Source organism: Pectobacterium carotovorum (genome assembly GCA_016415585.1).
Taxonomy (GTDB): domain Bacteria; phylum Pseudomonadota; class Gammaproteobacteria; order Enterobacterales; family Enterobacteriaceae; genus Pectobacterium; species Pectobacterium carotovorum_K.
This window is the reverse complement of sequence record CP066552.1, coordinates 1787811-1845481: the sequence shown is the minus strand read 5'-3', so window position 1 is coordinate 1845481 and position 57671 is coordinate 1787811. Positions and strand designations below refer to the sequence as shown.

General features: G+C 46.5%; 54 protein-coding genes, 1 tRNA gene and 2 pseudogenes (1 of these 57 only partly in view). 24 read left to right on the top strand and 33 right to left on the bottom strand.

Annotated features, from left to right (window positions below):
- The 8 genes from JFY74_08220 to flgB form a co-directional block, all read right to left on the bottom strand.
- Positions 1 to 403, bottom strand: the beginning of a protein-coding gene (locus JFY74_08220) for a flagellar basal body P-ring protein FlgI (protein ID QQG29998.1). Its footprint begins 707 nt before the window's first position; 403 of the gene's 1110 nt are visible here — the first part of the coding sequence; the start codon lies at positions 401 to 403; its stop codon lies off the left edge, out of view.
- Between the two features lie 16 nt (positions 404 to 419).
- Positions 420 to 1133 carry a flagellar basal body L-ring protein FlgH gene (gene flgH, locus JFY74_08215; protein ID QQG30482.1) on the bottom strand — a complete coding sequence of 238 codons (714 nt, stop codon included), beginning with the start codon at positions 1131 to 1133 and terminating at the stop codon, positions 420 to 422.
- 181 nt (positions 1134 to 1314) lie between these two features.
- Positions 1315 to 2097 carry a flagellar basal-body rod protein FlgG gene (gene flgG / locus JFY74_08210; GenBank protein QQG29997.1) on the bottom strand — a complete coding sequence of 261 codons (783 nt, stop codon included), beginning with the start codon at positions 2095 to 2097 and terminating at the stop codon, positions 1315 to 1317.
- 27 nt (positions 2098 to 2124) lie between these two features.
- A complete protein-coding gene (locus JFY74_08205) occupies positions 2125 to 2880 on the bottom strand; it encodes a flagellar basal body rod protein FlgF (protein ID QQG29996.1) in 756 nt (251 codons plus the stop codon).
- Between the two features lie 21 nt (positions 2881 to 2901).
- Complete coding sequence (gene flgE, locus JFY74_08200) at positions 2902 to 4104, bottom strand: flagellar hook protein FlgE (GenBank protein QQG29995.1); 1203 nt, start codon at positions 4102 to 4104, stop codon at positions 2902 to 2904.
- Between the two features lie 74 nt (positions 4105 to 4178).
- Entirely contained in the window at positions 4179 to 4862 is a 684-nt protein-coding gene (flgD, locus tag JFY74_08195) for a flagellar hook assembly protein FlgD (protein ID QQG29994.1), read from the bottom strand.
- A 15-nt stretch (positions 4863 to 4877) separates the two neighbouring features.
- On the bottom strand, positions 4878 to 5282 hold the full coding sequence (gene flgC, locus JFY74_08190; protein QQG29993.1) for a flagellar basal body rod protein FlgC: 405 nt from the start codon (positions 5280 to 5282) through the stop codon (positions 4878 to 4880).
- Between the two features lie 28 nt (positions 5283 to 5310).
- Positions 5311 to 5727, bottom strand: coding sequence for a flagellar basal body rod protein FlgB (gene flgB, locus JFY74_08185; GenBank protein QQG29992.1), 417 nt, complete (start codon positions 5725 to 5727; stop codon positions 5311 to 5313).
- 165 nt (positions 5728 to 5892) lie between these two features.
- On the opposite strand from flgB, the gene flgA reads away from it, so the two are divergent.
- The 3 genes from flgA (at position 5893) to flgN (ending at position 7442) form a co-directional block, all read left to right on the top strand.
- Complete coding sequence (gene flgA / locus JFY74_08180) at positions 5893 to 6561, top strand: flagellar basal body P-ring formation protein FlgA (GenBank protein ID QQG29991.1); 669 nt, start codon at positions 5893 to 5895, stop codon at positions 6559 to 6561.
- A gap of 141 nt (positions 6562 to 6702) precedes the next feature.
- A complete protein-coding gene (gene flgM / locus JFY74_08175) occupies positions 6703 to 6999 on the top strand; it encodes an anti-sigma-28 factor FlgM (GenBank protein ID QQG29990.1) in 297 nt (98 codons plus the stop codon).
- Between the two features lie 5 nt (positions 7000 to 7004).
- A complete protein-coding gene (gene flgN, locus JFY74_08170; GenBank protein QQG29989.1) occupies positions 7005 to 7442 on the top strand; it encodes a flagellar export chaperone FlgN in 438 nt (145 codons plus the stop codon).
- Between the two features lie 66 nt (positions 7443 to 7508).
- Here flgN and JFY74_08165 read toward each other — a convergent pair whose 3' ends face one another.
- The 15 genes from JFY74_08165 to JFY74_08095 form a co-directional block, all read right to left on the bottom strand.
- Positions 7509 to 7928 carry a flagellar protein FlhE gene (locus JFY74_08165; GenBank protein QQG29988.1) on the bottom strand — a complete coding sequence of 140 codons (420 nt, stop codon included), beginning with the start codon at positions 7926 to 7928 and terminating at the stop codon, positions 7509 to 7511.
- Positions 7925 to 10009 carry a flagellar biosynthesis protein FlhA gene (gene flhA / locus JFY74_08160; protein ID QQG29987.1) on the bottom strand — a complete coding sequence of 695 codons (2085 nt, stop codon included), beginning with the start codon at positions 10007 to 10009 and terminating at the stop codon, positions 7925 to 7927. Before flhA ends, JFY74_08165 begins: the two co-directional genes overlap by 4 nt.
- On the bottom strand, positions 10002 to 11153 hold the full coding sequence (flhB, locus tag JFY74_08155; GenBank protein QQG29986.1) for a flagellar type III secretion system protein FlhB: 1152 nt from the start codon (positions 11151 to 11153) through the stop codon (positions 10002 to 10004). The genes flhA and flhB overlap by 8 nt, the downstream gene beginning before the upstream one ends.
- Positions 11154 to 11399: 246 nt before the next feature.
- Positions 11400 to 12044, bottom strand: coding sequence for a protein phosphatase CheZ (gene cheZ / locus JFY74_08150; protein QQG29985.1), 645 nt, complete (start codon positions 12042 to 12044; stop codon positions 11400 to 11402).
- Between the two features lie 9 nt (positions 12045 to 12053).
- Positions 12054 to 12443 (bottom strand): chemotaxis response regulator CheY, encoded by a 390-nt coding sequence (gene cheY, locus JFY74_08145; protein QQG29984.1) that lies wholly within the window; start codon positions 12441 to 12443, stop codon positions 12054 to 12056.
- A 38-nt stretch (positions 12444 to 12481) separates the two neighbouring features.
- The gene (locus JFY74_08140) at positions 12482 to 13534 is read right to left on the bottom strand and encodes a chemotaxis response regulator protein-glutamate methylesterase (GenBank protein ID QQG29983.1); all 1053 of its coding nucleotides are present in this window, start codon (positions 13532 to 13534) and stop codon (positions 12482 to 12484) included.
- Entirely contained in the window at positions 13534 to 14406 is an 873-nt protein-coding gene (gene cheR, locus JFY74_08135; GenBank protein ID QQG29982.1) for a protein-glutamate O-methyltransferase CheR, read from the bottom strand. Before cheR ends, JFY74_08140 begins: the two co-directional genes overlap by 1 nt.
- Before the next feature lie 514 nt (positions 14407 to 14920).
- The gene (locus JFY74_08130) at positions 14921 to 16606 is read right to left on the bottom strand and encodes a Tar ligand binding domain-containing protein (protein QQG29981.1); all 1686 of its coding nucleotides are present in this window, start codon (positions 16604 to 16606) and stop codon (positions 14921 to 14923) included.
- 134 nt (positions 16607 to 16740) lie between these two features.
- Entirely contained in the window at positions 16741 to 17238 is a 498-nt protein-coding gene (gene cheW / locus JFY74_08125) for a chemotaxis protein CheW (GenBank protein ID QQG29980.1), read from the bottom strand.
- Positions 17239 to 17269: 31 nt separating this feature from the next.
- Entirely contained in the window at positions 17270 to 19270 is a 2001-nt protein-coding gene (gene cheA / locus JFY74_08120; protein QQG29979.1) for a chemotaxis protein CheA, read from the bottom strand.
- Positions 19271 to 19309: 39 nt separating this feature from the next.
- Complete coding sequence (gene motB, locus JFY74_08115) at positions 19310 to 20365, bottom strand: flagellar motor protein MotB (GenBank protein ID QQG29978.1); 1056 nt, start codon at positions 20363 to 20365, stop codon at positions 19310 to 19312.
- A complete protein-coding gene (motA, locus tag JFY74_08110) occupies positions 20362 to 21249 on the bottom strand; it encodes a flagellar motor stator protein MotA (GenBank protein QQG29977.1) in 888 nt (295 codons plus the stop codon). The genes motB and motA overlap by 4 nt, the downstream gene beginning before the upstream one ends.
- Positions 21250 to 21383: 134 nt before the next feature.
- Positions 21384 to 21962 carry a flagellar transcriptional regulator FlhC gene (gene flhC, locus JFY74_08105; GenBank protein ID QQG29976.1) on the bottom strand — a complete coding sequence of 193 codons (579 nt, stop codon included), beginning with the start codon at positions 21960 to 21962 and terminating at the stop codon, positions 21384 to 21386.
- 3 nt (positions 21963 to 21965) lie between these two features.
- Positions 21966 to 22316, bottom strand: a complete 351-nt coding sequence (gene flhD / locus JFY74_08100) for a flagellar transcriptional regulator FlhD (GenBank protein ID QQG29975.1) — start codon at positions 22314 to 22316, stop codon at positions 21966 to 21968.
- An 807-nt stretch (positions 22317 to 23123) separates the two neighbouring features.
- A complete protein-coding gene (locus JFY74_08095; GenBank protein QQG29974.1) occupies positions 23124 to 24068 on the bottom strand; it encodes a DMT family transporter in 945 nt (314 codons plus the stop codon).
- Between the two features lie 309 nt (positions 24069 to 24377).
- Here JFY74_08095 and JFY74_08090 point away from each other — a divergent pair, with 309 nt between their 5' ends.
- Complete coding sequence (locus JFY74_08090) at positions 24378 to 26099, top strand: Tar ligand binding domain-containing protein (GenBank protein QQG29973.1); 1722 nt, start codon at positions 24378 to 24380, stop codon at positions 26097 to 26099.
- A 68-nt stretch (positions 26100 to 26167) separates the two neighbouring features.
- Here the strand turns inward: JFY74_08090 and dsrB are convergent, their stop codons facing one another.
- Positions 26168 to 26371 carry a protein DsrB gene (gene dsrB / locus JFY74_08085; protein ID QQG29972.1) on the bottom strand — a complete coding sequence of 68 codons (204 nt, stop codon included), beginning with the start codon at positions 26369 to 26371 and terminating at the stop codon, positions 26168 to 26170.
- A 211-nt stretch (positions 26372 to 26582) separates the two neighbouring features.
- Between dsrB and JFY74_08080 the strand changes: the two genes are divergently transcribed.
- Positions 26583 to 27995 carry a diguanylate cyclase gene (locus JFY74_08080; protein QQG29971.1) on the top strand — a complete coding sequence of 471 codons (1413 nt, stop codon included), beginning with the start codon at positions 26583 to 26585 and terminating at the stop codon, positions 27993 to 27995.
- A gap of 286 nt (positions 27996 to 28281) precedes the next feature.
- Positions 28282 to 28500 carry a KTSC domain-containing protein gene (locus JFY74_08075; protein ID QQG29970.1) on the top strand — a complete coding sequence of 73 codons (219 nt, stop codon included), beginning with the start codon at positions 28282 to 28284 and terminating at the stop codon, positions 28498 to 28500.
- A gap of 263 nt (positions 28501 to 28763) precedes the next feature.
- Here the strand turns inward: JFY74_08075 and JFY74_08070 are convergent.
- Positions 28764 to 28876, bottom strand: a pseudogene (locus JFY74_08070) (IS630 family transposase).
- Between the two features lie 652 nt (positions 28877 to 29528).
- On the opposite strand from JFY74_08070, the gene JFY74_08065 reads away from it, so the two are divergent.
- Positions 29529 to 29720, top strand: coding sequence for a hypothetical protein (locus JFY74_08065; GenBank protein QQG29969.1), 192 nt, complete (start codon positions 29529 to 29531; stop codon positions 29718 to 29720).
- A gap of 348 nt (positions 29721 to 30068) precedes the next feature.
- Here the strand turns inward: JFY74_08065 and JFY74_08060 are convergent, their stop codons facing one another.
- Positions 30069 to 30884, bottom strand: coding sequence for a MetQ/NlpA family lipoprotein (locus JFY74_08060; protein ID QQG29968.1), 816 nt, complete (start codon positions 30882 to 30884; stop codon positions 30069 to 30071).
- 496 nt (positions 30885 to 31380) lie between these two features.
- Here JFY74_08060 and JFY74_08055 point away from each other — a divergent pair, with 496 nt between their 5' ends.
- The 13 genes and pseudogenes from JFY74_08055 (at position 31381) to JFY74_07995 (ending at position 47853) form a co-directional block, all read left to right on the top strand.
- The gene (locus tag JFY74_08055; GenBank protein ID QQG30481.1) at positions 31381 to 32010 is read left to right on the top strand and encodes a response regulator transcription factor; all 630 of its coding nucleotides are present in this window, start codon (positions 31381 to 31383) and stop codon (positions 32008 to 32010) included.
- A gap of 3 nt (positions 32011 to 32013) precedes the next feature.
- The gene (locus JFY74_08050; protein QQG29967.1) at positions 32014 to 33591 is read left to right on the top strand and encodes an MASE1 domain-containing protein; all 1578 of its coding nucleotides are present in this window, start codon (positions 32014 to 32016) and stop codon (positions 33589 to 33591) included.
- Positions 33592 to 33807: 216 nt separating this feature from the next.
- Positions 33808 to 34023, top strand: a pseudogene (locus JFY74_08045) (MFS transporter family glucose-6-phosphate receptor UhpC).
- Positions 34024 to 34060: 37 nt separating this feature from the next.
- Positions 34061 to 35095, top strand: coding sequence for an ABC transporter substrate-binding protein (locus tag JFY74_08040; protein ID QQG29966.1), 1035 nt, complete (start codon positions 34061 to 34063; stop codon positions 35093 to 35095).
- 393 nt (positions 35096 to 35488) lie between these two features.
- The gene (locus JFY74_08035; GenBank protein ID QQG29965.1) at positions 35489 to 37567 is read left to right on the top strand and encodes an iron ABC transporter permease; all 2079 of its coding nucleotides are present in this window, start codon (positions 35489 to 35491) and stop codon (positions 37565 to 37567) included.
- Positions 37568 to 37572: 5 nt separating this feature from the next.
- Positions 37573 to 38631: a ferric ABC transporter ATP-binding protein gene (fbpC, locus tag JFY74_08030; protein QQG29964.1), complete on the top strand. Its 1059-nt coding sequence runs from the start codon at positions 37573 to 37575 to the stop codon at positions 38629 to 38631.
- A gap of 225 nt (positions 38632 to 38856) precedes the next feature.
- Entirely contained in the window at positions 38857 to 39933 is a 1077-nt protein-coding gene (locus JFY74_08025; protein QQG29963.1) for a LacI family DNA-binding transcriptional regulator, read from the top strand.
- A gap of 313 nt (positions 39934 to 40246) precedes the next feature.
- Complete coding sequence (locus JFY74_08020; GenBank protein ID QQG29962.1) at positions 40247 to 43378, top strand: beta-galactosidase; 3132 nt, start codon at positions 40247 to 40249, stop codon at positions 43376 to 43378.
- Between the two features lie 278 nt (positions 43379 to 43656).
- Positions 43657 to 44919: an MFS transporter gene (locus tag JFY74_08015; GenBank protein QQG29961.1), complete on the top strand. Its 1263-nt coding sequence runs from the start codon at positions 43657 to 43659 to the stop codon at positions 44917 to 44919.
- A gap of 142 nt (positions 44920 to 45061) precedes the next feature.
- Positions 45062 to 45137: transfer RNA gene (locus tag JFY74_08010), tRNA-Asn, on the top strand.
- 179 nt (positions 45138 to 45316) lie between these two features.
- Positions 45317 to 46594, top strand: a complete 1278-nt coding sequence (locus JFY74_08005) for an integrase arm-type DNA-binding domain-containing protein (protein QQG29960.1) — start codon at positions 45317 to 45319, stop codon at positions 46592 to 46594.
- Positions 46595 to 46919: 325 nt separating this feature from the next.
- Entirely contained in the window at positions 46920 to 47141 is a 222-nt protein-coding gene (locus tag JFY74_08000) for a Flp family type IVb pilin (GenBank protein QQG29959.1), read from the top strand.
- A gap of 526 nt (positions 47142 to 47667) precedes the next feature.
- A complete protein-coding gene (locus JFY74_07995; protein ID QQG29958.1) occupies positions 47668 to 47853 on the top strand; it encodes a hypothetical protein in 186 nt (61 codons plus the stop codon).
- Between the two features lie 70 nt (positions 47854 to 47923).
- On the opposite strand, the gene JFY74_07990 is transcribed toward JFY74_07995, so the two are convergent.
- The 5 genes from JFY74_07990 to JFY74_07970 form a co-directional block, all read right to left on the bottom strand.
- Positions 47924 to 48391 carry a pyocin immunity protein gene (locus tag JFY74_07990; GenBank protein ID QQG29957.1) on the bottom strand — a complete coding sequence of 156 codons (468 nt, stop codon included), beginning with the start codon at positions 48389 to 48391 and terminating at the stop codon, positions 47924 to 47926.
- Positions 48388 to 50205 carry an S-type pyocin domain-containing protein gene (locus tag JFY74_07985; protein QQG29956.1) on the bottom strand — a complete coding sequence of 606 codons (1818 nt, stop codon included), beginning with the start codon at positions 50203 to 50205 and terminating at the stop codon, positions 48388 to 48390. Before JFY74_07985 ends, JFY74_07990 begins: the two co-directional genes overlap by 4 nt.
- A 189-nt stretch (positions 50206 to 50394) precedes the next feature.
- Positions 50395 to 51987: a shufflon system plasmid conjugative transfer pilus tip adhesin PilV gene (gene pilV / locus JFY74_07980; GenBank protein QQG29955.1), complete on the bottom strand. Its 1593-nt coding sequence runs from the start codon at positions 51985 to 51987 to the stop codon at positions 50395 to 50397.
- Between the two features lie 111 nt (positions 51988 to 52098).
- Positions 52099 to 52623 carry a prepilin-type N-terminal cleavage/methylation domain-containing protein gene (locus tag JFY74_07975; protein ID QQG29954.1) on the bottom strand — a complete coding sequence of 175 codons (525 nt, stop codon included), beginning with the start codon at positions 52621 to 52623 and terminating at the stop codon, positions 52099 to 52101.
- 78 nt (positions 52624 to 52701) lie between these two features.
- The gene (locus JFY74_07970; protein ID QQG29953.1) at positions 52702 to 52938 is read right to left on the bottom strand and encodes a hypothetical protein; all 237 of its coding nucleotides are present in this window, start codon (positions 52936 to 52938) and stop codon (positions 52702 to 52704) included.
- 100 nt (positions 52939 to 53038) lie between these two features.
- Here JFY74_07970 and JFY74_07965 point away from each other — a divergent pair, with 100 nt between their 5' ends.
- On the top strand, positions 53039 to 53437 hold the full coding sequence (locus JFY74_07965; protein QQG29952.1) for an H-NS histone family protein: 399 nt from the start codon (positions 53039 to 53041) through the stop codon (positions 53435 to 53437).
- A 78-nt stretch (positions 53438 to 53515) separates the two neighbouring features.
- A complete protein-coding gene (locus JFY74_07960; GenBank protein ID QQG29951.1) occupies positions 53516 to 53875 on the top strand; it encodes a hypothetical protein in 360 nt (119 codons plus the stop codon).
- Between the two features lie 105 nt (positions 53876 to 53980).
- On the opposite strand, the gene JFY74_07955 is transcribed toward JFY74_07960, so the two are convergent.
- Both JFY74_07955 and JFY74_07950 read right to left on the bottom strand, forming a co-directional pair.
- Positions 53981 to 54265 carry a conjugal transfer protein TraD gene (locus tag JFY74_07955; GenBank protein ID QQG29950.1) on the bottom strand — a complete coding sequence of 95 codons (285 nt, stop codon included), beginning with the start codon at positions 54263 to 54265 and terminating at the stop codon, positions 53981 to 53983.
- The gene (locus JFY74_07950; protein QQG29949.1) at positions 54262 to 54516 is read right to left on the bottom strand and encodes a hypothetical protein; all 255 of its coding nucleotides are present in this window, start codon (positions 54514 to 54516) and stop codon (positions 54262 to 54264) included. The genes JFY74_07955 and JFY74_07950 overlap by 4 nt, the downstream gene beginning before the upstream one ends.
- Positions 54517 to 54766: 250 nt before the next feature.
- On the opposite strand from JFY74_07950, the gene JFY74_07945 reads away from it, so the two are divergent.
- Positions 54767 to 55603, top strand: coding sequence for a hypothetical protein (locus JFY74_07945; protein QQG29948.1), 837 nt, complete (start codon positions 54767 to 54769; stop codon positions 55601 to 55603).
- 861 nt (positions 55604 to 56464) lie between these two features.
- Positions 56465 to 57639 (top strand): IS3 family transposase gene (locus JFY74_07940; GenBank protein QQG29947.1). Its coding sequence is split into 2 segments (ribosomal slippage): positions 56465 to 56723 and positions 56723 to 57639, totalling 1176 coding nucleotides; the frame shifts between segments, so codons are not numbered across the junction.
- The last annotated feature ends 32 nt before the right edge of the window (positions 57640 to 57671 follow it).

Genomic DNA, 57671 nt, shown 5'->3' with positions numbered 1-57671 from the left:
TATCGACTCCTTTCAATGGGGTCATCAACAACGTCCCACCACGCAAGCTCTTCGCGTTACCGAGTGAAGAGACAACCACATCAATATTCTGGCCAGATCTACCGAAAGGTGGAAGCTCAGCCGTTACCATCACCGCCGCCACATTCTTCAACTGCATGTTGGTTCCGGCAGGAACAGTAATCCCTAACTGGGAAAGCATGTTAGTTAAGCTTTGCGTGGTAAACGGCGTCTGCATGGTTTGGTCACCAGAACCATCCAGCCCCACAACTAAACCGTAACCAATTAACGCATTACCGCGCACGCCTTGGATATTCACTAGATCGCGAATTCTTTCTGCCGACGCAGGGGCAATATTCAGCGCCAGTAACGTCAGCAGTACAGTGAAAAATGATGCAATTCGCATGGCAGGCCTCTTGAGCTTAGAACGGAGAAACATTGAGGAAGAACCGCTGTAACCAGCCCATGTTTTGCGCTTCATTAATATAGCCATTACCGACATATTCAATACGCGCGTCCGCAACCTGAGTTGATGGCACCGAGTTGTTACCGCTAATCGTTCTCGGATTAACTACCCCAGAGAAACGGATAAACTCCGTTCCCTGATTAATTGCAATTTGTTTTTCGCCAACGACCTGAAGGTTGCCGTTAGCTAGTACCTGACCAACCGTAACCGTGATGGTGCCACTGAACGTGTTGTTCGCATTCGCCCCACCTTGACCGGTAAATTCGTTTGTTCCGGTTGCGTTCAGGGCAGCCCGGTTATTACCGAGTGGGCCTTCCAAGTAACGCGGCGTTGTCGTCAGGCCAAACGTAGATGAGCCATCTCGGCTTGCATTGGCGGACGAGCTTTTACTGGCGCTAACATTTTCCTGCAACACGATCGTCAATGTGTCGCCAATATTACGTGGGCGACGATCCTCAAACATCGGCTGATAGCCATAATTCATCGGCTGCACAGTTTGGAAAATTGAACCATTAGGGCCCGCTAATACGGGCGATCCAGGCTGAGCAGTCGTAGGCCCAGTGACAACTTTATCATGCGGAATGTAGGCGCAACCGTTAAGTGCTAACATCGCGATCAATGCCAACAGACGAGGTCGGCGGAGTGGTTTGATAACCGACTTTGCATTCATTATCACTGCGGATATCGCCTTCAATTAATCTATTTCACCTATTCACGGGGTAAATCAAAACCATATCTGCAGCACCTATCTGGTGCCTATGGCCATCATTACCCCGTTAAGCACTGTCTCTATTGCCAACATCAAGCTGCCAGAGCACCCGCTCTCGCCACTGACATTAGCGGGTCACCCATTACAGTTGGGTCAATTTCTGCAACATTTGGTCAGAAGAAGAAATTGCTTTACTGTTGATCTCATAGGCACGCTGAGTCTGAATCATCGATACCAATTCCTCTGCCACATTGACGTTGGAGGTTTCGACATATTTCTGATACAGCAGGCCGGCACCATTCAAACCTGGGTTTGTTTCATTCGGCGCACCTGAGCTTGCAGTTTCCAGATACAGGTTTTCACCCATGCTTTCAAGGCCGCTATCATTAATAAAGGTTGTCAGCGTCAACTGGCCAATCTGGTTCGTTGCCGCCTGCCCCTGCACTTTTACGCTGACAATACCGTCACGACCGATATTCAGTTCAGTCGCATTCGCGGGGACGGTAATAGCCGGTTGAACCTGATAACCACTGGACGTGACTAACTGTCCGTTACCATCAAGCTGGAAAGCACCGTCACGCGTATAAGCTGTTGTCCCATCAGGTAACTGAACCTGAAAGAACCCCTGCCCCTTAATAGCAACGTCTTTAGAGTTACCCGTTTCAGAAAATGTCCCTTGAGTATGAATACGCTCTGTTGAGACTGGACGAACCCCTGTACCTAGCTGCAATCCAGACGGTAGCATGGTTTGCTCTGAAGATTGAGCACCGGGCTGACGAACTGTTTGATACATCAAGTCTTCAAATACCGCACGCTGACGTTTGAAACCATTGGTGCTGACGTTTGCCAAGTTATTGGAAATAACGTCCATATTGGTTTGCTGAGCATTCAAGCCGGTTTTTGCAATCCACAAAGAACGGATCATTTATTCACTCCTGTGCGCACTCGGCGCTTAACCCATTGCTAATATCTGATTAGCGCGTTGTGCATTATCGTCGACGCTGCTAATGACTTTCATCTGCATTTCAAAGCGACGAGCATTGGCAATCATATCGACCATCGTATCGACCGTGTTCACATTACTGCCCTCGATCACACCCGGCATAATACGCACGGTAGGATCGTTTTGCAGAACATTGCCACGTTGCTGCTGAGCCTGTTGTGTCAAGCGGAATAATCCATCATCAGACCGCTCAACTTCTTGTCCTGTAGCTTTAACAAGCTTTAATCGACCCAATTGGGCAATCGTATTTGGCGGATCCCCAGCATTAAGAGCAGAAATTGTACCATCAGGAGAAATGCTGATCTGGGCTTGCGGAGGAATATCAATCGGCCCACCGTCTCCCATCACAACACGTCCTTGAATAGTCAACTGTCCATCAGCGTTGATTTCCATATTACCATTACGAGTGTACGCCTCACCGCCATTAGCCGTTTGCACTGCCAGCCAACTCTCTTTCGGTAAAGCGACATCCATTGCACGACCAGTATAATTCATCACGCCTTCAGTCATATCAGCGCCAGGCGTGGAGGCAACAACTAACGTACGAGTGGGCAGCGTCAACCCATTTACTGGTACAGCACGCAGTGCTGAAAGCTGTGCCCGGAAACCCGGCGTTGAAGCGTTGGCCAGGTTGTTCGCAGTAATTGCCTGCTTTTCCAATGATTGGCTTGCGCCACCCATTGCCGTATAAATCGCGTGATCCATGCAATGTCTCCGTAAAGATAATTAACGCAGGCTAACCAGCGTTTGCAGAATGGAATCCTGCGTTTTGATAGTTTGCGCGTTTGACTGGTAGTTACGCTGCGCAACAATCATGTTGACCAGTTCTTTACTCAGGTCGACGTTTGAACTTTCGGTAGATTTGCCGATCAGTTTACCCAGACTTCCACTACCTGCCAGACCAACCACCGCCTGACCAGAGCTCGCAGTTTCAGACCAAGCGTTATCCCCTTCAGGCGATAAACCTTCTGGGTTGGCAAAGCTAGCCAGCAGGATTTGACCCAGCGCCTGCTTCTGACCGTTGCTGTAGTTGCCTTCGATCGTGCCATCGTCATTGATAGCAAAACCAGTCAGAGATCCTGGAGCGAAACCGTTCTGGGTTGGGCTCTTATAGCTATATTCTGTATTTTGCTGCACGCTGCCAGTCAAATTGAGAGTGAATGTACCTGTAGCAGCACCATTCGTCCCAACAAGGTTGATATTGAAAGGCGTATGCCCCGTTAATGCACCATTAGAAGCAAAGTTCAATGCCCCTGCATTTTGATACACGGCGGGAGTAATGGAGTCATCCTTAGCATACGTCTGCCATGTATTGTTTGCTGTTTTAACAAAATACAGGGTGAAGTTATGCACATTACCTTGGCTATCGTAGGTTGTTAGTGCAGTTTTGCTGTTGTAGGTGCCTTCCGCACCAGGCGTTGTAGCCCAGGCATTTGTGGGAACTGCGTCTGAAGATTTCAGGTTAGCCTTAATTGATGCGATTGTCGTTGCGCTCGCCAACATGTCCCCATCAGGAACCGTCAACGGTACTGGATCGGCACCCGTTTGCACCGTTGGCGGCGTACCAGCGACCGGATAGCCCGTCAGTTGCATGCCTTGCGCGTTGACGATATTACGACCGTTCAGCATAAACTGACCATTACGGCTGTAATAAGTCGAACCGTTGGTGTCTTGCAGACGGTAAAAACCACCGCCGCTAATCGCAATATCCAGGTCTCGTGAAGACGACGTCACCGTACCGTTACCGAAATCCTGCAATACCGATGCAACCTTCACACCCATACCGACTTTAGAACCCGCAAACATATCAGCGAATGTGACGGTCCCGGATTTAAAACCCACTGTCGCTGAGTTAGCGATGTTATTACCGATAACATCTAGGTTATTAGATGCCGCGTTTAAACCACTGACCGCCTGAGAAAAACCCATGTCGCTCTCCAGAGAATTGATTAAGTCATATTCCAGATAGTGAATTTCACTGGAATAACATGAAATTTACACCGTTACAGAATCTGCCGGACATCGTCCATGGTGGCTCTGCCGCGTAGTCCTAAATCCAGTAATGCACCGCCATCAGCGCGAATAACACTATTTACAACCGCATAACTCAATGGTTGAACAACCTGCTGTACGCCACCCGTGCTAGCAGCAACAGTGAAGGTATAAGCCCCATCAGGTGCAACCGTGCCATCAGAAAGCTTGCTATCCCAATTGAATGAGTGAACACCAGCGGAAAGCGTCCCCAGTTCGATTGTACGAACGGCTTTACCCGTCGCATCATTAACGGTGACAGTGACAGCTTCTGCGGCTTTTTCCAGTTCCACACCAAAGGGGGTGCTGGTTTCTTTACCAACAAGAATGTCTTTTCCAGGGATCATGACACTGTGGCCAATCAGCGTTGTTGCCTGCATAGACTGGTTGTTATTGATCTGACCGGAGATAGAACCCAATGTGGTATTTAACTTCTCAATACCACTAACCGTATTAAGCTGAGCAAGCTGGCTTACCAACTGGTCATTACTCATCGGATTCGTCGGATCCTGGTTCTTCAACTGTGCAACCAGAAGTGTCAGAAACTGATTTTGTAGGTCAGCGCTGCTGTTCTTTTCTATCGACGACGACAGAGATGTATTGGATGTATTCTGTGTTCTCGCCGCCGAGGAAGTATCATTTGTTGTTACAGACATTATTTCGTCTCCCGATTATTGCCCGATCGTTAACGTCTTCAGCATCATCGATTTTGTTGTATTCAAAACTTCGACGTTTGCCTGATAACTGCGCGATGCAGAAATGGTGTTTACCATCTCAGCCACTGGGTCAACATTCGGCATGCGAACGTATCCCTGCCCATCAGCCAGAGGATTGCCCGGTTCGTAAACCAGACGAGCAGGTGATGGATCTTCAATAACATTGGAAACGCGTACGCCACCCGTAGACTGCCCCGGAGCGGCATTCACTTCGAATACAACTTGCTTGGCGCGATAAGGCTCGCCATCAGGGCCCGTCACGCTGTCTGCGTTAGCCAGGTTACTGGCGCTCACATTCAGACGCTGAGATTGCGCAGAAAGCGCTGAGCCTGAAATTTCGAATATATTTAATAACGACATGAATCTTTACCTTCTTATCGCGCTACGATCACGAACCTGACTGCAAGACTGACATCATGCCTTTAATCTGTCCGCCCAGAACGGTCAGGCTGGATTGATATTTCAGGCTATTATCGGCAAAATTAGTGCGTTCGCGGTCCATATCGACCGTATTGCCATCCAACGCAGGCTGATCGGGTACGCGATAAAGCAAATCAAGTTCTGGCGGCTGAAAATTCTGTGCCGGTATATGCCGTATAGATGTGGTTTTCAGCGCGATACCCGTACCGTTCACCCGCCCTTGCTCCATCGTTTTACTGAGCTGGCTGGCAAAATCGATATCCCTGGCCTGATAGCCTGGCGTATCCGCATTAGCAATATTCGCGGCCAGGATTTCCTGCCGCTGGGCACGCAAGTTCAACGCTTCCTGCTGAAACCGCAACGAGGCGTCTAATTTATCAAGCATGCTCCCTCCGCAAGTTAGAATTTGGAGTGAGTAGGATAATTCTCATGGTGGCTATGCCATCGAACGAATAGACACCAAATGCAGCGCTATTTATTGCCTTAACCTCACGCTGACATCGTTACACTTAATGCCCGATATAATCTGAATCAGGAGAGCCGAACAGGAATGAAAACAATACATTATTACCTCTATCTCGCGGCTTCCTGTTTTTTCACCCTTTGTGCCCCAGTCAATGCGAACAACCTTCCTGCACAGATCAATCAATTTTTTGCCTCACGCTTTCAGGGAAGCACGAATACCGTAAACGTTGTGGTAAAATCACCAGAATCGCAATGGCCACAGTGCGAAGCGCCCCAAATCACGCTGCCCGGGAATACGAAAATGTGGGGTAATGTGAGCCTGTCCATACGTTGCGGGCAACAGCGTCGCTTCATTCAAACCGAAGTTCAGGTAACAGGGAGTTATATCACCAGTGCTCGGCTTATAAATCGTGGAACCACACTGACGGAAAAAGACATTCGTTTGACAAAAGGCAGGCTCGATTTATTACCGCTGCGCCCTATACTGACGTTACAAGGCGCACAGGGTGCCGTCCTTTTACGCGATCTCACACCAGGTCAGGTTATTACTGCGTCGATGATCAGACGTGCCTGGGTCGTAAAATCAGGTCAGTCAGTGCAGATTATCGCCCAAGGGGAAGGCTTCACAATTAATGGCGAGGGAAAGGCCATGAACAACGCGGCAGCCGGACAAGCTGTCAGAGTCAGAACGGCAAATGGACAAATAGTCAGCGGAATCACAAACGAAGATGGGATTATTCTGATCTCACAGTAATTAATTAAAGATTTGCTCACGTTTGCCGATGATAGTTATAGAGTCATTACTGACGACGTTTTAAAATTGAACACCAATGTGATGTGTATTTTGTAACACATTGATGATTAACCACTTATCCTCAAATTAGAGGGATGTATTATGAGTATTGATCGCACCCAGTCACTGAAGCCGGTCAGTCAAGTTCAGCAACGCGAATCTGGTGATGTCGCTAAAACCAAACGTAAACAGGCTGAGACTCAGTCTGAAGTTAGCGCAACACAGGTAAAACTGAGCGATGCGCAGGCAAAATTGATGCAACCGGGTACGCAAGATATAGACATGAACCGCGTAGAAACCTTGAAGCAGGCAATTCGTGATGGCTCACTTAAAATTGATGCTGGAAAAATCGCGGATGCGTTGCTTAAAGAAACACAAGATTTTTTAGCAGGTAATTAATACTTATGGAAAATCTGCAATCGATTCTGAATCAACTGCTGAGTAATCTGCATGAACTCGATTCGGTTATGTCTGAAGAACAAACGCTGCTCTGCGCAGGGCATATTAATAGCATCGCTCTACAACAGGTGACAGAAAAGAAAACGTCTTTGCTGGCAACCATGCAGCATTTAGAAACTCGTCGTCATGACGCTGAATCTGCTCTTAAGTTGCAGGCACCTTATGAGGGGATTGAGAAACTGTCTGCTTACTGGCAGCAGGTTCAAGAGTTAACCAGACGTTTAAATAATCAGAATAAGCATAATGGCCTTCTGCTCAGTCGGCATATTGCGTACACGAATGAAGCCATCAATATACTGAAGCCTCGTCATGGTCAAGGGCTGTATGGTCCTGATGGTCAGTCGAAAGGTGTTACAGTGGGTGGCAGAAAAATTACGTTCTAAAAGTCTCTGCGTTTTCAGCAGAGACTTTCTCATTGTTTAAAATAGCTACCTACTTATTTAAACAAACTACTTGTAGTTTACTGCAATATCGATCGTACGAACGCTGAACGTATTATTCATACGCCCCTTCCCTTCAATGTAGTAGACAAAACGAAACTCATTACTAGCAGCTAACCCTTCGAACGCCTGAGTTTGCCCATCGCCACTTCCACCCAAATCAACACAGCGCTGAGGCAACTGTGAACAGAGTTTAACGACAAGCCCCGAAGGTATAGTGGAATCAATGAGATGCCGCCAATATATTGTCGTAATGGTTTCATCTGGCTTAACAGCAATGTTAGGAGAAAAAGGCGATGTCGTAACCATTTCACCGCGGTAATCAAGCTTTATTCCAGGCTGGCTTCCGTTCCAACTACCTGACGTCGCAATGGCACAAAATGGAAGCGTCAGCACAACTACTGCCATAAAGCGTATCAACGTTCTCATTTCGGAGCTTCCCCAATAACCGATGTCATGCGGATCTGGCGATGATCGCTGATTTCCAAATTAGAAAGTACTGCCATGTTTGGCAGGCTACGATGCAAGAATCGGGCGAGTAAAGCGCGTAAAGCATGGTTCACAAGCAAGACTGGCGGAGCACCTAACATTTCCTGCCGCTGTAGAGCTTGTTTGGCCTGTTCAAGCAGACGATCTGCAAGCCCTGGTTCGAGACCTCCGCCACCTTGAAGTGCCTGTAACAGAAGGCGTTCTAATGACCCTTCCAAACCAATAACCTGAAGTTCACTGTCACCAGGGAACCACTGTTGAGTAATAGCTCGCCCCAAAGCAACTCTAACTACCGTGGTAAGCTCATAAGGATCTGGCTGCACTGGCGCATGTTCAGCTAATGTCTCCATGATGGTACGCATGTCCCTAATCGAAACCCTTTCACTAAGCAGATTTTGCAAGACCTTATGCAAGGTAGTTAGCGTTACTACGCCCGGAATAAAATCTTCTGTCAGTTTTGGCATTTCCTGCGCAACGCGATCCATCAGTTGCTGAGCTTCCTGCCGTCCAAACAGCTCACTGGCATGTAATGCAATTAAGTGGTTCAAATGCGTTGCCACCACCGTACTTGCTTCTACAACCGTGAATCCTTGAGCTTGAGCTTGATCTCTTAGAGCATTATCAATCCAGACTGCTGGCAACCCAAATGCAGGATCCTGCGTGATATCTCCAGATAAAGAGCCAACCGCATTACCTGGATTGATCGCCATCCAACGACCGGGGTGAGCCTCACCGCTACCGACCTCAACACCCTTCATCAATATGCGATAGCTGGCAGGCTGAAGTTCCAAATTATCTCGGATATGAACTACTGGCGGCAAGTATCCCATTTCCTGAGCAAATTTCTTCCTAATACTACGAATCCTGCCCAACAGTTCACCATCTTGCTGCGCATCAACCATTGGGATCAATCGGTAGCCAACTTCCATACCCAGCGGATCTTCAAGCTGTACGTCAGACCAGCTGGCTTCAATAATCTGATGTTTCTCCATTGATGCTGGTATAGGCTGCATGACAGGTTCTTTTTGCTGTTCACCACGCATCCACCAAGCAAGCCCTAACAAAGAGGCTGTGAATAACAGAAAGACAAAGTTAGGCATTCCAGGAACCAGCCCAATAAGTCCAATAACCGCTGCACTTAGCACCATTACTCGTGGGTTATTGAACAGTTGGGTAACCATCTGCTGACCAACATCCTGATCGGTACTTACGCGAGTAACAATCACGCCTGCCGCGGTAGAAATAATCAGTGCAGGGATCTGAGCAACCAAACCATCACCGATGGTAAGCAGCGTGTAACTTTCCGCCGCCTGCCCTACTGGCATATTGTGTTGCACAACACCGACGATCAATCCACCAACAATGTTGATGACCATGATAATCAACCCGGCGATAGCATCACCGCGCACGAACTTGCTCGCACCGTCCATTGAACCGTAGAAATCTGACTCCTGAGTGACTTCAGTACGGCGCCTTTTTGCCTCTTCTTCACCAATTATGCCAGCATTAAGATCGGCATCAATCGCCATCTGTTTACCAGGCATACCATCCAACACAAAACGGGCACCAACTTCAGCAATACGTCCAGCACCTTTGGTGATAACCATGAAGTTGATTAAGACAAGAATGATAAAAACCACAATACCAATGGCGAAATTTCCACCTACCAGGAAGTGGCCAAATGCTTCAACAACTTTACCTGCGGCGGCCGTCCCCGTATGCCCCTCCAGCAAAATAATACGGGTAGAAGCGACGTTGAGCGAAAGCCGCAATAAGGTAGAAAACAGCAAAATCGTAGGAAATGCAGCAAACTCCAGCGTCCGCTGCGTAAACATTGCAACCAGCAATACCATGATTGATAGTGCAATGTTGAAGGTAAATAGCAGATCCAAGATGAATGGCGGCAGAGGCAGTACCATCATGGAAAGTATCAGCAGGATCAGTATTGGTCCGGCTAATATCTGCCATTGGGCACCCTTCATATTACTCGGCAAACGAAGCAAAGAGGCCAAATTAGCCATCAGTAGTATTCTCTTTAGCAAAATCCAGTGCATCCGGCACTGGCAAATGTTTCGGTTTTCTAGGAATTAATCCACCTTCCCGCTTCCAGCGTTTCAGTTGATAAACCCAGGCTAAGACTTCTGCAACGGCAGCATACAGCGTGGCCGGAATGTGCTGCCCGACCTCTGAATGACGAAATAGTGCTCGAGCCAATGGTGGTGCTTCTAAAATAGGGACGCGATGTTCTGTCCCCAATTCACGGATGCGTAAGGCGGTGTCGCCAGCCCCTTTAGCCAACACTTTTGGCGCATTCATCTTCTTCTCATCATAGCGTAATGCTACCGCATAATGCGTCGGGTTAGTGACGATAACATCAGCCTTGGGGACATCAGCCATCATCCTACGTTGAGCCATTGCTCTTTGTTGCTGACGAATACGGCCTTTAACGTGGGGGTCACCTTCGCTCTGTTTATGCTCATCACGAATTTCCTGCTTCGTCATCCGTAATTTTTTAATATGACTCCAAACTTGCCAAAATACATCAAAAGCGACCATGGGAATGAGTCCCATAATGATAAGGAAACCACACATCACAGCGAGTTCCAGCGCATCCCCCATCGCCGCAATCGGCGCTTCGGATACCAGATGCAATATCTTCGGCCAGTTATGAATCAAGAACAAAGCACTAATAATCCCGACCATGACTGATTTCAATATTGCCTTGAAGAGTTCAGCCAGTGATTGGGCGGAAAATAACCGTTTCAACCCAGAAATAGGATCTAACTTTTTAAAATCAACCTTTAATGATTTGGTACTAAATAATACTCCGCCCAACAGCATCGGCGCAGACAGCGCAACCAATACAGCTCCAAGCATAATCGGCACCAGCGCAGATGCTGCCTGACGCAGTAGTGAACCAACATGACGTAGCATCTGAGTATCATCGCCAATCGTCGCGTAATCAAAATTTAGCGACTGCGAGACAATCCTGGCCAATCGGCCAGACATGGCATCGCCACCTGCCCACAAAATAGCCAATCCTGCGACCATCATCAGAACAGAAGTCAACTCTCGAGATCGCGGAATCTGGCCTTCTTCTCGCGCCTTTTCCTCCTTTTGGGGAGTGGGGGCTTCTGTTTTTTCTAGATCGCTATCTTCAGCCACGTTGGCGTTCCTGTTACAGCTTTTAGGATAGGAATTTGCTGCCTAGCATGACAAATACGGGAAAGTTTTATGGCTGGAACAACGAGAAAAACCAACGCTTCTTTAACGCATAGTAAGGACAAAAGGGTGGGAAAAACCGAATTTAGCTATTTATGGCCATAATATCTAGCCATAAATAGCATGAGCGATAGTGTTCGTAGCCTTTTTCAAAAAAGATGATAGCGCCTTTTTTTGAAGTAAGGTTTATTAGAAGCCAAGGCTATCCAGAAGGTCATCAACTTGATCCTGGTTAGCGACGATACCTGCTGCACCTTTATCCAATTGAGGTCCATTCAGAAGACCATCATTTGCACGCTTAGATGCATCTGGTTTTTCTGGAATATTTTCCAGCAACACCATCAGCAGTTGTTTTTCAATTTCCTGAACAACGTCCATCATACGCTTGATTACCTGACCGGTAAGATCCTGGAAATCTTGCGCCATCATAATTTCCAACAGTTGGGCGTTGGTAAATGAGGTATGCTGTGGTACGTCTTCAAGATAGCTACGCGTATCCGTCACTAATTCACGTGCATCAGCCAATTCGATTGGGTTTTCAAACCATTCATCCCAACGAACTTTCAGAGATTTAGCATCAGCTTCTAGTTGGTTCTGACGTGGCTGTGCAGCTTCTACGCAGCTCAGAGCACGCTCCGCCGCTTGCGCAGTCATTTGGACAACATAGTCAAGACGATCGCGGGCATCAGGAATAGCCTCTGCTGCTTCTGCTATCGCATTATCCAGACCCAACTCTTTCAAACTGTCGCGCAGCATACGGGTCAATTGACCGATACGCGAAATGATCTCAGTTGCTGAAGCAGTGTCGTTCACGGACGGCATATGTGGCGTCATAAGATCCCCTTACATACCCAGTTTTTCGAAAATTTTACTCAGTTTTTCTTCAAGGGTAGCTGCAGTAAATGGTTTAACTACATAGCCGCTAGCACCCGCTTGTGCTGCAGCGATAATATTCTCTTTCTTCGCTTCCGCCGTTACCATCAGAACAGGAAGGCTGGAAAGCGCACCGTCAGCACGAATAGTCTGCAATAGCTCCAGTCCATCCATATTGGGCATATTCCAGTCAGAAATGACGAAATCAAAAGCACCGGAGCGAAGTTTATTCAGTGCATCTGCGCCATCCTCTGCCTCTTCTACATTATTAAAGCCCAGTTCCTTAAGCAGGTTACGGACAATTCGGCGCATTGTCGAAAAATCATCCACTACCAGAAATCTGAGTTCTTTATCGGCCATACCTACTCCTAAAATATTTATTGCTCACCGAGAGCTGCTTATATACGTAATGCCTGTCCGGCAGAGATTTGTGCCAACATTCGCTGGCTCACCTGGTGCAAATCCACCACTTCATCGACGCCACCCATCGCTATTGCTTCACGTGGCATCCCGAAAACCACACAACTTGCTTCATTTTGAGCCAGAGTATAAGCACCAGCCTGATGGAGTTCCAACATGCCAGCTGCCCCGTCATTTCCCATTCCCGTAAGGATTACGCCTACGGCATTTCGCCCAGCGTATTGTGCAACCGAACGGAATAACACATCAACTGATGGACGATGCCGATTAACTGGCGGTCCATCATTTAAACGTACTTGATAGTTTGCCCCACTACGGGCTAGTTCAAGATGACGAGCCCCCGGCGCTATATATGCATGCCCAGGAAGGACACGTTCCCCGTCCTCTGCTTCTTTCACCGTAATCTGACATAACTTGTTCAAACGCTCGGCGAAAGACTTTGTAAAGCCCGGTGGCATATGTTGTGTAATTAATAACGCAGGGCTTGTCGGCGGCAGGGGCTGTAATACATGCCGTATCGCTTCCGTTCCTCCCGTCGATGCCCCAATCGCGATCAATTTCTCACTACTGAGCAATGGCATATGCTGAATAATTTTTGTCGGCTCTGCCGCTGCACTACGTTGCGGCAGGCGTGCCTTCGCTGCCATGCGAATTTTTTCCGCAATCAGTTCACTGTAGGCAAGCATTCCCTCGCGGATACCTAACTGCGGTTTGGTGACGAAATCAATCGCACCGAGTTCCAAAGCGCGAAGCGTAATTTCTGAACCTTTTCCCGTTAGCGACGACACCATGACAACAGGCATCGGGCGCAAACGCATAAGCTTTTCAAGAAAATCCAGCCCATCCATTCGCGGCATTTCAACGTCCAGCGTTAATACCTGGGGATTGAACTTTTTAATTAAATCACGAGCAACTAACGGATCTGGCGCGGTCGCGACAACTTCCATATCAGGATGACTATTAATTATTTCAGTCATGATCTGACGCATTAAGGCAGAATCATCAACGCATAATACTCTTATCTTGCTCATTATCTTTCCTTAGCCAGCCCATATACAGTTTGCCCACGCAAATAGAATTCGCGGCTGATCTGGCTGAAATTCTCTGAATGCCCAGCAAATAACAACCCACCCGGTTTAAGCATCGGGACAAATCGACGAAGAATACGCTCTTGAGTTTCTTTATCGAAATAAATCATTACATTGCGACAAAAAATAGCATCGAATGGCGCGGGAACCGACCAGTCGGGTGCAAGCAGATTTAGTTGTTGGAAATGCACCATAGACGCCAGCTCGGGGCGAACACGAACTAAACCGCTATGCGGGCCGGTACCGCGTAAAAAAAACCGCTGTAGCTGTTGTGGAGAAAGAGAACGCAACTCTTCCTGGCGATAGATGCCAGTCGTTGCCTTTTCTAACACTTGGGTATCAATATCACTGGCCCACACCTGACATCCACTCGCTTTATTGCCAAGAACCTCAGCAAGCGTCATCGCCAATGAGTAAGGTTCTTCCCCCGTAGAAGCCGCCGTACTCCAGATAGTATAACCATTAGGACGCTTTCTGGCATGCTCAGCCAATATAGGAAAATGGTGGGCTTCACGGAAAAACGCCGTTAGGTTAGTCGTTAACGCATTAACAAAAGCTTGCCATTCCGCGCTATTAGGGTCTGACTCAAGTAGCGCTAAATACTGCCCGAAATCATTGATTCCAAGTAAACGGAGGCGTCTAACCAAACGGTTATAAACCATTTCACGTTTATGATCGGCCAAGACAATGCCAGCACGCTGATATATTAATTGGCTGATTCGCCGGAAGTGAGTGTCCGACAATGGCAACCTGTCAACCATCTGCGTCAGAATAGAAGCAGATTCAGGGCGATTTTGCGATGGTGTACTTTTCATATCAAACCGCTCGAATATTGTTTTTTTGCTATAGTTTTTTTCAATCTGAACTTTCCTTCACAGCTAACGCAGGTTTTATTGTCATTCGTCAATTGTTCATCGATTCACGATTAAAACTGACACTGTATTGGTAATATCGCCCGTAAGTTCTGAAAGCTGGCTCACTTATCAGCGGGAGTTCTACCAAAGACACATGCTGCCGGGTGGTGTTGTCCCTCTCATCACAGCTGTGCTACCTGCTTTATTCTTTGGCATTAATACCAAAGTCAATCTCACCCATCATACCCGTAACATAAGTTACAGATTGAACAATACCATGAATTACCCTGCTTCAAAGCACCAAGTGCTATATCGCTTATAACCCCCAGACACTCAGTGACAAATTACTCGCATGTTCATTTTTAAATTATGGCGAGCAAACAATCGCCCAGCCACCTTATACATAAGCGGCTGGGGATTGGCTCAGTAACGCGCCCTACAGCTTGGTTATTTATAGCCTATACGGCGGTTTTTATCAGAAGGTTTCCCAATTATCATTGGATGAACCTTCCTTAGCTTTCTTACCGCCATTTGCTGATGGTGCCAGCAATACAGGCTTTTGACCCGTCGTCACTGGCGCCGCCCTTCTAAACGAATCAGCATCACTAGACAGACGGAATACAGCAACCGCTTGATTTAACACTTTAACTTGCTCTTCCAGAGCAACCGCAGCAGCGGCAGACTCTTCAACCAAAGAGGCGTTTTGTTGCGTTACACGATCCATTTCAGTCACAGCCTGACCAACCTGATCGATACCCTTACTTTGCTCATCGGAAGCTGAGGCAATTTCGCCCATGATATCCGTTACACGAGTGACGGCACTGACGATTTCCCCCATCGTCTCCCCCGCACTTTCAACGAGTACAGAGCCTTCATCAACCCGGCTGACAGAATCTTCAATCAGACTTTTAATTTCTTTCGCAGCCTGAGCGCTACGCTGTGCCAGATTGCGAACTTCGCCTGCAACAACCGCAAACCCACGCCCTTGCTCTCCTGCTCTGGCTGCTTCAACCGCTGCATTCAGCGCAAGAATATTGGTTTGGAAAGCAATACCATCAATCACACTAGTAATATCGGCAATTTTTTGAGAACTTCCAGCAATATTGTGCATGGTTTTGACGACATTATCGACGACCTTGCCGCCCTTCTGCGCCGTCTCTGAAGCACTCAGTGCTAACTGACTGGCCTGACGCGCATTTTCCGCATTCTGCTTAACTGTTGCAGTCAGCTGCTCCATACTTGCGGCTGTTTCTTCTAGTGAGGCAGCCTGCTGCTCAGTGCGGGAAGAAAGATCATTATTTCCAGCACTAATTTCTGTTGCTCCCGTATAGATAGCATCAGCACCTTGGCGAACCGCACTAACCGTTGAAACAAACTCACTTTGCATATGGCGGATACTGTCAGCCAGAATCCCCATTTCATTGCTGCTGTGAAAGTGAGTCGTTTTTGTCAAATCACCTTTCGCAATATGGCGAATGTGTTCAACAATATTATTTAGCGGCCTTATTAATAGCTGTTGAATACCAATCCATGAGATCAGGGCTAACGCAAAAACCAGTACAATAATGAAACCAAGAATCCAAAGCGCCGAGTCGTAAGCCTCATCATTTTTAGCTATGCCAGCCTGATAAAGTTTATCGCTTTCGGCTTTATAGGCATAATACGCTTTTTCAAAGTTGTCCTGAAAACGCTGTGTCGGTTGCTCAATAAATTTTTTAAATTCCCCAGCATTCAGGTACTGAATTAACTCGGTTAACGCGCCATTCAGAGCAACATAATTCTCTTTTACTCCCCGAGCGATACTTTCATCCTGACGAGCGTCTTGTGGCACTTTTTCATAGCGGGAGAAAAAATCGTTTGCTACGGACAGTTGCTTTTGTGCCGAAGCCAAAAGCTCTTTCCCACCCACACCAGCTCCCGTACCACTTACATCTAGTGCAAAACGCGTGCCCGCGCGGTTAAGTGTATTGCGAGTCTGTAATAAATATGACCATGCAGAATCGAGCTCTGAACGCTTCTGGTTAATCACCTGCGTTGAACTGAAGATATCCTTATCATTTTTTAATGCACTAAAGAATAAACCACCAGAAATAAGCTGAAGAGCCCCAAACAACACCAGTACAAGCATCAAACCTGTGACAACTTTTATACGGTTAAACATATAACGCCTTTTGAGTAGACCAACCACCGATCATATCGGCATTATTTTGGATATCTTTACGAATTTCTGAACAGGCAAGGATACGGCTAAGGAAGGTTTTCGGGGCCACTTTCGTAGCCCCTGAAGGCCATGGATTAGACTTTCAATACGCTATCAACCAGCGCCATTTCTTCGCTGCTCAACAGTTTTTCGATATCAACCAGAATCAGCATTCTCTCACCCAGAGAACCCAAACCAGTCAGGTACTCCGTTGACAGCGTTACAGCAAATTCTGGCGCAGGTCGAATTTGGTCAGCAGTCAATGACAGCACATCAGAAACACCATCCACGACAATGCCAACAACGCGCTGACCAAGATTCAGAACAATAACAACCGTGTTATCATCGTACTCAACATCCTGCTTGGCGAATTTAACACGTAAGTCAACTATCGGTACAATAACACCGCGTAGATTGGTAACACCTTTAATGAAGGAAGGTGTGTTGGCAATGCGCGTTACCTGGTCATAACCGCGAATTTCTTGTACTTTTAAGATATCAACGCCGTACTCTTCGTCACCCAGCGTAAAAATCAGGAATTCCTGTCCTACTGTTTCGCCAGTTAATTTCGTGACGCTTGCAAGTCCAGTCATGTTTTCCACCCTTTATTAACGATCTGTTTTATTAAGCAGCAGTTTCAACCACACGCTTTTCACGATTAAGCGCTTGCAACGCTGAAACATCCACAATCAGCGCAACGCTGCCATCACCAAGGATGGTAGCGGCTGAAACGCCTGGTACCTTGCGATAATTACTCTCCAGGTTTTTAACGACAACCTGATGCTGTCCGATCAACTGATCGACCAACAACGCATAGCGCCGACCTGCACTTTGCAGGATAACAACAATACCCTGAGTAGCATCCGTTTTAGCACCATCAACATCAAAGATATGGAACAACTCAACGAGAGGTAAATATTCGCCACGAACTTGCAACACCCGCTCTCCACCTGCTAGAGGATACAAGTCTTCCGACTGCGGTTGCAGAGATTCCATTACGGCGTTAAGCGGCAGAATAAAGACTTCTTTGTTAACTTTAACGGACATGCCATCAAGGATGGCTAGCGTTAATGGCAGCAGTATTCTGATCGTCGTGCCTTTTCCAGCCTGAAAATGAATTTCAACATGGCCGCCCATTTCCTGAATATTCCGCTTCACCACATCCATACCAACGCCTCGTCCAGAAACGTCCGTGACTTTCTCCGCGGTAGAGAAACCTGGTGCAAAGATCAACATCCCCACTTCTTCATCAGACATCGCGTCACTCACCGCCAATCCTTGAGACAAGGCTTTAGCCAGAATTCTCTCGCGGTTAAGTCCTGCGCCATCGTCGATAACTTCAATACAAATGTTACCGCCCTGATGTTCTGCGGAAAGCGTCAGATTACCCACAGCAGCCTTGCCTACAGCAACACGTTTATCTGGGGATTCGATACCGTGATCGAGGCTATTACGCACCAGATGCGTCAGAGGATCGATAATACGTTCAATCAAACTCTTATCCAGCTCAGTCGAACTCCCCATCAACGTTAGCTCAACTTGTTTATCCAATTTGGCAGCCAAGTCACGAACCAAACGAGGGAAACGGCTGAAGACATATTCCATCGGCATCATACGGATGGACATGACCGATTCTTGCAGATCGCGGGCGTTGCGTTCCAACTGCCCCATACTGTTAAGCAGGTCGCCATGTGCCACAGGGTCGAGTTCGCTTGAGCGCTGTGCCAGCATAGACTGCGTAATCACTAACTCACCAACGAGGTTGATAAGCTGGTCAACTTTCTCAACCGCTACACGAATACTGGTATCACCGGTTTTTGCTTTATTTTTTCCATTTTCCGGTGCAGATTGCGGTTTTGTAACAACAGGGGCGGACGAAGCCACTGGCGCGATCACGGCTGCCGGTGCTTCAACAACAGCCAATGTTTCTACGACTTCAGCGACGGCAGGTTGGCTAGCGACGGCAGACTTGAAGCTGATTTGCTCAGGCTCAAGAACAAAACACAGTACCGCACTAATATCGTCTTCGCTTTCAGACGTAACTAATGTCACTTCTACGCTAGTATCAGTCTGGTGCGGATCTTTAACCGTCCCCAGATTACCAAGCTCTTCCAGCATCTGAGGTATTTCCTGAGGCTTCAGGCCAGTTAATGCAATACGCATTTCACCTTTACCATTAGATGCTGGACTAGCAGAGTGCTGCGTTGCAGCCGACGCATCAGACTGGGCTGCGTCACCATCGGCCTTAGACTCCAGAGCAAGCTGGCGCAAGGCCTGACAGATATACTCAAAGCTTTCAGCATTGGGTTCCTGTGCGGTTTTATAAGCGTCCAACTGATCCTGCATAATGTCTTTTGTTTCCAGAAACAGGTTGATGATATCAGTGCTAAGGCGCATTTCGCCGCGTCTTGCCCCATCGAGTAAATTCTCTAAAAGGTGCGTAGTTTCCTGTAATACTTTAAAACCAAATGTGCCAGCTCCACCTTTTATAGAGTGGGCTGCACGGAAAATCGCATTTAATTGCTCGGTGTCGGGTTCTGACGGATCCAACAACAATAAGTGTTGTTCCATATCTGCCAGTAATTCATCTGCTTCATCAAAGAACGTTTGATAGAAAGCACTCATGTCCATGCTCACGTGGTCACCTCTGCTGTGAATCGCGGCTTATTGAGAAGGCGTTGCCTGGCTATCGGGCGCAGCAGGCAACGCTGTCGTTGGCTGCTGACGCTCTGGAGCAGGAACTCCATTGGTTGGTTGTGGTAATGCCCCACCACTTCCACTCGTATTGTTGTTATCACTATTTTCGGCAGCCGGAGTGGTAGGTTTAGGCTTATCCAACTCCATATTTTGTAAATTTTCCACCTTGTCTATGTTTACAGCAGAGCTTTCTGCATTTTCTTCTTCAATATCTTTTTGAGCTTGTCTGCTCAATACCAGCAAACTGATGCGCCTGTTAATCGCATCATTTCCGCCAGCCGCCTGTTTGAGGCTCATTGTCGCAGCCATACCCACAACGCGCAAAACTTTTCCATCAGACAACCCCCCAAAAATAAGCTCCCGACGTGATGCATTCGCACGATCTGCGGATAATTCCCAGTTACTATAACCACGTTCCCCTGTCGTATACTGAACATCATCAGTATGGCCTGAAATACTCAGCTTATTAGGGAAATCGTTCAGGATAGGGGCTATCGCACGCAGGATATCTCGCATATAAGGCTCAACCTGCGCGCTCCCAGTTTTAAACATGGGACGATTTTGACTATCGATGATTTGGATGCGTAAGCCTTCATCAATCATTTCAATTAACAGATGTGGGCGAAGAGCACGTAATCGAGGATCGGCTTCAATTAACTGATCCAAGCGTTCCCGCAGCCTATTGAGTCGAACCTCATCCAGCTTCTTTTCCACATTATCCGTTTTGATGGCCTTTTTCACTTCACCATCTTGCTGAGTAGGATCATTCCCCCCACCAGGAATTGGGCTGGAACTATCGCTTGATTTAGAGCCTGAAGTTAACGCAACCTTTAGTGGAGTACGAAAATACTCCGCAATTTGGGCCAACTGCATTGGCGTAGAAATGGCGATAAGCCACATAACCAGAAACAAAGCCATCATTGCTGTCATAAAGTCAGCGTAGGCAATCTTCCAAGAGCCACCATGGTGCCCTCCATGCCCAGACTTACGCTTTTTGCGAATAATGGGATGCTGATGTTTCATGCGTTACTGTCCGACGCTGGCTGGGTCGGCGATTTCACGCGACGAATGTGCTCTTCCAATTCGGTAAAGGAAGGACGCTCCGTTGAGTACAATGTTTTACGTCCAAATTCAACGGCAATTTGCGGAGCATAACCATTAAGGCTCGATAGTAAAGTGACTTTAATGCACTGTAATACTTTGATTTTTTCTGCGTTTTTCTGGCGCAGTAAGGCGGCTAATGGAGAGACAAAACCGTAAGCAAGCAGAATACCCAGGAAAGTACCCACCATGGCGTGAGCGATCATCATCCCTAACTCAGCGGCAGGACGGTCAACGTATGCCAATGAGTGAACCACCCCCATAACGGCAGCGACGATACCAAATGCAGGGAGGCCATCACCCATCATCGTCAAACTGGATGCAGGGACTTCACTTTCATGTTCAATCGTTTCAATCTCTTCATCCATCAGAGTTTCAATCTCAAACGCGTTCATATTACCGCTGACCATCAATCGCAAATAGTCGGTGATAAATTCGACCACGTTGTTGTCGGCAAGAATATTGGGATAGCTTGAGAAAATTTCACTTTCGCGAGGATTATCAATATCAAATTCCAAGGAAAGCATACCTTGCTGGCGAGATTTGGCCATCAATCGGAAGAGCAAGGCCATGAGATCCATATACAATGCTTTATTGTACTTAGAGCTTTTGACTAAAAGAGGTAACGCTCGAAGTGTTGCCTTTATCGCCTTACCATTATTGCCAACGATGAAAGCACCTACCGCTGCACCGCCGATAATCAGCAGCTCCGAAGGTTGATAAAGCGCCCCCAAGGCCCCACCGACCATGAGATAACCGCCGAGTATCGAGGCCACAATTACGATATAACCCAATATAACCAGCACAAGAAATCCTTATAATAAAAAAGGTGGGCGGAAAGTGAGATAAAACAGCAGAGCCGTAGCCAGGACGTTCTAGAGGAAGAAATCTATCACCGCTTTCACAACCAACAGTGATAGATTCACAAATCGCTACAAGCTCAGACTGCGTGTTTTACCTGTTCATCCAGCAGTTGAGGTATTATATCGGCAAGATTTTGCGAAAGTTTACGCCTTTTTACCGCTCTGGAAGGGGGTTGGCACAAACTACAGACAAAACTGTTTTTAGGTTGATGAGCGTGAGTAATGAACATTCCTTTACAGCAATTGCATGACGACAGTTGCAGCATGCCGCTGTCAACAAACCGAACTAATGTCCAGGCTCGCGTCAATGCCAATAGAGGAGAATCGCTTTGCGGCGCACACTGTTCTAGGTAAAGCCGATAAGATTTAATAACCGCTTCGACACCGCTACACTGCCCATTCTTGATTAAAAAGCTGTAAGCGTTGTAGAACATTGATGAATGAATATTTTGTTCCCAAGTCATAAACCAATCCGTTGAAAAAGGTAACATTCCCTTTGGCGGCGGACTTCCTCTAAGTTCTTTGTACAGCTTAATCAAACGTCCACGACTTAACTGAGTTTCACTTTCCAGCATCTGTAAACGAGCACCAAGCGAAATGAGCTCCATTGCCAATTGGATGTCTTTCGCCTCCTGAACAATACTTTTCTCCGCCATTACTTATGCCCTTTTCTTAGGCAAGTTTTCTTCTTTCGAAGTCAACTGTTGTAATAAGTTACTCGACAACAAAATCCCCGTATGGATTTGCTGCAAATCATCCACACGTGACTCCTGAGTCAAGACTTTGATTGTATTGTGATCGTTAAAACGGAAATGGCATATCAGCTGGTTAGTTTCTGCCAATTTCACCATCTGTGGTAAAGTCAGTTGCATCAAGATATCTGCCATTTCGTCATTGATTCCCAAGCGAAACATCGCAGAAGCTTTTTCATCATTAATTAAGCGTTGCGCCAGTAACAAATAAGACAGATTAATGTCATAAATGTGTTTGAGTAATTCAGAGGTACCCATATTTCCCATCCCGACAGGCTATGTTTAAAACATAAGTTAGGTGATAGACCATATCGCCCAGTTCGAAAATCACTCTCCATTGATGGCATAAAAAATTATCGGTGCCAGATACTGCAAGTTACTGCTTTATCATTTCTTATTCGGGCAATCATTACTTGCCAACTTTACGCATCACGCTGCGAATCCGTTCATCCGTTGCTTTTTAGTCCCATCCTGAAGACTTGCTTTAACTAAAGCATAGGATTAATCCTAAAACAGCACAACTGTACCGCCTAATCCGTAGCACACACAACGCGACTGAAGAATGATTTTGGCCATTATGTGATGTACATCACACAAATGAAAGCATTATGAGCCAAGTCCTGTCTGGTCAGATCACTCCAGTGCTTATTTTTACACCAAAAATACGCACTAAACGTTACAAAAAAAGAAAATTAAAAATAATAAAAAAAAACAATTTGACTGCTATCTAAATGATAGATATAAAAAAATCTATTACACTAAAAACATGTACCGTTATGTAAGTTTATACCTTTCACGAAAAACTTACACTTTCTACCAAAAAAAAATCTTAACTTCATGTTATGGAGCAACATTTATCTATCTCTGCCAGAACACAATTCAACGGCAATAAAGCATATCGGTCTAACAGCTAAAAGGTAGGTAAAGAGTTAATATATTGATATTAAATAAATTAGTAATTTTCTGTGATTGAGTGCAAGCACTGCAGCATGAAGAGGTTCACGGTTTCAGCAAGCTCAAACATCACGCTACAAACAGTGCCTTCAGGACGATAAATGAGTTGGATCACTGAGGCGTTTTCCGATCGCTTTTCACAATTCGGTTAACTAGCCAAATGCCTGAGCATACGAGGACAAGTGCAAAGAAATATTTCCACTCCAGAATGCTTTCATTAAGAAACAATGCTGACAACAGCGTACCAGAAACAGGGATAAGGAAATTAAATGGCGCGACCATACCGACCCGATTATATTTCAGCAATTGGCTCCATAATGAAAAAGCGACTGAAGAGAGTAAAATAAGATAGCCAAGTATCAGCACGGCTTTCCAATTAGGTATGGTGAGTGTCCCGCCGGTATAGTATCCTGATATGGTTAGAATAACCCCGCCAATAGCCAGTTGATAACCTGTCATCACCGTTGGATCCATTGTTTGTGATATACGCTTTCCATATATAGTAGATGCAGACAAAACAAATGCGGCAATAACAACAAATCCATCGCCTAACAGCGTAAAACCAATGTCCATTCCGTTACTGTTGACATTAACGACCATCACCCCGACGAAACCCAATATACAACCAATTAGTTTATTGATATTTAATTTATCATTTTGGTATAGATAATGAGCCAACAGTACGCTGAAAAAAGTACTGGTTGCATTCATGATCGAACCTTTAACACCGGTGGTATAAGCCAGGCCAATATAAAAAAAAACATACTGCAACGATGTCTGGAATATTCCCAGGGTAGTCAACTGAACAAACTGTCCACGTTGAAAGCGCCCGATGGAGCGCCCGCTTAATACAGCAAGTACCAAAAGCAACAGCCCAGCGAATGCGAACCGATAGCCTGCAAAAACGAGTTTTCCAGGAATATCCTTATCTGCAATGTGAAACAGCTCATAGCCATTTTTAATTGCTGGATAAGCACTTCCCCAGAGCAAACAGCATAATGTGGCGATAAAAAAAACAACTTTCTTATCAGAAAAAAAATGCTTGCGCTTTTCCAAGAAGAATTCCTCCGAAGATAAATCCGCTATAGTAACGTTGAATCTTACACAAATAAAGTTAGGAAGCAGGCTCTTTATTTTTTATTATCATTCTGTATGATTTCTCATCACGTCTTTCTCTTTTCTTTTTAAAGAGTTAAAAACGTGATCAGGATCGCACCGAATTTAATTAAGGTTTCTCAATATATGCCGATTATCTTTTACATTGGTTGTTTAGCTAATGGATTGTCATTAATGTAGACACTAGAACCTAAACGCTAATGCCACCACTAGTGGCATGGTAAATCATAAATTCCTGAGAATGAGCGAATGGATATGAAAATAACTTCAAAGTCTGAGCAGCACGCCGAAACCAGCATGCTGAGCAATTTACGGCTAGTTCCCTTATTCGTTATTATTCTGGGTGGTATCATGCTGTTATTTGCAGCATCTATCGGCACATCCAGCTACTTTCTACAAAGCAGCAATCAGTCATTAGACGACGTTACACAAGAAATCGATACCCGAATGGGGATCTCAAACAGCTCCAACCATCTTCGTACAGCGCGCCTGTTGCTAATCCAGGCGGCGGCGGCGGCACGTATTGGCGACTCTCAGGTCTTCAATGACAACCTGAAGCAAGCTGAACAGCGGCTGGAACAGTCAAAAAAAGCATTCATTGTCTATGAAGAGCGTCCTGTTAAAACACAGCAGGATATGGCGTTGGACAGCGATTTGCGCAAATCCTATGATGCTTATGTCAATCAAGGCCTTATGTTGATGCTCACTGCAGCAAAACAAGGGTTGTTTGAAGAGGTTATCACCCTCGAATCTGAAGAAACCCGGGTTTTGGATTTGGCCTATAACAAATATTTGTTAGAGGCTGTCGCTTACCGCACGCAAAGAGCGAAAGAATTAAACGAAATTGCGCATAAAAACGCGCTACTCGGGTATTCACTGATGGGCGGCAGCTTTGCTCTGGCGACCCTTTTAACGCTCCTAACGTTCTTCCTTCTGAGAAGCATTCTCATCAAACCAATGAATCAGCTAGTTACGAGAATTCAGCGTATTGCGCAGGGCGATTTAACTCAAATATCAGACCGTTATGGTAGAAATGAAATTGGCACACTAGCCAACAACGTTCAACAGATGCAGTCTTCTTTGGTTACGACTGTTACTACCGTTAGAGAAAGCGCGGACTCTATTTATCAAGGTTCGACGGAAATCTCATCTGGTAATACTGATCTTTCTTCACGAACTGAACAGCAAGCCGCAGCACTGGAACAAACCGCGGCAAGCATGGAGCAATTAACCGCAACCGTGAAACAAAACTCAGAAAATGCGCACCATGCGAGCCAACTCGCGGCAAATGCCTCAGGAAAGGCCAAGCAAGGTGGTGAGATCGTTGCAAACGTTGTTAACACGATGAACAGTATTTCAGGTAGCTCAAAGAAAATATCTGAGATTACCAGCGTTATCAACAGTATTGCTTTCCAAACAAATATTCTCGCACTAAATGCGGCGGTCGAAGCAGCCAGAGCGGGAGAGCAGGGGCGCGGTTTTGCCGTCGTCGCCAGTGAAGTTCGCAGCCTCGCACAACGCAGTGCGCAAGCCGCAAAAGAAATAGAAACGCTGATTTCTGAGTCCGTCAACCTAGTCAACAGTGGTTCTGTTCTGGTTGATAACGCAGGTCAAACCATGAAAGAGATCGTCGATGCCGTCACTAACGTCACCGACATCATGGGTGAGATTGCTTCTGCGTCTGACGAACAAAGTCGAGGAATTACTCAGGTCGGTCAGGCGATCTCTGAAATGGACAGCGTAACACAGCAAAATGCTTCGCTCGTTCAAGAAGCCAGTGCCGCTGCAGCATCGCTAGAAGAGCAAGCTGCATTGCTCACCCGTACAGTTGCGACATTTAAGTTATCCAACCATTTGTCAAGCGCTCATTCAGCCCCTATTCGGCCAAACGCTCTGGCCGCAAAAGCTCAGACCTCACTTGCCCTCCCCCGTCAAACCAATACGGAAAACGGTAACTGGGAAACGTTCTAATACTGGATACCGACGTCACTGCGAGCATTGTTCACTCGGACAATGCTCGTATATCGGTGTGTTCCCCTTTACTCTTTTTCTGGCAAGATCTTTGGCTCAACAAACGTCCCGTCTTTACTGTCAACCTCATTGAAAAACCAGATACCAGCAGGGTAATCTTTTAATGCAACTAAATACATAATCCCTTCCTGAAACGTTTCCACAGCCAGAACTATACCTTCCCGGCGCGTCTTCCCATCAGTTTTGACAGTAACTAAATCATTAACTTTCATAAAATTATCTCAAAATAGCTTCTAACATCAAAAAAACAGCATTATCATTCATGGCTACGGTAATAATAGTGCCTGTATGAAATGATTAATTTTATTTATTTTTAACAACGGCATATAGACCCTCTCTGTCATTAAATATCAATCATTCAGGCAAGAAAGTTGATCGTTTCTATCCTAGTACATCCAGCATATTCACAAAAGAGATTAAAAGTTGAACGAATTATTGAACGTTAATGAGCAGAGAGATAACGATGAGCCAGACTACAATCAAGTCATAACATCAGAATGGATGCAATTGATAGCCACAACCTCACAAAAATCTTTTAATCTACTGCGTACCCTTGCTGCTCAGAAAGCAGCAGACTTCGCTGACGATTTTTATTCCTACATGCTCAAAGATCAGGAGGCTTCCCTTTTTCTTTCCAGCCAGCAAGTCCACGATCGGCTCCATGGTTCCATGAGTAAATGGATAGCGGTCATTCTAACGAACACGGGAACTCACCTCGCTGAACTAATTAGCCATCAAAAGAAAATTGGTCAGGTTCATGCTCGTATAGGTATTCCCGTCGATCTAGTTGAACGCGGAGCGCGACGTCTAAAATGGCACCTTTATGAAGAAATCGCACAAGTGGCAAGCGATAAAGCACTATGCTTTGATGCCATGCGTTTCACTTCTATTTCCATGGATATTGCTATAGAGATAATGAGCAAGACGTATTCACAATCACACGATATGGCCGCAAAAAATGAAGAATCCTACCGGCTGTTTTCTATTCTGGAAAATGCCAGTATGGAGAGAGAGCGGCAAAATGCATCGCTGCTAAATTGGGAAAATGCCTTCATTTTTAGCGTTGCTACCGGTACTCCCCTTTCCAGCATCCAGGATTTGAGTGATTCAGATTTTGGCCTGTGGTTTAACCATAAGGGGAAATCCAGCTTCAGTAACATTCAGGGAATTCGTACTATCGCTACCATCATGACTGAAACCGATGAGTACATTCGCAGCTATAGCAACTCTGCACTACTGACGCAGCAGGATTATGCTCCACTACTTAAAGCGGTCAGAAGCAAAATTTATAAAATAAATATGCTGCTGGGGTCACTATTTGACGAAGTCCAAAAACTGGAGAGTGGCAAGGATACGCTAACCCTTCTGCTAAACCGTCGCTTCCTACCCACCATTCTCAGGCATGAAATATCGCTGGCAATGCACTCAAATACACCACTGAGTATCGCCATGATTGACATTGACCATTTTAAATCCGTTAATGACACCTATGGTCACGCAACTGGCGATAGCATGTTAAAAAGAATTGCCGAGATTCTGTATGAAAGTACGAGAAACAGTGACTATGTTTTCCGTTATGGTGGGGAAGAGTTTATGATCGTGCTGATTGAAACACCCAAAGCCGCAGCCCATACCATCATCGATCGCCTCAGAAAGAAAATTCAGGATCATCCGATTCATCTGCAAAACGGTGCACGCGTTACCATGACTATCAGCGCAGGCATCGCCGTCTATAGTGGTCATCCAGACTATGAATGCCTGATAAAAGCAGCAGACGATGCACTCTATCAGGCCAAAGCCAACGGCCGAAACAGGATTGAATACGCATTGGAATAGCTATTCTAGCTCGTTGAAAATCTGTGCTTCAGCTTCAGGCGGCAGCTGAAAAGAAGCAGCACCCGGTTTTATCCATCATTTCAGGTTTTCATCATGGCTTTTTTAGACAGATAAATTTCCCGTCATTGAACAAATTCAAAGCATGAAAATTACAGACCCACGATTTTGCTAACCAATTCATCAAAAATTTGATACATATTCAATAAATAAGCATGATCGTCGACAATGCGCCATGCAGTGAATTTTTTATAATTTGATCTTATTTTACACAAGGGAGGAACGATCATTGCAGCAAAAGCAGATTTTATCATCACGAATTGATTCTATTGGGTATGACCCAAAGACGCGCACCCTTGAGATAGCGTTTCATAACAAAGATACCTATCAATACGTTGACGTGCCTGAATCTATCTATAAAAAATTTATTTCTGACGCTGTCGTCTCTAAAGGTCGTTTCTTTGACGGCGTGATAAAAGATAAATTTTTATGTCGCAAAATCAGATAGATAAAAACAACACCATCGGAATAACGCAACGACCTACCACACTGCACAGATTCGGCAGTGTCGGACCACACGGCGGTAGCACAGAGCCAAGCGATCAGCACCCTCAGAATGCATTATTACAGGTTTTCCAGTTAGTTATTTTGAATTTTTTCTTTGCCACACTTCGCTATACCCAATAAATCTCAAGACGCAGGTTTGAGCACCTGAAAGCGACCGTGAATAACCGTGTTGCCAATATCACATCACGTAGAGTCAGCGTCCCAGATACTCAGACGTGTTCGACTTCTTTTTGTTTTAACTGACTCTTTATGCCCTTTCCGTATCCATCCATAGCTGAGCGTCGTCGCCTGCGTCGGATAAACAGAATCGGGTCATTACAACTGGTGTCATGAAGGTGTTCAAACTCGATTTTTTGCTCATCAGTGATAAATATTTTCATGTCGGAAAAGGATGATCTTCTTGATACATAAAATCACAAGCATCTTCAATGAGCACGGATATATATCCGTCATACTTCAAGTTGCATGTACATTGGCTTCAATACTCAGTCCACTTGCGCGGACCTCGCCCCGTTGGGGCCGCTGCAAGCAGCGTTCAAACCTGCCTCTGGCTGATTTGTCAGTCACCCGAATACTTACTCAAGTAAACTCATCGGGATGACATGAGAGACATCCTGTCTCTCACCGAAGGCAAGCCGTTGGCTGGTCAAATTCGTTCCCGACGAATTTGTCCTTTGCTTGTTGCGTTACGATGCTCATTCATGAGCATCGCCCTAAAGGGCTAACGCTTTGCGTTGTTCAAAACGTTAACGTTTTGTCCTGAAATTCGAATTACTTAGGGTATACAGTATATTAATAAAAAATAATTTAACATTAATTTTTTATATAATAATTATATAAATAAGTAAATCACAGGGATTATAATAACAACCCTCGCTATTTTTATAATGATAAAATATTCTTGATATATTCTTTCTCATGAAATAATATTCACCTTCCGACATACTAACTTTCTAGGATAGATTTATTATGCTAACAGATAAAATGTATCAAGATGAAAAAATAACGCTATTATTTACGCAAACAAGCAACCTGATATCTGGTTATTTAGCGGCCAATCCTAAAGAACTTCCAATGGGTGCAATTAATTTGCTTTTTGAAAAAACATACATAACCTTAGCTGCTGAGCTTAAAAAAGACTACATTAAAAAAAACATTTAAAAATTAGCGCGGAGATTTAATGCTGGTTTTTATATTATATACGGTTTTTTTAGAGAGGAAATTTCTAAAATTAACCGTATTCTCCATCTTAGATATAACGTATCTATTTGGCATAAATAATTTTTCTTAACGGATGTAGTGACAATTTTTGAACGTTACATTACCGGGGGATTTAATATTTAACCATCATTTTAAGTGCTGGAAATGGTATATTATATTTTAATTAAAAAACATTTAAATTTTTTCATTGAATTAATTTTAATAATTAAATTTCGAGCAAGCCAATAATTAACACGCCATCATCTTTTAAATAAAGATGACAGCATTGCAGTTATCGGGTTATTACCATCACCAACCTTTTACCGCACCACCATTAAAAATACGGTTTGCAGCTTGTTCAACTTCATCAGTCTGATAGGCTTGAATAAACTTTTTGATGTTTTCCGCATCTTTATTATTTTCACGCGTCACAATGATATTCACATACGGTGATTCTTTATCTTCAATAAAAATACCGTCTTTCGTTGGCGTTAAGCCCGTTTGCTGAATATAGGTTGAACTAATAATAGCTACCGTCACTTGCGGATCGTCTAACAAACGCGGCAACTGTGCCCCTTCCACTTCTATAATACGCAGGTTGTGTGGATTCGTCGTGATATCCAGCACCGTCGGCAATAACCCCGTGTCAGGCTTTAGAGTAATTAATCCGGTCTTTTTCAGTAGCAGCAACGCTCGCCCCAAATTGGTAGGGTCGAAAGGAATCGCAATGGTATCGCCGTCTTTCAGATCATTGATATTTTTAATTTTCTTCGAATAACCCGCCATCGGGAAAACGAAGGTATTTCCTACCGCCACCAGCTTATAACCGTGTTCGCGATTTTGCTGTCCGAGGAAAGGACGATGCTGAAAGACGTTCGCATCCAAATCGCTTTTATCCGTCGCCTCGTTCGGCAAGAGTGAACCGCTGAACCCCACCAGCTCAACATCCAGACCATACTTTTCTTTTGCCACTTTCTTCGCGACGTCGGCGACGTCCTGTTCCGCGCCGTTAATCACACCGACTTTAATGTGGTTGGCAGAGTGACTTGCGCTATCGCATGCCGTCAACGCCATCGCCGCCGTAACCATTCCCGCCACCAGCGCTATACGCCATTTATTCATCATTCTGGTTTACCTGATATCGTAACTGTATTGATTTAAAGAGAAAAACAGTAACGCCCCATAATTCACCGAGTCAAATAACTCCGCGTTCTATGAATATGCATTTCATTATTCGGTCAATAAAGAGTGATATATATCCTAAATAATTCGAGTTGCGTGACAAAACGTTAGCGTTTTGAACAACGCTTTGCGTTGACCCTTTAGGGCAAGGCCCATTTATGGCCTTGTAACGCGGCAACCGCAAGAATCCCCAGGAGCTTACACAAGTAAGTGACTGGGGTGAGTAAGGACAAATTGGCTCAGCCAATTTGAACGCCGTTTACGGCGGCCCTTCAGGGCGAGGCTCAGAGAGGAGCCGAGTATTGCCAACGCACAAGCAGCTTGAAGTATGACGGATATATCTGTTAAGCCGATTCCATTTTACCTATCTGCTATTGCTCACCTCTACATTCCCCCGCATTATGACGTTTTGATGACTTTGAATTCACACGGCGAAACCATGATTAATGTGGCTTTAGTTGACGATCACATCGTTGTACGGTCTGGCTTTGCACAGCTTCTGACATTAGAAAATGACATTCAGGTTGTTGGACAATATGCTTCGGCGGCGCAGGCGTGGCCCCATCTACTCAAACAGCCGATTGATGTCGCCGTGATTGATATCGCCATGCCGGACGAAAGCGGCCTGTCGTTATTAACCCGTCTGCGTCAGCAGCGCCCCAATTTTCGCGCCATTATTCTGAGCATCTATGACACCACGGCGTTTGTACAAAGCGCGCTGGACGCGGGCGCGGGCGGCTATCTCACGAAGCGCTGCGGCCCGGAAGAGTTAGTGCAGGCGGTTCGCGTGGTTAGCAGCGGCGGTCTTTACCTCTGCGCCGATGCACTGCATGCCATTCGCCATCAACAGCAGCCACCGAAAGAGCTACTGTCGCTGACCCCACGCGAGCGAGAAATATTCAGCTTGCTGATCAACGGGATTAGTGTGAAAAGCATCGCTGAACAGCTCGAACTCAGCCATAAGACCGTTCACGTTCACCGCGCCAATATTCTCAGTAAGCTACAGTGTGAATCCACGGTAGAGCTGGTGCACTTTGCACTGCAACACCAACTGCTGGCTGGAAAATAAATCATGCGCCGCCTGCACGTCATCGGTATGACGCTGTTTCTCGCCTTTTTCTATAGCCTGATTTGGCTGGCGCTGTGGACCATCAGTTTCTATTTGAGCAACAACGGCCAGCAGGCGGCGCTGCTGTTACCACAAGGGCTGCGATTGGCGCTGATGATTTTGCTGCCGCGCAAATACTGGCCGACCTTGCTGATTACGGAAATCGCCATCCAGAGCTGGCTTATCAGCGAACAGCTCATGACGCGTTCGCTGCTGCTACTTTCCCCGTTCCTTAGCCTGATTCCGGCCATCATCACGCATAAAATTTGGCATCGCTATACGCTTTATTGGCAGCGACTCCTGCTATTACTGGCGGCGCTGACACTCAACACCGTTCTGCACGGCATCGCCATCGGCCCCTGGTTACATTCGCAGCTGACACAAACGCTGCTGGCGACGTTTACCGGCGGCGTCCTGCTGATTCCGTTCATCTATTTGCTGTACGAATACATCAAGCAGCAGCACTTGCAGACATTGCTGGCACAGGAGATCCCCGATCCGCCGCTGCGCACCTCGCTGCTGATTTGGTGCTCGCTGTTTTTTTCTATCGGCGTTTGCCTGCAAATGACGTTTACACCCGAGATGGAACGCCTGCTGCTGATCTTCGTTTTTCTACCTAACGTGGTCATGGCGTATAAATTCGGCTGGCAAGGCGGCGTGCTCTCCGCCGTGCTCGGCAGCCTGATGATTGCCGTCACACGTCAGGTAAGCGGAGCCTTCGACGATCTGCGCGAACTGGAGCTCTTTCTCTCTACGCAGGCGCTACTCGGCATTGGGCTGGGGATCGCGATAAGCCGTCAGCAACAGCTGGCACAGCGGCTCCAGCGCTATCGTCATCAGTTGGAGCAGGAGCTGAAAACCCGGCGGCGGCTTATGGAGCGCATCATCCACACCGAAGAGGCCGTGCGCAAAGACATCGCGCGCGAACTGCACGATGACATCGGCCAAAACATCACTGCCATTCAGATTCAGGCCATGCTGGTGAAACACAGCGCGCCTGCCGATGCCGCCCAGCATGCCGCCGGACAAATCAGCGAGCTGTCGCGGCGCATCCACCACACCACCCGCCAGCTTCTGCGCCAGCTGCGCCCGCCGGTGCTGGATGAAATGGTGTTAGATAAAGCGCTGCATCATCTGGCGGATGAGTTTGCCTTCTCGGCTCGCGGCATCCAGTTTCAACTGGATTATCAGCTTCCCACGCCGCCGCATGATGACGTGGTGGTTTTCACGCTTTATCGGCTGGTGCAGGAGTTGCTCAACAATATCAACAAGCACGCCAGCGCGACGCAGATTACCGTTCGACTTTCCCAGCAAGATGACCTGATTACGCTCGACGTCATTGATAACGGTGTGGGCATCACACAAAAAGACAGGCCGAATCCGACAGGCGGTGGCTTCGGCCTGCGAGGTATCGAGGAGCGTGTACAGGCGCTGGGCGGTAACTGGCTGGTAAAAGCTGCCACCCTTAGCGAATCTGCCACGCCGCGCGGTACGCACATAATTGTTAACCTGCCCACAAAATTTAAACAAAAAGACGATTAGCTAGGAATTATTCCTAGCTACCTAAAACCTTGTCTCATCCTTTTTAATTCACATCCCCCTACTCTTCTCTCAACGCGACGGAGAACCCCATGCAGGCACCCATGTTTCCACCGGGACAGCTTTCACCAACACAAATCAGCCAGCGTTATCGCTACTGGCGACCGCGGTTGTTGATTTCCATGGTCATCGGGTACGCCACGTTTTACCTGACGCGTAAAGGATGCCGCAGGCACGGTGACAGGTTTTCTGGCGTTGTTTGCCTATCTGGGGGCAGCGCTGGCGGGCTGGCCGCTAGCACAGGTGCTGCAACACTACGGATGGTCGGGATTTTTTACTCTGCTGGCGTTGGCTTCAGCCTGCATCGGACTGTTATTGATGCCGCTGCTGATGGCAGGTGTCAGCCGCCGGGAACGTTTGATGACATCAAAATAGCAATAACAACAGATAGACACCTATAAAGGAAAACATCATGAAACTGAGTACCTTAACTACCCTCATCGCCGCTGGACTGACCGTTGCTGCTGTTACCACCACCACTGCTCGGGCTGAAGGACGCCTGGTCATTTACTGTAGCGCCACTAACGCCTTCTGCGAGGAAGAAGCCAAGGCCTTCGGTGAGAAACACAACGTTAAAACCTCCTTTATCCGCAACGGCTCTGGCAGCACGCTGGCGAAAGTCGATGCAGAGAAGAAAAATCCACAGGCTGACGTCTGGTACGGCGGCACGCTGGATCCGCAATCTCAAGCGGGCGAAATGGATCTGTTGGAACCTTATCAATCTAAAAACCTTGAGCAGATCATGCCGCAGTTCCGCGATCCCGCCAAACGTAAAGGCAACTACTCGTCTGCCGTTTACGTCGGTATCCTCGGCTTCGGCGTCAACACCGACCGCCTGAAGGAGAAAAACCTGCCCGTTCCACAGTGCTGGAAAGATCTGACCAATCCGATCTACAAAGGCGAGATCCAGATTGCCGATCCACAAAGTTCCGGTACGGCCTATACCGCACTGGCGACTTTCTCCCAGCTGTGGGGTCAGGATCAGGCCTTTGATTACCTGAAAAAACTGAATACCAACGTGTCGCAGTACACCAAATCCGGTATTGCCCCGGCACGTAACGCCGCACGTGGCGAAACCGCTATCGGTATCGGCTTCCTGCATGACTACTCACTGGAAAAAGAGAAAGGCGCCCCGCTGACGCTGATCTCCCCGTGTGAAGGTACTGGCTATGAAATCGGCGGCGTCAGCATCCTGAAAGGCGCGCGCAATATGGATAACGCCAAGCTGTTCGTTGACTGGGCGCTGTCAAAAGAAGCACAGGAACTCTCCTGGAAGAAAGGCCAGTCCTACCAGATTCTGACCAACACCACCGCAGAAGCCTCTCCGCTGTCGCTGAAGTTGCAGGATCTGAAATTGATCAACTACGACATGGACAAATACGGCGCGGCAGACGTGCGTAAAGAGCTGATTTCCAAGTGGGTTAACGAAGTCAAAATGGGCCAATAATCTCGATTCATTGCCCTTGATTCATTGACCGCTATTGATTGCAAAACAACGGGAACACAGCGGTAAGCTCGCATTTCGCTTAACGCCGTGTTCTCAGCATCGCTAATTAACCATTACTCAATATTATTCACCAACCAATACCTGTGACGATTCAATCTCATAAAACAACTCAATATCCCTAAATAATTCGAGTTGAGTGACAAAACGTTAGCGTTTTGAACAACGCTATGCGTTGGCCCGTTAGGGCAAGGCTCATTTATAGCCTTGTAATGCGGCAACCGAGCGAATCCCCAGGAGCTTACTCAGGTAAGTGACTGGGGTGAGTAAGGGCAGCCAACGCACAGGCAACTTGAAGTATGACGGGTATAAAACTTGCACGCACCAGGGAACCATATGTCACACACACTAACTCTTTCACCGACGCCTAAGCGGGATCCCGTTTTCCTGTGGCTGGCGCTGATTGCAGCAACATTTTTGCTGCTGCCAGCGTGGAGCCTGGATTACGGCCTGCTGGATGCCTCACGCGATGAACTGCTGGCGGCCTACAGCTGGTCGAGCCTGAATATCAGCCTGCTGTGGTTCCTGCTCCCAGTAGGGTTGCTGGCACGTCCACTGCTTACGCCCGGTCGGGAACAGCGTGGCCGCCACCGTTTTGATGCGGCTTACGCGTTGTTCTGTGCTCTTTTCGTGGTCATCAGTGCCACGGTTGAAGGACGCGGAATGGGCTATGGCACTATTGCGCTGTTTGTCGCGCTGAGTGCGATTATTACGCTGGCGCTCTCTAGGCTGGACTGGCTGGGTGGCGATCGCTTCGTCATCGGCTCGCTCATCAGCATCATCGCGCTGATTGGCGTCTTTATCCTTTACCCTAGCATCGCCATCTTCATCCCGATGTTCACCAACGATAGCGGTGAGTTCGCGCCGCTGTCATTTATGCAGATTTTGGGTCAGGCGCACATCTTACGAGTGATCTGGAACTCATTCCTGCTGTCGGTTGCCGTCGGTATCGGCTGTACTTTCTTCGGTATGGTGCTGGCGATCTATACCTCGCGCATCGCCCGCCGTTCCGCGATTATCGGCCGCATTTTCTCTATTCTGCCTATCGTTACGCCGCCGTTTGTCGTCGGGCTAGGCGTAACGCTGATGATGGGCCGCTCCGGTTACATGACCGAGCTGATGGTGGATTGGTTCGGGCTGACAAACACCAACTGGCTGTACGGTTTCACCGGTATCTGGCTAGCGCAGGTGCTCGCCTTCACGCCAATGTCGTTTATGATTCTGGAAGGCGCGATGAAGACGATTCATCCGTCGCTGGAAGAAGCGTCGTACACCCTGCGTGCCAACCGCTATCAAACCTTTCAGCGGGTTTTCCTGCCCTTGCTGAAACCGGCGCTCGCCAACTCGTTCCTGATCGTGATCGTCCAGTCGCTGGCCGACTTCAGTAACCCGCTGGTGCTGGGCGGCAACTTCGATGTACTCGCCACCCAGATTTACTTCTATATCACCGGTGCACAGCTGGATTACCAGTCAGCCAGTACGCTCGGTGTTGTCCTACTGGTGTTCTCCCTGGCCGTGTTCTGCGTGCAATATCTGTGGATCGGTAAACGCTCCTACGTGACGATTTCTGGTAAGTCCTCTCGGGGTGATGTACAGCCGCTACCCGTTTCGCTGGTGTGGATCGTCAGCATCCTGCTCTATGTCTGGATTGCCTTTAACGTCCTGCTGTACGGCAGCATTTTCTACGGCAGCTTTACCGTTAACTGGGGCGTGGATTACACCCTGACGCTGGCAAACTTCAGCAAGCTGTTCGGGCAAGGCTTTAGCGACGGTGCCTGGCCTTCCCTGCTGGATACGCTGTTGTTCGCGGGTATCGCTGCGCCGATTACGGCACTGTTTGGGCTGCTCATCGCCTACATCGTGGTGCGCCAGCAGTTCTACGGCAAGAAAGCCATCGAGTTCACCACCATGCTGTGCTTTGCGGTACCGGGCACGGTTGCCGGTGTGTCTTATATTCTGGCCTTTAACAGCGCGCCGGTTTACTTAACGGGAACGGCGGTGATCGTCATCATGTCGATGGTGATGCGTAACGTGCCGGTTGGTATCCGTGCGGGTATTGCCGGACTGGGACAGTTGGATAAATCGCTCGATGAGGCGTCGCTCAGCCTGCGTGCGGGTTCGATGCGCACGGTGTTCTATATTCTGCTCCCGCTGCTGCGTCCGGCCATTTTGTCTGCGCTGATATACAGCTTCGTGCGTGCGATTACCACCGTCAGCGCCATTATCTTTCTGGTTACACCGGATACTCGCGTCGCCACGTCTTACATTCTTAACCGCGTGGAAGACGGTGAATACGGTATGGCAATTGCCTACGGTTCCATCCTGATTGTGGTCATGCTGGCCATTATTTTCCTGTTCGATTATCTGGTCGGTGAAGCGCGGATTTCCCGCACGAAAGCCAAGAATAATGCCTAAGCGGAGTGATTACCTTGAATACTGAAAAAAGCTTTGTCGAACTGAAGCACATCACTAAACGCTTCGGCAACAACACCGTCATTGATGATTTGAATCTGGCGATCCCTCAGGGAAAAATGGTCACGCTGCTGGGGCCGTCTGGCTGTGGTAAAACCACGGTACTGCGGGCCGTTGCCGGTCTGGAAAAGCCGACGGAAGGCCAGATTTTCATCGATGGCGAAGACGTCACCGAGCGCTCCATTCAACAGCGTGATATCTGCATGGTGTTCCAGTCTTACGCCCTCTTCCCACACATGTCGCTGGGGGAAAACATCGGCTACGGGCTGAAAATGCTCGGTCGTCCGAAGGCGGAAATCAATCAACGCGTAAAAGAAGCGCTGGCGCTGGTCGACCTGGCAGGATTTGAAGATCGCTATGTCGACCAGATTTCTGGTGGACAGCAACAGCGTGTCGCTCTGGCGCGTGCGCTGATCCTCAAACCTAAAGTGCTGCTGTTCGATGAGCCGCTGAGTAACCTTGATGCCAACCTGCGCCGCAGCATGCGTGAGAAAATCCGTGAGCTTCAGCAGCAGTTCAACATCACCTCGCTGTATGTTACGCACGATCAGAGCGAAGCCTTTGCGGTGTCCGACATGGTTCTGGTGATGAACAAAGGCAAAATCATGCAGTTGGGTGCGCCGCAGGAGCTTTATCGCCAGCCAGCCTCCCGCTTCATGGCCAGCTTTATGGGTGATGCCAATATCTTCCCTGCTACCTTCACGGCAGACAGCGTGAATATCTACGGCTACCTCATTCCGCGTCCGCAGGGCTTTGCCGCCGGATTAAGCGAATCCGTCGTCGGTATTCGTCCGGAAGCCATTACGCTCAGCCATCAGGGTGACGAAAGCCAGCGCTGCACCATCACGCAGGTCGCCTACATGGGGCCGCAGTACGAAGTGCAGGTGGACTGGCATGGTCAGTCTATGCTGTTGCAGGTTAACGCAACCCAGCTTCAGCCGAATCCGGGCGACAGCTACTATCTGCAAATCCACCCTTACGGCATGTTTGTGTTGTCCGAGCAGTAAACATCGGGTAGCTATCCACCACAAACCGGGAGCGCTTGCTCCCGGTTTTACTTTCTACAAACACCTAAAAAGCCGACAAACGCCAGCTTCAGCATGAAACTATTTTGTCCCACTTCTCTTCAGTGCTTCGATTACGCCGGAATACGCACACCGATTACGGATTCCCTGCGCGATTTGTTATGATAATGCTCTTTCAAGTACATAATCACGCACGGAATCGCCGCGATGAAACAGAAACCCATAACACTAAATGATGTCGCCGAGTACGCTGGGGTTTCCTATCAGACAGTTTCTCGTGTGCTGAACCAAGCGCCTCATGTTTCATCCCGCACTCGCAGTAAAGTCGAACAGGCGATGACGGCGCTTAACTACACGCCTAATCGCGTCGCCCAGCAGCTAGCAGGGAAAACCATCACCACGCTGGGGCTGGTCACTACCGATCTTTCGCTGCACGCGCCTTCACAAATTGCCGCAGCAATTAAGAGCACCGCCAGTCAGCTAGGCATTAACATCGTGATGTCCATGCTGAGCAGCCCAGATGTCAACACCTGCAATAACGCCGTTAACGACCTGCTTTCTCAACGTGTCAGCGGCGTTATTGTGAATGTTCCGCTCTCCACGGATGACGTCGCCCACATTAGCCAGACCTGTGCTGACACGCCCGTGCTGTTTATGGATGCCGATCCACATACCGACATACTCAACGTCATGTTCGATCCCGATCACGGCGCACGCTTAGCCATCACGCATCTGGTACAGCTGGGGCATCAATACATTGCCTTGTTGACCGGGCCAATGACGTCGATCTCCGCCCGCCTGCGTTATGAAGGCTGGCTGGCCGAGCTGGAGAAACAGCAGTTGTCCCCCGCTTCGGTGCTACACGGTGACTGGAGCGCCGCATCCGGTTACCACCAGACGCTGGCACTGCTGGGAGAATCCCTGCGCGTCTCGGCCATTGTTGTCGCGAACGATCAAATGGCGCTTGGCGTCCTGCGTGCGCTGCACGAGTATGGCCTTCGCGTACCGGAGCAGATGTCAGTGATCGGCTTTGACGATACTCAGGACAGCGCGTATTACACTCCGCCACTGACAACCATTCGTCAGGATTTCAGGCTATTAGGTAAAGAAGGCGTCACTCGTTTGCTCGCCACGCTGCGCGATCCTACCCAGAGTTCGTCACTGCTGTTACCCACCGAACTGATCGTACGCCACAGCACCGCCGTACATTCATCAACCCATGCCTCCCTGCAAGAACTCACCAAAAATCTGTTGGACATTACACGCCAGCTACAAAGGCTGTAATCCTTTACACTGTTTGTAACCCTTTACACAACAGTAGTTTTTCACTACCGATGTCAAACCCTAACAAAATAATCTGATAAACAATAAGTTAATTATCATCCCTCGTTAATTTATTGCGCAGCGCTTTCCAAATTCGATGTATTCCCATTCATTTTACAAACGATCTTTGTGATCGCTTCCACTTTATTGTCACATGCCACTTTACTCGCCCTTACGAGTCGATATGTTATGAGCAACAGAAATTGTGAGCGGATAACAATTTTAAAATTCAATCACAAAGGTAGACTCAAAAACGTTCAGGAGCCAAGCCATCATGAGCGATACCGTTTTACCGTATCCAGCACGCCATCGCGCCACGCTGCAAGAAATTCTTGCCCGACGTGATTGGGAAAACCCAGCCTATACTCACTATCAGCGGCTCCCTGCTCACCCACCGTTCAACAGCTGGCGTAGCATGGCTGCTGCACAACAAGATGAGCCATCTCAGCGGCTTCGTCGTCTGAATGGTGAATGGACGTTTAGCTATTTCACCCGCCCAGAAGCCGTACCGGAAAGCTGGTTACAGCAGGATCTGCCTGATTCAGACACCATTCCGGTGCCTGCCAATTGGCAGCTACAGGGCTATGACACCCCGATTTACACCAACGTAAAATACCCGATCCCCGTCAACCCACCCTATGTTCCAGAAGACAATCCTACAGGTTGTTACTCGCTCACTTTTAAGGTCAACCACGACTGGATCAGTCGCGGACAAACGCGGATTATTTTTGATGGCGTTAACTCCGCGTTTTACCTCTGGTGTAACGGCCACTGGGTGGGATATTCGCAGGATAGTCGCCTGCCTGCGGAGTTTGATCTCGGTCGCTATCTGACGACCGGAGAGAATCGGCTGGCGGTGATGGTGCTACGCTGGTCTGACGGCAGCTATCTGGAAGATCAGGACATGTGGCGTATGAGCGGTATTTTCCGCGACGTCACGCTTCTGCATAAACCGGCGGTTCACCTCAGCGATATCCAACTAACGACGCCGCTCAGCGCCGATTTCCGCCACGGCACGCTGGATATTCAGGTGAAGGCAACGTTCTCTGAAGCTGAGGCCAAAAACCATCGCATCCACGCACAGCTTTGGCGTGGTAATAAGCTCATCGGTGGTACGCGACAGGCGTTCGGCAGCGATATTGTCGATGAGCGCGGTGCCTATCATGACAAATCTTTTCTCCGCATCGACGTGCCACAGCCCGACCTGTGGAGCGCCGAACAGCCGCACCTGTATCGTGCCGTCATTGCATTGGAAACGGCGGAAGGTAAGCTAGTCGAAGCGGAAGCCTATGATGTCGGTTTCAGAAAAGTTGAAATCCGCAGCGGCCTGCTGCTGCTGAACGGTCAACCGCTGCTGATCCGCGGGGTTAACCGTCACGAACATCACCCACAGCACGGTCAAGTCATGGATGAAGACACGATGCGGCACGATATTATACTGATGAAACAGCATAATTTTAACGCCGTACGCTGCTCACATTATCCTAACCATCCGCTGTGGTATCGGCTGTGCGATCGCTACGGTCTGTATGTTGTAGATGAAGCGAACATTGAGACGCACGGCATGCAGCCGATGAATCGTCTGTCGGACGATCCCGTCTGGCTGCCGGCTTACAGCGAACGCGTATCAAGGATGGTACAGCGCGACCGCAATCATCCCTGCATCATTATCTGGTCATTGGGAAATGAATCCGGCTACGGCGCAAACCATGATGCGCTTTATCAATGGATCAAACGCCACGATCCGACTCGCCCCGTGCATTACGAAGGCGGCGGCGCCAATAGCCGTGCAACCGACATTGTGTGCCCTATGTACGCCCGCGTTGATGAAGACCAGCCCTTCCCCAGCGTACCCAAATGGTCAATCACCAAATGGGTCAGCATGCCGGACGAACATCGGCCACTCATTCTTTGCGAATACGCACACGCGATGGGCAACAGTCTGGGAGGATTCGCCCGCTACTGGCAGGCATTCCGCCAATATCCTCGGTTACAGGGTGGATTCATTTGGGATTGGGTCGATCAGGCGCTGACCCGCCGCGACGAACAAGGCAATGCCTACTGGGCATACGGCGGAGATTTTGGCGACATGCCTAACGATCGCCAGTTCTGTCTGGACGGTTTGGTTTTTCCCGATCGCACCCCGCATCCCAGCCTGTATGAAGCCCAGCGGGCACAGCAACACATTCAATTCGTCTGGCAGGCTGAATCACCGTGTGAGCTGCACATCACCAGTGAATATCTGTTTCGCCATACGGACAACGAGCAGTTGAACTGGAGCATTACGCTGAATGATAAGATGCTCGCAGAAGGTTCTCTGCCGCTGACGCTCGCACCGCAGGCCACACAGACTCTGACGCTGCTGGAAGCCCTTCCCACAGTCGACCGCGCAGGAGAACTTTGGCTCAATGTTGAAGTTGTACAGCCGAAAGCCACCGCCTGGTCAGAAGCCAATCACCGCTGCGCCTGGGATCAGTGGCAACTTCCTACACCGCTCCATCTTCCCGAGGCACTTTGTTCTGGACAGAGGAAACCTCCTGTTCTGCACTCGTCCGATGCGTACTTTGACATTATTCAAGGCGAACAGCGCTGGCGCTTTAACCGCCAGAGCGGCTGGCTGGAACAGTGGTGGACGGCGGATACTCCAACGCTGTTAACCCCCTTGCAGGATCAGTTTGTTCGCGCACCGCTGGATAACGACATCGGTATCAGCGAGGTCGATCGCATCGATCCGCGCGCCTGGGCCGAACGTTGGAAATCGGCCGGACTTTATCAATTGCAGACGCAGTGTGTTGCAATTCAGGCTGACCAGCTCGCCGATGCCGTGCACATTGCCACCGAGCACGTATTCCGCCATGCCGGACAGATCCTGCTACGGAGTAAAAAGCGCTGGCAGATTGATGCACATGGCGTGATGACTGTGGATATCGATGTTGATGCCGCCACGATACTGCCGTCACTAGCCAGAGTGGGCTTGAGCTGCCAGTTAGCCGACATCGCGCCTCAGGTCAGTTGGGTCGGGCTTGGACCACATGAAAATTACCCAGACCGACAGCTCGCGGCACAGCATGGGTACTGGAATCTGCCACTGGATGACCTTCACACACCTTATATTTTCCCAACGGAAAACGGGTTGCGCTGCAATACACGCTCGCTGGCCTATGGCAAATGGATCATCACCGGAAACTTCCACTTTGGGTTAAGCCGCTACGGGCTAGCACAATTGATGACGTGTACCCACCATCATTTATTAGAAAAGGAAAAAGGCGTTTGGCTCAATCTGGATGGCTTCCACATGGGAATTGGCGGCGATGACTCTTGGAGCCCTAGCGTTCATCGCGATGATTTACTCACGGCCACGCATTATCACTATCGCGTCGCTCTTCAACATCATCAGCCGTATTGATATGAAAAAACAGTATTAAAAAAACAACGAAAGAGAGCGGTTATTACCGCCTCTTTTCATCCTGATTGTACCCAGCAGGTATATATCCGCCGTCAAAATAAACGCTGCGGATATATACCCTAAATAATTCGAGTTGCGTGACAAAAACATCAGCGTGTTGAACAACGTGATGCGTTGCACCTTTAGGACAAAGCCCACTACGAGCAGAGTCAACCAAGGAAACCAACACACATGCGGCTTGAAGTATAACGGGTATAATGCATATCGGAGAAAATAACATGTACTACCTACATAATAAGAATTTCTGGATATTCGGCCTGTTTTTCTTTTTCTATTTCTTCATCATGGGGGCTTACTTCCCCTTCTTCCCTATTTGGCTTCATGATATTAACCAAATAAGTAAAAGTGACACAGGGATTATCTTCGCCTGCATATCCTTTTTCGCCCTGTTATTTCAACCAATATTTGGTTTACTCTCCGATAAATTAGGATTGAGAAAACACCTGCTATGGATTATTACCATAATGCTGGTATTTTTTGCTCCATTCTTTATTTATGTTTTTGGCCCATTACTAAAATACAATATCGTTTTAGGTTCTATTGTCGGCGGGATTTACCTGGGGTTCATCAACAATGGCGGTGCACCAGCTATTGAGGCCTATATCGAGAAAGTCAGCCGCCGTAGCCAGTTTGAATTTGGCCGTGCGCGTCTGTTCGGCTGCCTCGGCTGGGCGCTCTGTGCATCTATCGTCGGTATTATGTTTACCATCAATAACCAGTTCGTTTTCTGGCTAGGTTCCGGTTGTGCCGTCATCCTCGCCATCCTGTTGCTGCTAGCGAAACCAGAGGCTTCCTCCAGTGCTCTCGTTGCCGATCAGGTAGGCTCCAACCAAAAACCGTTCAATCTGAAAATGGCAGCCGAACTGCTAAAAGAACGCAAAATCTGGTTCCTGACGCTCTATGTCGTCGGCGTTTCTTGCACCTATGATGTGTTTGATCAGCAATTTGCCAACTTCTTCACCTCATTTTTCGAGACCCGACAGGAAGGAACGCGAGTATTTGGCTACGTCACCACGCTGGGTGAATTGCTTAATGCCAGCATCATGTTTTTCGCCCCGCTGATTGTGAACCGTATCGGTGGTAAAAACGCCCTGCTCATTGCTGGTACGATTATGTCAGTGCGCATTATTGGTTCGGCCTTTGCCAGTTCCGTGCTCGAAGTGATTGTGCTGAAAACGCTGCACATGTTTGAAGTACCGTTCCTGATTGTAGGCTGCTTCAAATACATCACTACGGTCTTTGAAGTCCGCTTTTCCGCGACAATTTATCTGGTATGCTTCTGCTTCTTTAAACAGGTATCGATCATTTTCATGTCCATCTTTGCTGGCAATATGTATGACAGCATCGGTTTTCATGGCACTTACCTGATTTTAGGCGGCATTGCCCTCTCCTTTACAGCGATATCCCTCTTTACCCTGTCAGGAAAAGGGCCACTGTATGCCTTTTCCGATAAACAGAAAGCGCCGCTGAATACACTCTAGCGATGGCAGGACGCGATAAAATGCCGGTATTTGCCAAAAATATCGGCAGATTGCACATTCTCTCACCGAACAGTGCAATTTTGTGGTTTACGCCTTTGACATGCAAGGCACACGCCGTTATTATGCGCCCCGTTCACACGATTCCTCTGTAGTTCAGTCGGTAGAACGGCGGACTGTTAATCCGTATGTCACTGGTTCGAGTCCAGTCAGAGGAGCCATTTTAGAGAAAGCAGACGTTCACTGACGTCTGCTTTTTTGCTTTTTATCAATTGGTTATCCCCTTCTTCAGGTTCGCCCTCGTTCACTAAAAAACACTCGAAGCCATACCCTTTTGCTGGTAAAAATACTGGTAAAGCTGGTTCGATTTCGTTTTTACCAGCAATCGGAGGGAGCCGTCATGCCACTTACTGATACTAAAGTAAAAAATGCCAAGCCATCGGAAAAAGTGGTTAAGCTCACTGACGGGTTCGGCCTCTACTTGCTGGTACATCCCAACGGTTCAAAATACTGGCAGTTAGGTTATCGCTTCGAAGGGAAACAGAAGGTATTTTCCATTGGCGTTTACCCTGCTGTTTCACTGGCTGATGCCAGACAACGCCGGGATGAAGCCAAAAAGCTGTTAGCCGCTGGAGTAGACCCCAGCGCTAAAAAGCAGGCTGACAACAAAACCATTCAAGAGAAGCGTAACAATACCCGCGCTTTCAAAACCGTCGCCAAAAGCTGGTTTGCCACCAAAACTACATGGTCAGAAGATTATCAACGTTCTGTATGGACACGACTCGAAACCTACCTATTTCCTGACATAGGTAACAAAGACATTGCTGAGCTGGATACAGGCGATCTGCTGATTCCCATCAAAAAGATAGAGAAGCTGGGTTATCTGGAAATCGCTATGCGGGTGAAACAGTACGCGACCGCCATCATGCGTTATGCCGTCCAGCAAAAGATGATCCGTTTCAATCCTGCTTATGACTTGGAAGGTGCGGTTCAGAAGCCACAGACGGAACACCGCCCTGCTATTGAACTGGAAGAGATACCTACCCTACTGGAACGTATTGAAGCCTATAAAGGCCGTAGCAGGCTGACCCAATTGGCGATAAAACTCAATCTACTGATTTTTGTGCGTTCTAGTGAACTTCGCTTTGCCCGGTGGTCAGAGATCGATTTCAAAAGCGCTTTGTGGGTTATCCCTGAACAGCGTGAAGCCATTGAAGGGATCAAACATTCAGGCCGTGGTGCCAAAATGCGCAGGAAACATTATGTTCCTCTATGCGATCAAGCACTGGCAATTTTGAAAGAACTAAAAGACCTCACCTATGACGTTAACGGTGATGACGGCTTTATCCTGACTGGCTGTTATGATGCGATGAAGCCGATGAGTGAAAACACCATCAACAAGGCACTACGCAAAATGGGCTATGACACCAAAACCGATCTGTGTGGTCATGGTTTCCGAACGCTGGCGTGTAGTGCCTTAATTGAATCGGGTATCTGGCCTGAAGATGTGGTTGAACTTCAGATGAGCCACATGGAAAAGAACAACGTTCGCGCTGCCTACACTCACAAGGCCAAACACCTTGAGCAACGCCGCCTCATGTTGCAATGGTGGGCTGATTTTCTGGATGCTAACAGCAACGGGATGGTGAGGCCGTTTGAGTTTGGGCAGAAGGGATAAATTTTAGCTAAGGTCATGGATGACTGATACCATCAGGGTGAGATAACTGTCAGAACACAAAAGCAGTAAAAACATAAGACCACTTAAAGTCCCTACCATAAGTCATTATTGATTTTGATAATGAAAATCATTACCATGAAAGCCAAGGATTATAAGATAAAAACGACTACACCCGTCATACTTCAAGTTGCATGTACGTTAGCTTCGTTCGGTTACCCGAATAACTTACTTGAGTAAGGTCATCGGGATCCCCTCGCTTGCCGTCTGCCTGAAACTCGAATTATTTAGGGTATACACACTTTCAATCAGGCAAGGGGTTGCTGTTATGGAATTGAAATTTCGTTCATTTTTAAGTAACGAGAGTGGTGCTACTGCAATTGAATACGGCGTTTTGGCGGCGTTGATAGCCACGGCAATTAGTTTTATCTTTGGTGATAGTGGCATTTTTATTAATGCACTTAATGATAAATTTGATGAGACCCATCAAATAATCAGATCATGTGGAACAGATAAACCGGGTGTTTCGTGCTTCACAGCCGAAAAGTGAGCTGAATGATAATATCACGGATGAATATATTTACAATGGTATTCTCCGTGATATACGATTAGGGAATATTTTAATATTAATACTTCCGAATAAATACATTTAATATCCCACACCTTATCTTTTTACCTCAATCCCTAATCTCCGCTGAGCCAATTTCTTAAACAAACTCTCCAGACTCATACCCACATTCCCAGCAGTTTCACCCAATTTTTCACGCAGCTCTGAGACTATGTAGATCTGAAACGTTGGAGACTTGCCCACCGTAGATTTTTCATATCGCGTTTAGCAATTGACTAGCACCATTCCTAGCTTTACATTGCAGCCAAGCAGGTACACACCTTAACGAAAAGCTATTCATGCAATAATCGCCCCTGAAAGGTATTGGCGTACCAGACAGGGGCTAACCTCAACGTTATAAGGACTAACGCTATGGCTGTCTGTCAGTTTACCTATTCCCTTCCTGAAAATCTGCATCTGGCTACTGCTTTTTTTGCCACATATCAACATCCAACAGCGGGGGCTTATCATGTTCGATAACACGCCGCTGGAACTGGAAGAAATCATCGATCAGTGTCGGGCATTAATTTATGCGGTTGTTGAGCTGGATGAACCCAAAGCAAAAGAGATTTTGGCTTTTATTTTGTGGGAACGAATCGATTTGTTATTCCGTACTTTTCATACGCCAGAAGTGACTCCAGTAGAACAGCCTTAATTGTGTGGGAAGTTGAGCAGCACAACGACCTGTGTGCTGCTATTTAGAGATCGTAATTTAATTTGTGTAATTACCACTTCATTTCTTCTGTTGGCATAACTGTTATTGATTCAACAGTATTTTTCTCGGTATAAGCTATCTGCATTGCTAAAGGTATATAAAAACCATCTAACTTATACTTTTCTTTCATTCCAAACTGAAGACCCCCAATAACCTTGGAAGGGATGGTTTTCTCTGGAATGCCGAATTTTTCATGCATCCAGTCGATGCTCATTTCCTTCTTAAAAGGAAGAGGAAGCTCATTTGGGAATTGCTGTGTTGGCCTGTCTTCATCAAAGAGTGTAAGTGTCACACAAAACAATTTTCTCGATGAGCGATGAAAAGCTAAGTAAACAGATTCTTTAACCATATCTAAATCTAATACAGGATCGCCTGAATCCCCTTTAGGCTTAGTTTTATAAGGGATCAATCCTTCATCAAAGATCTCTTGGTAAGTTTTACCTATTCGATTAAATAATGCTTCAACATTCACAGTCATTTTTTGTACAACCCCACACTTTCATTTAGTTGGTGCAATTTTGCTCTTGCTTCTTCTAATTGCTCTTCCGTTGCGCCATGTTCTTTAAGTGCCTGCTTTTCCGCATCAAAGTTACTGTCAGTAGCAGAGCGAAGATCATGACTATCTGCTTCGACTTTTTCTGGCGTATTTCGACCACCGTATGTTTCACTATTTTTTTGATGGACGCCAGTAGGGACAGCAATGGCGGCAACCCTTTTAGACAGTTTTTTCAGCTCCTTTGGTCCAAGCTCTGGATGCAAACGTTTGTAGTGAGCTTTTACGGCTGCAGCCGAAGGCATATGGTCAACTTGATATTCCCCCTGCCGTGATCTGCCTTCAAAATCACTGTAAAGATCGACTTCTAAAAACTCAACCGGAGGCTTACTCAAATAAACATAAATCGGTGGAAACGCATTCTCTGGGAACACCAGAATGTAATCCCGAAAATCCTTCTCGTCCGGCATCGGTGTTGCAAGAATGCTGACATCATCCATTTCGGGAATTTCAAATCCCGGCACGGCTGATGGGATAACAGGCTGTTCACCGTGTGCCGTATCTGTGGGTAATTCCATGCCCGGATTGTCCGGCGTCCATAGAATCGTTGGTCCGGTTGCCCCCTCTTCCCAGAACTCGTAGCGGTTATTGGGGAAATCATATTTCAGTAGTCTGACACGCACCTGATCGCGCCCGCTTTCCATACTGGTGTGGTAGCCAACCGCCTTCAGCCTGCCTGTTTCCTCATCTTCCATCCACTGATAACGCACACGACTGGGGACGGTTCCCTGCTTATTAGCTGCCTCAAGCAATTTCTCAGGTGTCAGTAAATCTGCTTTTTCACCTTTCAGATGGTGTTGAATCAACGCTCCCATCAGCAGGAAACTTTGCGCCATCTGCAACTGACCTTGCCAGATTGATGGCCCAGAAAGGCGTTTCATCTGATGTGTCAGTGCCTTTGCTGCATCCTGATTGGCCTGAGCTACAGCGCCACCCGCAGCAGCGATCGCACCCGCCTGTGCTGCCGTACCTGCCATTACCACTTGTTGAGGTGGCGGCAACATTGCCGCATCCGCTTTACCCACTAACAAGTCAAAAACCGTTTTATACCACGGTTCCATCGGGGGTATCTGAGGCTTGTTAATCGCACCGGGCGGGGTCTTGGGTAACGGTTCGTTTTTTCCGGCAAATGACTGAGGAGGGGAAACAGCAGCAGAAGACGTGTTTTTCTTTTTCGCCGCCTGCGCATACTGCTTTACCTCAACTGATTTTTCTTGCGAGGGATTAGCCTGCTCAACAGGTTCCGCGACATAAAAACTCATTTCCCCAATATTGCCCTGTGGCTCTTCTTCTTTTCCCGCATCGGTACAACCCGCGCCACGTAGACAGGATTTGGCAAAAACAGGCTCTACAGCCAGCATCGGTGTTAGTGCCAGTAATGGCGCACGGCTTAACGCTGCTTGTTTAGCGCATTCCTGAACCGGAGAACGATGAGGAGTATCACCGATAATGACGTTGCCACTGCCAGATGTGATGACGCCACCACAATGGATACCATCGCCAATACGTGCCGCATTTTTACCGTTAATAATGACGGTCGATGAACCTTCGGCGATTTTTCGGGAATGAACACCATGGGGTGCATTGGGACAGGGACAACCATGAAGCAGAACAGCATCACCTTGTCGGGCAGCAGGCTGACCATTAACAATTACATCAGAACTGCCTTCAGTTATCGGGGTTTCGGGGAAACAGTCATGACCACTTCCAATGTCGTTGAGACGAGCAGCACCCGGCATTGTCATTTTCCTTTGACAGTAAAACATTCCTTTTGAAGGCTGAATGTTGGGCGCTTTTTATAGATGGTTCAATACCGAAACCCGTATCAGGCGTCGATACAGAGATGATGAATAAGATTTTTATTTAGGGTCAGATATTATTTCTTATTAAGTCATAAACCTGTCAAAAAATCCCTATTCTCCCTACGCTTACTGAGATAATGAAACGCTGATATCACTGCTGCTATGAAATCCAGAACTTGCCATAACCACCTGAACAACATCGCCCTGCTTTACTGCCGTCGTAAACATACGCAATGTCGCACCCGTATTTTCATAACCCCAGTAATGTCCACGGCTTCCCGCTTTCCAGACCGTAATGGAAGTCGTGATTTGTCCCACCGTCTTGCCCGCTACCAGAACATTAAACGTGGCTGAACCCGTGTGTGTACCATCTGCCGGATAAAATTTTGACGCCACAAAAACATTGAGATAATTAAAATCCCCCGTGGACTGAAAACGTAAACTGTCAGTGGCAGTTCGGGTGATACTGCCGCCACCTGTTCCTTTCCATTCCCCATTCTGGCAGGATAATATCGCGCCAGTCTGATCTCTGCTTATCAGACCATCAGGTAAACAAACCTCACCTGCAATTGATATTGAAGTCGGCTGAAAATATTTACCTGTAATATTTCCTGATGCAGAAATCGCTCCTGTCGTTTTTCCATCATTTGAACCCGATAATGTGAGGTCGCCTCTCACTCTTTGGCTTCCCCATATATCCAGCTTAACAGAGGAGTTGTTATTCCCATTCAGAGAGAGATAGCCATCCCCCGCACCGCCTGATACGTTCAACAAGAGCATATTTGGATCGCTAGAGCCTCCACCACCAATCTGAAGTTTGCTGCTCTGGGTTTTTGCTGAAATGTAGTTTTCAGAGTTGATGCCGTTTTTTACCGTAAGCTGGCTGTTCATCGATACGTTCTTACCAAAGGTGGAAAATCCAATAACATTTAAATCCTCAGACACATTGACGTTCTTGGCAAAACGCCCATAGGTGCCATTAAATGAGGTCGCGTTCACGTCACCCGATGCGGTGATGTCTTTGGCGTTGTTGATACTCTGGCCTCCCATATTCAAATCACCCGTCATTGGTAATGTTCCATCACGACGTAGATAAACTGAATACATAGAGCTGTCATATCCAACACGGTAGGCCAGCAATCCTGCCGCATTTATCCCATTATAATTATTTTGGCTCTCAGTCCATTGACCAGCCGTACCCGATGCAACCGTAGCGGATTGCGTCATACCGCTATCAATACCAGCCGTTTGCATAGCACGGCCTAGTAAGTCATAGCGAACACGGTTCCCTTCTGACCAAGGCAGCGTAGTGATAACCAGCCCGTTAATAACGTAATTAGGTGAACCCCCATCGCGCTTTAACAGGATCTTGTAGGAAGAATTCTGCGCGTTTACACCCGTATAGGTAGAGGGTAATAGCCCTTCATTTACCAGCGTCTGATACGTAATTTCACAACCATTAGCCGAACAGGTTCGTGGTCCCGGATCGCTGCTCTGGCTACTACTGGAAGTCAGGGTTGAAAGTTTGTCATAGCGAATGCTGATATAACGATTAACCGCCTCACCCATCTGTTTCATTTGCTGACCAACAGCAGAGGCCAGAATATTTTCTTGTTCTGTTTTCATATCCTGAAACTTAATGAAAGTCATTGCTGTGCCGATACCTAACACCAGTGTTATTTCCAATAGGGAAAACCCTTTTTTATTTATTATTTTCATTTATCACCGTCCTTTTTTATTTACACAAATGGTAATTAGCAAAAATAAAAAATCGGTCAAGAGGCCAAATCATTAACAATGATAAAATGAATAATAAAAAATACATTTCACTTATGAAGAAATGAACATGAGTTTATTTTTCTCTGTTGAACTGCATTTCTTTGAAACAAGATCATAATCGTTACTCTGTGCAGTAATACCTAAACCGTTTATCACTACAGTATTAAAGTTATTTCGAACAGCATAAAGCAACCTGACACATTCTGCACTTGGTACACTATAATAAACTATATAAAATATATTCCCCGAAGCAATAAGATCAACATCACCCTTAAATGAATTTACAATTTTCCTTTCATTCCCCTCACCACTTAACATACTATCAGGGAAAACATTGGCATTAAGCGCAACAGTATTGTTCAATCCACTATAATTAGGTGCAGAGGTATAGAGCGCTTTCACTCCAGCTTGAATTGCTGTAATATTTTTCACTTCGATCTCTGCTCGCTGTGCAGCCTGAGCCTTGGGGTAAATCATAAACGCACTGACAATTAATCCAGTAATAACACCTAAAACCAACATTAGCTCAAGCAAAGAGAACCCTTTTCTATATTTTCTGTTTTTCAATAACGCCATGTTTAACTCCTTTTCATCCAAACGATGAAAAACAGATAAACAATTACATAAGATAAAACAATAGATGGCGGTATGTAATTAGCGGGTTAACTGACGAACGGCTGATGCGAAAGAAATAGGCTCCATCTCCAGATTTTTGACACACTCTTTTGTTCCATCAGGATATGCTTTGATCAACTTCCCCTCTGAAATATAGTGGATAGCCATTCCTGCGGCGAACGTTTCTTTAATCGCTTTCTGTGATGCTGCCTGAGCAATTCTACTTAACACCGCTGTATCCTCAAGTGGATTTTTCTTTGATTTTCTCTTTTTCATTATTTCCTCCGTATCCATATTGATATACAATTTATTTCTGACATATGTCAAATTCAGACACCCTATCGATGATTTTTTATCACCATCAGGATAATAAGCTATGAGTGAAGTACTTAAAGTATTAAACAATATCCGCACCCTACGTGCTCAGGCGCGTGAAACCGATTTGGCAACGTTGGAAGAAATGCTGGAAAAGTTGACTGTTATTGTTGAAGATCGTCGTGAAGAAGAAGCCAGCGCACAGCAACAAAACGCTGAACGTCAGGCCAAAATCGAAGCCTTACGTGCCAGACTGTTAGAAGATGGTATTGATCCATCAGAGCTACTTGGCGGTGCATCATCCAAGTCTGTAAAATCTAAACGTGAACCTCGTCCTGCCAAATACAAATACATCGATGAAAATGGCAATGAAAAGTTATGGACTGGTCAGGGCCGTACACCTAAAGCTATCACTGCTGCGCTTGAAAATGGTAAGACTTTGGAAGATTTTGAGATCTGAGAGAACCCTCCCCTTTAAGTTTTATTTAAAGGGGTGTTTTCTAAAATTAAATATAAAAATTTAACTTAAGGACAAGAAATGACAGGCAGAGTATTACTTCTGGGAGCACTTTTTCTAGCGGGGTGTACCAATTTTTCAGCAAAACAACCTTACCGAACTCAGGATGGCGAACAACTTCTAATTAGCGCAAACATGCCAAATGGTGTTTTAAAGCTATGGATAAATGAAATCCTGATACTAAATGAACCTTTCCTAAACCAAGATAAAAGTTTAGCCGGGGCTTTTAGCAATAGTTTCACCAATGTCTATACAGCGACCTACAATGGTAAAAAAGTTATGGCACGTTGCAAAAGAGAAATTCATACTTTTTCAGCACCAGTTCATGAATGTGATGTTTTTATTAATGGTGAATATGCTGCAAATCTCTTCCTGAGATAATGTTGAGAATAAATTAGCTACCGCGCCCTCTGGGGCTTGCTCAACAGTTCACCGACCTAAAAACAAGTTTTAGGTCGGCTCACCGTTCGGACGTGAAAAGGAAAACTACTGTTTGGATTTATTTAAGACACTTTCGATATAAGCTTGGCCTTGTGCTTTATACCTTTCAATATCGCTTTCATGAAGATTTGGAATATCAAGCAGAATCCCAAAGACCAATTCCTTATCTACATAACCAATATCACATCCTAAGACTTTGGCAACCTCTGCACCGAAAATAATTTTCTGACGTGTATTTTCTTTTTTCGTTTGCTGTTTCTTTTTAGCTTCCAAGAAGTATAGACGTTCTTGTGCTGAAGCAATTTGTTGTTTGATTGTTTTTGTTGTCATATGTCATTCCCCCAATGGTTTCTATTTTTATTATAAGGAATATTCGCATAGTCATCATTATTCAGTTTTTTCTTGATTGATTTTATCTTCAATTTAAATGTCTGTTTAACCTGATGCTCTCTGAATTTTTCCCTTATCTGATTCACTCGTTTTTCTGCTTCTAAATAGGCTTGTTCTGTATCGGTATAAACACCTTCATCAAGAAGTTTTTTGGCTTCCCAATCAATGGCTTCATCGTTATTTTTATACATTACACCTCCTTGTATTTGTTATAGGTTATTCTTTACCATATTTTTAATAATTATCAATACAACAGAGGGTTTAATTTGATAAAAAGAAAATAATCTAATTTTAAACCAATCACAGAAAAAAGGAGGGTGGAAAATTTAAATTATACAAAAATATATCAATAAACTTTAACATTGATATTTATCAAACATCAATGCAGATAAAGATGTTTATAATGTTATAGAATAATCATTTTTATCATAGAGTAAGAGAATGAAAATCTTAACTGCTAGAATTGCATATATTAAAGCCCTTGATTTCTTGGTTTGTTTTATGAAGTTGAAAAGACCATCTGGCCGCCGTAATTTACATAATGGAATAAAAATTTTCATATCACTATCCATATCTCATTTGATAACATTTCCAGCTTTATCATTTCTTTTATTGCTAAATTACATGAGAGATAAAAATTCATTTGACTTTGACATGATTGGTGAACTATATAGCGCAAATAGTATCTTTGTAATGACTGAAATTAGCACTTTAATCTTTATTTCAATGTCTTTTTTTGGCGTACTCTTTATCATAAAATTGCCAAAAAAAATTAAGAGAGAGCAAAAAATTGGATTTGAGTCAACATTTATAATATCAGTAGTGAATTTATTCATGTTGTTTTTGTTCATAACTTCAAGTTTTAATGCACTAAAAAACATGGGGTATGAACAGATAAAGCAATCATTGCAAGTGGTAGCCATGATGATTGGGATAGTTATTTATTTAACCAGTCTACTTAGAACAACACTAAAAACAAAGCTAATATATCAGCTCGCTGTAGTCATGACAGTTGGTTTGTTCTGTATTTTTCCGAATCAATTTCTATCCAGATTATATGGTAAAGGGCTTGCTGAGTTTAATGTCGGCGGTGAAATTCCCGCATTAGTAATGCATGAGAAAAATTATTACAGTGAAGAACTTTTTATAGTATTACAGACTCCCAATATGCTCCATTACAAAAAAACATTTAAAAATAACCAACCTTCATCACCAAAAGAAACATATGGGATAATACCGCTTAGCCGTATATATAAAATAGAATACATTAATAAATAAAAACCATTTGACAATATTAACCTAACACTCTTTTTTCAATGCACACTAATAAAAGGCGTTGTTGTAGTAAATAATAACACCGTCTAACCCACTCAAAACTAAATTCATCAACACAAACCAATAATAATTACTAACTTGTTTATCTAATACTCTCCGCGTTACTTATTTTTGGTTGTTAGTGTTTTTGATTTCACTTGTCAAATTTTCATTCTGATATTCCATCATAACTTGTGAATTGTGCAACAGGGAAAACTACACATAAAAGCTACTATTTTCTTGTTTTAGTGCTTTCCCGCCTTACGGCGGGATAAATTAACACTCTTTTCGTCCTTCGGACACCATCTAAACCCCACTGATGTAATATCGCGGAATACTTCGCCCTTTCATCTAGAATGCGCCGCTTAATTCGGTGTTTTATTTTACAGGCATTAATATATTTCGTATTAATTAAGTAGAGGGTTTTACATTGTTAGAAAAAACAATGCCCACTTATACACTGCTACGCAGTGTGTGGGGTCTACCGACGGTTGCCTGCCGCAGGCTAACACCGTTTCCTTCGGAAACAACGTCAACGTCAACCCCGAAGTTTTTCTTGCGAAAAACTAACGGCAGCATAGTTATCGTTGCGTTTTATATTTTGGTTTTATTTTATATTGAGGTTCTATAAGTTAATGGCGATATTTCATCTGGAGTTTAAAATTGTGAAACGTTCTGAGGGTATGTCTTCCTGTAGGAAGGCAGCCTATCATGCACGTTGCAAGATAACAGATGATCGCACAGGCAATACCTGTAGTGGCATAGTGAATTTGGCCACCTGAATAGAGGTGATATCATCACCTCATAGTCAAAACAGGTGACATTATGACCGGACGTAACAGACGCAATTTTAGCCCCGAGTTTCGCCTCGAGACTGCCCCGCTTGTACTCGATCAGCATTACACCGTTGCCGCCGCTGCCACTGCGATGAATGTCGGCAAATCCACGATGGATAAATGGGTTCGACAACTGAAAGAAGTGCGAGCGGGAAAATCACCCATAGCTTCACCCATGACACCTGAGCAGATTGAGATACGTGAGTTGAAGAAAAGACTTCAACGCGTTGAAATGGAAAGGGATATATTAAAAAAGGCTACCGCGCTCTTGATGTCAGACTCCCTGAACAATTCTCATTAGTTGAGAAACTCAGGGCGCGGTTTCCTGTTGCCGTTGTGTGCAACGTGTTTGGGGTTCATCGCAGCAGTTATAAATACTGGCGGCAGCCCAGGAAGCCTGACGCCACGAGAGTGGCATTACTGAGCCTTGTGCGTGAAGTTTATCGCGAAAGTAACGGTTCAGCAGGAGCGCGAAGCATTGCCGCAATGGTCACCACCAAAGGTATAAAACTGAGCCGCTGGCGGGCAACAAAGCTGATGAAAGCGCTCAATATTATCAGCTGTCAGCAACCTGGCCATCGTTATAAGAAGGCGTCTAAGGAACACATTGAGATCCCTAATTATCTGGATCGCCAGTTTGCTGTTACCGAGCCTAATCAGGCCTGGTGCGGTGATGTGACTTATATCTGGACGGGAAAACACTGGGCTTATCTGGCTGTTGTACTCGATTTGTTTTCCCGTAAACCGGTTGGCTGGGCGATGTCATTTTTCCCTGATTCCGCACTGACAGGTAAAGCCCTGTCGATGTCCTGGGAAGCACGGGGAAAACCGGCTAATTTACTGTATCACTCGGATCAAGGCAGTCACTATACCAGCAGGAATTTCAGGCAGTTACTGTGGAGATATCAGATAAAGCAAAGTCTGAGTCGCCGGGGAAATTGCTGGGATAACAGCCCAATGGAACGGTTCTTCAGAAGCCTGAAAACAGAGTGGGTACCGGATAATGGCTACGCGAATTTTAGCCAAGCCAGCACGGCAATAACGAATTACATCACAGGATATTACAGCCAGCTCAGACCTCATCAATATAATGGTGGTTTGACGCCGAATGAATCAGAAAGATTGTTCTGGAAAAACTCTAAAGCCGTGGCCAGTTTTTGTTGACCACTACAAGTAGATGGATATTCAATATTGGA

Bases quoted from the DNA above. Each gene is read 5' to 3' on its own strand.
- JFY74_07955 (QQG29950.1), bottom strand. From the start codon at position 54,265: ATGACAACAAAAACAATCAAACAACAAATTGCTTCAGCACAAGAACGT.
- cheW (QQG29980.1), bottom strand. From the start codon at position 17,238: ATGACTGGACTTGCAAGCGTCACGAAATTAACTGGCGAAACAGTAGGA.
- dsrB (QQG29972.1), bottom strand. From the start codon at position 26,371: ATGAAAGTTAATGATTTAGTTACTGTCAAAACTGATGGGAAGACGCGC.
- flgA (QQG29991.1), top strand. From the start codon at position 5,893: ATGAAAACAATACATTATTACCTCTATCTCGCGGCTTCCTGTTTTTTC.
- flgD (QQG29994.1), bottom strand. From the start codon at position 4,862: ATGTCTGTAACAACAAATGATACTTCCTCGGCGGCGAGAACACAGAAT.
- cheY (QQG29984.1), bottom strand. From the start codon at position 12,443: ATGGCCGATAAAGAACTCAGATTTCTGGTAGTGGATGATTTTTCGACA.
- JFY74_08140 (QQG29983.1), bottom strand. From the start codon at position 13,534: ATGAGCAAGATAAGAGTATTATGCGTTGATGATTCTGCCTTAATGCGT.
- JFY74_08035 (QQG29965.1), top strand. From the start codon at position 35,489: ATGTCACACACACTAACTCTTTCACCGACGCCTAAGCGGGATCCCGTT.
- JFY74_07990 (QQG29957.1), bottom strand. From the start codon at position 48,391: ATGACTGTGAATGTTGAAGCATTATTTAATCGAATAGGTAAAACTTAC.
- JFY74_07970 (QQG29953.1), bottom strand. From the start codon at position 52,938: ATGAAAAAGAGAAAATCAAAGAAAAATCCACTTGAGGATACAGCGGTG.
- JFY74_08065 (QQG29969.1), top strand. From the start codon at position 29,529: ATGCTAACAGATAAAATGTATCAAGATGAAAAAATAACGCTATTATTT.
- JFY74_07950 (QQG29949.1), bottom strand. From the start codon at position 54,516: ATGTATAAAAATAACGATGAAGCCATTGATTGGGAAGCCAAAAAACTT.
- JFY74_08130 (QQG29981.1), bottom strand. From the start codon at position 16,606: ATGTTTAACCGTATAAAAGTTGTCACAGGTTTGATGCTTGTACTGGTG.
- JFY74_07945 (QQG29948.1), top strand. From the start codon at position 54,767: ATGAAAATCTTAACTGCTAGAATTGCATATATTAAAGCCCTTGATTTC.
- flhD (QQG29975.1), bottom strand. From the start codon at position 22,316: ATGGGTACCTCTGAATTACTCAAACACATTTATGACATTAATCTGTCT.
- JFY74_08025 (QQG29963.1), top strand. From the start codon at position 38,857: ATGAAACAGAAACCCATAACACTAAATGATGTCGCCGAGTACGCTGGG.
- JFY74_08165 (QQG29988.1), bottom strand. From the start codon at position 7,928: ATGAGAACGTTGATACGCTTTATGGCAGTAGTTGTGCTGACGCTTCCA.
- flgH (QQG30482.1), bottom strand. From the start codon at position 1,133: ATGAATGCAAAGTCGGTTATCAAACCACTCCGCCGACCTCGTCTGTTG.
- flgE (QQG29995.1), bottom strand. From the start codon at position 4,104: ATGGGTTTTTCTCAGGCGGTCAGTGGTTTAAACGCGGCATCTAATAAC.
- JFY74_08050 (QQG29967.1), top strand. From the start codon at position 32,014: ATGCGCCGCCTGCACGTCATCGGTATGACGCTGTTTCTCGCCTTTTTC.
- flhC (QQG29976.1), bottom strand. From the start codon at position 21,962: ATGGCGGAGAAAAGTATTGTTCAGGAGGCGAAAGACATCCAATTGGCA.
- JFY74_08055 (QQG30481.1), top strand. From the start codon at position 31,381: ATGATTAATGTGGCTTTAGTTGACGATCACATCGTTGTACGGTCTGGC.
- JFY74_08060 (QQG29968.1), bottom strand. From the start codon at position 30,884: ATGATGAATAAATGGCGTATAGCGCTGGTGGCGGGAATGGTTACGGCG.
- JFY74_07960 (QQG29951.1), top strand. From the start codon at position 53,516: ATGACAGGCAGAGTATTACTTCTGGGAGCACTTTTTCTAGCGGGGTGT.
- motB (QQG29978.1), bottom strand. From the start codon at position 20,365: ATGAAACATCAGCATCCCATTATTCGCAAAAAGCGTAAGTCTGGGCAT.
- JFY74_07995 (QQG29958.1), top strand. From the start codon at position 47,668: ATGTTCGATAACACGCCGCTGGAACTGGAAGAAATCATCGATCAGTGT.
- flhA (QQG29987.1), bottom strand. From the start codon at position 10,009: ATGGCTAATTTGGCCTCTTTGCTTCGTTTGCCGAGTAATATGAAGGGT.
- JFY74_08020 (QQG29962.1), top strand. From the start codon at position 40,247: ATGAGCGATACCGTTTTACCGTATCCAGCACGCCATCGCGCCACGCTG.
- flgN (QQG29989.1), top strand. From the start codon at position 7,005: ATGGAAAATCTGCAATCGATTCTGAATCAACTGCTGAGTAATCTGCAT.
- JFY74_08040 (QQG29966.1), top strand. From the start codon at position 34,061: ATGAAACTGAGTACCTTAACTACCCTCATCGCCGCTGGACTGACCGTT.
- JFY74_08015 (QQG29961.1), top strand. From the start codon at position 43,657: ATGTACTACCTACATAATAAGAATTTCTGGATATTCGGCCTGTTTTTC.
- JFY74_08205 (QQG29996.1), bottom strand. From the start codon at position 2,880: ATGGATCACGCGATTTATACGGCAATGGGTGGCGCAAGCCAATCATTG.
- JFY74_07965 (QQG29952.1), top strand. From the start codon at position 53,039: ATGAGTGAAGTACTTAAAGTATTAAACAATATCCGCACCCTACGTGCT.
- cheZ (QQG29985.1), bottom strand. From the start codon at position 12,044: ATGACGCCACATATGCCGTCCGTGAACGACACTGCTTCAGCAACTGAG.
- pilV (QQG29955.1), bottom strand. From the start codon at position 51,987: ATGAAAATAATAAATAAAAAAGGGTTTTCCCTATTGGAAATAACACTG.
- JFY74_08005 (QQG29960.1), top strand. From the start codon at position 45,317: ATGCCACTTACTGATACTAAAGTAAAAAATGCCAAGCCATCGGAAAAA.
- cheA (QQG29979.1), bottom strand. From the start codon at position 19,270: ATGAGTGCTTTCTATCAAACGTTCTTTGATGAAGCAGATGAATTACTG.
- flgG (QQG29997.1), bottom strand. From the start codon at position 2,097: ATGATCCGTTCTTTGTGGATTGCAAAAACCGGCTTGAATGCTCAGCAA.
- JFY74_07975 (QQG29954.1), bottom strand. From the start codon at position 52,623: ATGGCGTTATTGAAAAACAGAAAATATAGAAAAGGGTTCTCTTTGCTT.
- flgB (QQG29992.1), bottom strand. From the start codon at position 5,727: ATGCTTGATAAATTAGACGCCTCGTTGCGGTTTCAGCAGGAAGCGTTG.
- JFY74_07985 (QQG29956.1), bottom strand. From the start codon at position 50,205: ATGCCGGGTGCTGCTCGTCTCAACGACATTGGAAGTGGTCATGACTGT.
- cheR (QQG29982.1), bottom strand. From the start codon at position 14,406: ATGAAAAGTACACCATCGCAAAATCGCCCTGAATCTGCTTCTATTCTG.
- flgC (QQG29993.1), bottom strand. From the start codon at position 5,282: ATGTCGTTATTAAATATATTCGAAATTTCAGGCTCAGCGCTTTCTGCG.
- JFY74_08090 (QQG29973.1), top strand. From the start codon at position 24,378: ATGGATATGAAAATAACTTCAAAGTCTGAGCAGCACGCCGAAACCAGC.
- flgM (QQG29990.1), top strand. From the start codon at position 6,703: ATGAGTATTGATCGCACCCAGTCACTGAAGCCGGTCAGTCAAGTTCAG.
- JFY74_08000 (QQG29959.1), top strand. From the start codon at position 46,920: ATGGAATTGAAATTTCGTTCATTTTTAAGTAACGAGAGTGGTGCTACT.